We start from the raw sequence: 57,671 nt of genomic DNA on the forward strand, positions 1-57,671 counted from the left end.
TCACTAAAACTACGTCTCTCACTTTGAAGAATGATGGACTTCGAGATTTGAGTGAGTTGTCAGGTCTGAAAGATTTGGAAACCTTGGATCTTTCAGAGAATCCAATTGTTGATGGCCTTACACAGCTAAACAAGAAACCTAATTTAAAGACCCTTACGGTGGACGGCAATGGAAGCCAATTTATCGATGGTTTGTCAACTGTTGGCTCGTTCAAGAGCTTAACGAAGCTGTCTCTTCAGAATCAGAGACTTACTGATATCTCTGCTCTTGGTGGGTTGAAGAATCTAACAACGCTTAACCTGACGAACAATAAGATATCAGATGTCACTCCGTTGCGTAAACTGACTGCTTTAACAAGTGTTACTCTTGACAAGAACCAGATTAAAGATATAACGCCTCTTCTTGGTAACTTGTCATTGGCAGAATCCGGGTTGAAAGCTGATGAGCAGGCTATTACGCTGAAACCTGATCATGAATTCAATAAAAAAGCTGATTGGGTTCTTGATGGTCTAAAGATCGGCCGGGTTTACGCGAAGATTACGGATCAAAGCCCAAGTGGAGTGCGTGCGCCAAATAACAGCAAAGTTACCTGGCCTGCACCAGCCAGCGATTCTTATGTGTGGTTTAAGTTTGATACAGATGTATCAGCACCAAATAACGTGAAGCTCGGTCATTATTCCGGTCAAGTTATGCAGTTCCGAAGCGTAATTCAACGGCTGTCAGGCAATGATCGGTACGACACAATGGGTGAGATTGTCGAAGAAGCCTATAATACCGTACCATCTAATGGCACGGTGATTGTAGCTTCTGGAGATAATTTCCCCGATGCACTTGCAGCTTCCGGTCTTTCTGGCCTAGCAGATGCTCCGGTCATTCTGACTAACTCGTACAGGCTTTCTGCTCGCGCAGATGGACAGATTTCTCGTTTGAGCCCTAATAAGGTTATAGTTATTGGCGGGGAATCTGCAGTTTCTGATAGTGTTGTAAACCAAATTGAAAAGCGTGTTGCTCGAGAAGCAAAGGTTGTCCGTATCTCAGGTGATACACGTAGGGATACAGCTAATGAGATCTTTGCTCAGGCAAAGAAGCAGGTCAGCGCAAATTGGCAGGATGACACTGCGATCATAGCTACTGGTGAAAACTTCACTGATGCCCTGTCAATCTCTGCATATGCACAAAAGAACAAATATCCTGTTTTCCTGAGTGGCAAAACTGGTCTCGATGCGAGTACCATTAAGGATATTAAAGGGTATGGCTTCACCAAGATTGTAATTGCTGGTGGATCTGCCGCTGTGCCTAATAGTGTAATTGCTCAGTTGAAGGGTGCTGGAGTTTCTGAATCAAACATTGTTCGTCTGGGTGGTGCTACGCGCTATCAGACCTCGCTTGAGATTGCCAAGTTTGCTTATAGTGACTTGAGACCTGCGACTCCAGTATTTGCGACTGGTGAGAACTTCCCTGATGCACTTGCTGGCGGGGTACTAGCTGGAAGAAAGGATGCGCCACTTCTCTTGGTGAGCCCAGACACTTCTGTCAATCATGACGCGCTCAACTGGATCAAATCTACTCATGAGTTCGTCCGGAACGGTACTGCTTATGTACTTGGAGGAACTGATGCAGTAAGTGAGGCGGTTTCAGCAGACATTGCCTCAGTGTTGACTGAACAGTGATAACTTTAGATAATCCACTAGTTGGATGCTAAAATAGTTCACATTGGTGGCTCCTGACATCTAATAATGTCGGGGGTCGCCAATGTGTATTATGTCCAACGAAAAACCACTTTTATCATAAGATACCAATTCCGTGTTAGAACCACGATTTAGTTAGTAAAATCGTGTGAATCCGTATATTTGATCAGATAGTAGCGCCCGGGCGAACGTGTACTGCTCTTAATTGGACAAATTATTACACTAGGCCAACTTTATAGAAACAACCGAAATCTAGCGAATGATTGATTTTTTAGGACATGTAGCTAATAAAATGAACGGATGAGAAGTGAACACCCCAGATTAGGCAACAATTTGACTATCGCAAATACCGGTATCAAAAAAACCGTCAAGGGCGAAGAGACAAAAGCCAAGACCGAAGTAGTTGTTTCTCGTAAACAATCAATGCAAATTTGTATCTTGTCATCCTCTTGTTTTGGTCTTTTGCTTGCCATTCTGATCGTTGTAAGTTGGTTTCCCAAAACTCGGAGTATGTGGAATCTACCTATCCAGGCTATAGATGCGCCCTCGCACTACTACTTTATACGTAAGCTTTTGCAGAATGGCTTGTCAGTCATTTGGGAGCTCAACCCCAATGACAGTTTCTACCCGCCCCTGTTTCATTGTTTGGTCTATCTATTAATTTGCGTGTCGAATTGGCTGGGGATTCAGGTCACTATTTTTACCGGGCTCAATTTGATATGGATTGTCACCTCGGGTTTTCTTTTCCCCATGGGCATGTTGTTATGGTGCTCATATTTTTATTCTGATGCATCAAAGAGATGTCAGATCATCCTTAATATTGCAGTACCTGTGCTGTCCGTGGTATCGGTGGCCCAGCCCTATTGGATGTTGAATGCCGGACCTCTTATTGCTTATGGGCTTGCAACCTCGATACTGCCTTTTCTGATGTTTTCCAGTCTTAGGTTAGTGGATGCAATCACTATACGGAGCGAACGCACGGTTGCTCACGTATTTCGTTGGTCTCTGCTGACACTTGTTTTCGGCTTGCTGATGTTATTAGCTCACCCTCGAGTGGCATTTACCTATTTGGTTTTCATAGGCCCTTTTATACTGGTAAAGATGTCCAAAAGAGACATTCTCTGCTTCCTTCTATGCATACTCCTCGCAGCGGGGCTCTTCTTTGCTTATGTGTCTCACCGTGATCACGGCAAGGATTACCTGCATCCTTCATCATGGTTCCATACATTTCGCCCTACCAGAAGTCTCGGTAATGCAGTAAAGACTGTGTTAACTGACGCCATTTCTGGCTTTGCAGGCCTATTTATGGCAATTTTGGTCTGTATATGTTTTATTGCAGTCCTGTTGTTTTGCGGGGAGCGTTTTCGTGATGCACTTGCTGTGGACGGAGCATTTCTCCTTACTGCCTTGATCTTTGTTTCGAGTTCGGCACTTACTGGGCCGGTGGCCAACGTGATAACAGCTGCCTGGTACCGTGGCGAGACTCGGCCCCTGACCATGATACCTTTGGCGGTTGTTCCCCTATTGGCCTTTGGTCTGCGTTGCCTTCTTGAGTCTCGTCCTGGCAGGAACCTGAAGATTCAAGCTCTATTCCGACCTGTTTCACCGCAGGTTCAACTCTCGCCTGTCGGTGTGATCACAGTGTTGCTTCTTGTCGTAGTGTTGGTGCTTTGCTCGTGTTTTGAGCCAGCAAAAAAACAATTGTCAGCCATCGTCGCTGGTAGCACGGATGTCGAAACACAAACTCCAGGGGAGCAATTGAGCCATGACAAATATTACGCCTTGAAGAAGGTGCACGACTTGGTGGAAGGCAACGCTGTAGTGGTGTCTGACCCCTTGAATGGCTCCATGTATGGAATGGCTCTCTATGGAATGGATATGTTGTATCCGGTATACAACCCCATGGATACGAAAAATGGTCAGGTGTTCGGAAGGGTGGAGCGTGCATTCGCCTCAGGTGATTCCGAACGCTTGCTGAATACAGTGTGCCCTGTCGTGACCAGCTATAAGGCAAAGAGCCAACCTGAAGAAAGAAGCAACAAGTACTTTTTGACCATGGGTCCGCAATCTCCAAGCTTGCGTATGTTCACCTACAAGGCGCAGTACTATCCCTTCCATGACGACCGTTTGATCAATGAATATGAACAACGGGGAACACTGGTAAAAATCAGTGCACTTGATTCTCCCAATGAGCCGGGGAGTCAATGGAATCTATATCGATTCGCATGCAGATAAGCAGTCTATGCGTCTTATATTTTAGGGCTTGAGAGGTAGTTGTTGGTTAACGGCTTGGGATAGATACGAACAGTAGCGTCGCACTGCTGCTGAAAGAAATCAGATGCTGCCGGCTTTCTCCACAGAATGACCGGCAGCATCTGGATGGGGCTAGTGCCGACCTTCCACTGCCCTGGCTACCGTTTTCAAGATCTCGCGACGGGCGCTGCCGATCGGGGCTATAGGGTCTACCAATCTGCGGAGTCCATTGTCCTCAGCAATCACGCGTTCATGCTGTACCACCTGTACCTGGTTATGGGAGGATCCTGACAGGTGTTGTATCAGGCTCTCGTAGAAGGGGGTCTGTCTGGCGTAGGACCAATACACGTCAGCCAGGTCACAGCTGGCATCATTCCAAGGTTTTATGAATCCAGCGTAGTGAATAATCCTTGGCCGGTTACGGGACTGAAGATAGTCGTAGTAGGCATTGGCTGGTGCATGGCTGAATATACGCTCCAACCTGGTGTCGCAGTCATGTATCACGTTCCATGACCAATCCAGGTAAGTCACACGGCCCTGGCATTGAGCGTTGAGAACATCCTGGTCGTTGTAAATAAAGCTGGAATTTGAAGACAGCCTTAGCCATTCCGGCAGGGAGTGCAGCTTTCGCATCTCAGCAGTGTTCAGCAACAGTACGCCTGCCTGGAAGTAGGAATAAGGATCCCGCATGCCTAATACCTGCCTGCTGTAGCGCAGCCGCTTGCCATCCTTGTTGTTCAGGTTGCCCAGGTAATCGATATCGTGGATAGCCGCTAAGAGATCAGTACCCAGATCTGTATTGTAGAGTTCTGCAATATCATCGTTCACTACCAGATCTGAATCCAGATATAAAACCTTGTCATAAAAAGGTAGGACCCTCTGGATGATAAATCGGTAATAGGTTTCGATGCTGATGTGTTGGTTGGAGGTTGTCAGGTGGCAGCCGGCAATTTCACGTTCCACATTCACGAAGCGCAAGGTGATGTTGGGGGAGGACACAAGGAACTTCCTCATGACCGCCTTATGTTGCTTGCTGATGTCCCTTTCCAGAACGACAATATCGTAGTGATACTTGTCTGATGCGTTTGACAGCAGCGAGTATATGGCTGTAGTCAGCATAGGGACATAGGCGTCGTTTGCCGCGAAGACTACCGGAATGATCTTTTTTGCATTGTCGGCAAGTTCAAGAGGCCTGCAGATCGTCTGCTGTTCGGGGTGGGTAAAATGAACGCATTGCAGTTCTTTGGTACGCAATGTGGGCTTGATCCGGCGCTGGTGAATAAGCCAGATGTTGAAAAGCCGCTCGGCCAGATGGCCTGGCGTGCGCAGACCCTCCTGGCTGTATGCGGACATGTCGGTGCTCTGCTCGAATTCGTCAAGTATTGGGAACAGCCACTGGCAGTAGGCAAAGAAGAGGTCCTTGCGCATAATAAACATATTGCAGAAGCAGGAATAATGCCCGTGCAGATACTGCTTGACGTCGTCGCTATAGTCAGGGTGCGACTTCATGACGATGGCGCATGCCTTTTGCAGGTCCTTCAGGTACAGGTCCGGTGCGGCCCTGTATAGAGCCAGCGGGCTACCCCAATTGTCGATGGTTATTCGAAGGTCCTTGATGCCGGTGGTGATAATGTCATAGCCCTTGACAGTTGCGGAGATGGTTGCATCGTCCAGGCCATATCGTTGGATGGCGGCATCGTCGATATAGTCATCCATGATTTCCCCGTAAGGGTTCTCCCTGTGTGTGTCCTTGGAGAAATCGAAGTATCGCCGGTAATGACAGAAGCCGTAATAGTCAGCGTCGACGTTTTTCCATGCCCAATACTGTGTGGTGAGTTCGCAGTATCTGGGGTTTTTCTCTGAGATGTTGATGCCGTCATCATCGTGCAGGGTATTCTTCATCCTTGCCTTTTTAAGGCCAGGGCCTACCTGCACGGGCTGCAGAATCTCGGACTTGGGGATGTCGACCTTTTTGTGCGTTGTTACAAAAATCCTGATGCGCTGTCGGCTATAGGCATCAAGCGTCTGTCGGGCCTGGAGATCGCTCAGGTGTTCATTGGCCTTGCTGCGCATGCTTTGATAGCGTTCAAGCTGCAGAGGGGGAGCGGAGTTCACAAATATCCTGTCTGCTATGGCCTTCCAACCCCACAGAGGGTCCGTGTCATCAATGGCGGATTGCTGATGAAGAAAGTCATATGCTCTATCTCGAATAAAGCGATAGATCTCCCTGCCGGTGATGGCGGGGCCGAAAATGTCGCTCATATCATGGGCGGCCTCGGCCTTATGCTCATCATCGATGCGCAGCAGCCAGTCATTGGCCAGTATTTCCGTGCCCTTATGCTCGAATCCCAGGGCGCATTTCTGCAATATGGCCGAGTGCTGGCTGTTGGCGAAATCATAAGCAGCTGCGAAGTTCGATTGGAATTCCCGGCAATATCGTGCATACAGCTTGGGGGTGATCTGTGCGGTGCCGCTGATTCCACGGCCATAGTAATAGCGGTATCCCCTGCATTCCTTGATCGGCTGATAAGACTGAGCAAGCGCTGAGGTGACAAAGCACTCGTACCCGTCCTGGGAGCGGCCCAAGCGATTGTCGGTCATGGCGGCAAAGGCTTTCTTGAGCAAGGCTGTTTTATAGAGCCGCTGGGTGAACCGCCAGTCCACCTGTTGTCCGCGGTCTTCATCAAAAATGTCGCGAACGATATCGAGGCCCTGGCTTGGCTTGGTGGGCTTGTTGTTAAAGCTCTCGAAATCCTGCCGTTCTCTGTCCAGAGTGCCGTTCGCTGCCGTCACGGTGATGCCGAAATGCATGATGTCGGCAGGGTGAAGGTCTATAGCTTCTGACAGCTCGCTGAGCATGGAAGGCGCCAGGGCATCGTCGCCATCCAGGAAGAAGGTGTATTCGCCCTTGGCTTCCTGCACGCCAGTGCGTCTTGTCAAATGGGTGCCCATATTGCTGGGGTGCTCCACCAATCGAATTCTCTCGTCTTTGCCGGCTGCTTCCGCTGCAACGGCCGCCGTGTTGTCCGTGCTTGCGTCATTGATGACCAGAGCTTCGAAGTCCTTGTAATCCTGTGAGCTGATGCTGGCAAGGCATTCCGGAAGGTACCTGCCCACGTTGTAGGCGGGAATTACGACTGAGATCTTTGGCATATAGCTGGCATCTCCTTGTATAGCTAATCGAGGGCGACGAAGTCTCTACGTATCTTACCTGGATGCCGCAATAGGCAGGGGCATAACCATTGAATATTCAGCTGGATTACACAACTGGCTCCCTGGCATTCCCAGTATGGGATGAACTGTAGACTGTTAGGTATGAAAATAACGATTGTAGGTACTGGCTATGTCGGTCTGTCCCTGGCCTGTCTGTTGTCACAGCACAATGAGGTGCGAGCCCTGGATGTTCTGAAGGACAAGGTCGATGCCATCAATCAAGGGCGTTCGCCCATCAAGGATTCTGAGATCAGCGCCTTTCTTGCCTCCGGAAAATGCAACCTGCGGGCTACGCTGGATCCTGACTGGGCTTACGAGGAGCCGGATTACATTGTTCTTGCCACTCCGACCGATTATGACGAGGAGCGCAATTACTTTGACACCTCATCAATCGAGCAGGAGCTTCAGAGGTTGGATGAACGGCACACCCAGGCCTGCATCGTCATCAAATCGACGGTTCCGGTAGGGTATACCGAGACCATATGCAAGCGTTATCCGCAATTGCGCATTGTGTTCTCACCCGAGTTTCTTCGCGAGGGCCATGCGCTTGCCGACAACCTGCATCCATCGAGGATTGTCGTGGGCATACCTGCCGACCACATGCAGGACTGGAGGCATTACGGTGAGCAGTTCGCTCAGCTGCTCCAGCAGGGCGCTGAGGATGACGGAATTCCTTGCCTGTTGCTCCGGGCCACTGAGGCAGAGGCCATCAAGCTCTTCTCAAACACCTATTTAGCACTGAGGATTTCGTACTTCAACGAAATGGACACCTACGCCGACGTTCGTGGCTTGGACACGGCACAGATCATCAAGGGCGTGTGCCTGGATCCCCGGATCGGCGATTACTACAACAACCCTTCATTCGGCTATGGCGGGTATTGCCTGCCCAAGGACTCCAAGCAGTTGCTGGCCAACTACAAGGATGTGCCGCAGACCCTGATCAAAGCCGTGGTTGAATCCAACGATACGCGGAAGCGGTTCATAGCGGAGCAAATCGCCTCTCGCAAGCCCAAACTGGCTGGAATCTACCGGCTGGTCATGAAGAAGGGTTCGGATAACTTCCGTGCAAGTTCCATCCAGGGCATCATGGAGTACCTGGATAACCTGGGTGTGGATTTCATCATTTACGAGCCCATGGCTGCGGATAGTTTCGCTGGGCATAGGGTGACCCATGATCTTGATGAATTCAAGACCTCATGTGATCTGATTGTGTGCAACCGGATGACTGAGGAATTGAACGATGTGGCAGACAAGGTCTATACCCGCGATTTGTGGCATCGAGAGTAGAAGCGGTCAATTGACACTGCGCATGCCAATGCGCAGTGTCAGGACGCATTCCAAGTTGGAAAATATTGCTGTTTACGCTTTGTGCAGTATGACTCGCAGCAGTGATTTGACGCGGGAGCGCCTCTTGGAGCCAATCGGAAGTATTTTGTCGGCATACTGCCTTACGGGGCTGTTTTCGGTAATAAGACGTTTATGATGCCCGGTTGAAAGAGATCCGGTCTTGGTCATGATCGCCAGTACCTGGTGGAAAAGCGGGGAGTGCCGGACGTACAGCCAATACCAGGTGGAGAGGTCACACCAAGGATCCAGCCAGGGCTTGTCGAAGCCGGCATAATGAACAATATAGGGCTCCTCACGGGCTTGTACATAGTCCTTGAATGCCTGTGCAGGCGCATACCGAAAGACCGTTTCGACGCGGTCGTTGCAATCGTGCAGGACGTTCCACCGACCGTCAAGGAACCTGACCTTTCCCTGGCATTCCATGTTGAGTATGTCCTGATCGTTGTATATGTAGTGAGGGTTTGCTGCCAGCCGCATCCATTCGTTGGTGGTGTGTATTCTTCGGAGAGCCTTCAGGTTCATCACCAGCACCCCGGCCTGGAAGTATGAATACGGATGCTTCAGATGCAACACATTGCGGGCGTATTGCAGACGCTTGCCATCGGAATACCCCAGGTTGCCTAAAAAGTCCAGATCTTTGACTGCTGCCACGGCGTACTGGCTGACGTCGGTATCGTAGAGCTCGGCTATGTCTCGGTTGACAACCAGGTCGGAGTCCAGATACACCACCTTGTCGTATTGAGGCAGCACCTCCTGGATCAGGAATCGGTAATAGGTTTCATTGCTGATAAAACCGTTATTGGTCGTCAGGGCCCTGCCGGCCATACGCTGCCGTACATTAAGGAATTGCAAAGAACACCAGGGGTATTTTGCGAATATGCCTGCAAGGATCTCTTGATTGTCCTTTGATATATCCTGCTCCAGGACAGTGATGCGGTATTGACGATTAGCTGATGAATTGCGCAGTATGGACGTCAATGTCGTGGCCAGCATAGGCGCATAGGCATTGTTGGCCGCCAACACCACGGGTACAGCCGTGTCGCTTGCGCTTGCCGGTTCAGCGGTTTCCTGAGCATCGGGATAGCGGAAGTGCACGCATCCCAGTTGCTTGATTTTCCACTTCCCGATGGTGCGTTGGTGATGGCAAAGGAAAATGTTAAGCAGCCTTTCGGCCAGGTGTCCTGGCGTTCTCATGCGTTCGATGTCGGCCGTAGATGCATCCCATATGGCCGTGAACTTTTGCAGGAGCGGAAACAGCCACTGGCAATATTGGCGGAAGATTTCTTTCTTCATTATGAACATGTTGCAGAAAGAACCATTGTCGCCGTGCAATACGGAGTCTGCATCCTCCCTGTAGTCAGGGTAATTCTTGCAAAGAATCTCATACATGAGGCGGAGGTCGCCGACTCGCAGGTGATCGTTGCCTGCATAATGCTGGATCAGCGAATGATACCCCCCCATGGCTTCAACATTGTTGACGGGAGAGGTAATGACATCCCATCCGATCACCTGGCGCTTGATGGATTCATCATCCAGGCCATACCGTCGTGCAGCGGCCTCGTCGATGAAGTCGTCCATGATTTCGCCGTAGTCGTTGGCCCGGTGGGGTACGCCGCTGAAATCGAAGTAGCGACGGTAGTGGCAGAATCCGTAGTAATCGGCATCGACGTTTTTCCAAGCCCAATATTGCGCAGTGAGCTCGCAATACATGGCGTTGAGCGAAGAGATCGAGTCCCCGCTGTCGTCGTGAAGCATGTGCGGGAGCTTTTCCGGTGCCTGCGCTGTTCCGACTTGCAGGAGACTGATCGCATCGCATTGCGGGGCTGCAACACGTGCGCGGGTGGCCACATAGATTTTTATTCGCTGCCCGTTTTGCCTGTCCTCGTTATTCATGCCGAATAAGACTCCTCGCTCGGTGGTTGGTACTTATGTTACTTCCCAATTGTGGGCTTCCTGTTTATATAAGGTAAAACTGCTGCCTTGCAAGAGGTTCCCTGCGATAATGAGCCTTTGCGCTATTGGACGAGTTCAGTAGAATAGGAGTTTTGTGAAAGCTTCTTTAAAGCGACTACAGCAAAGGTATCGCTACTCGTTTATCGTTTTCAAAGAGTTGGTGAAGACAGATTTTCAACTTCGGTACCAAGGGTCCTTCCTGGGTGTACTGTGGTCGGTTCTCAAGCCACTGATGCTGTTCTGCGTCATGTATGTGGTCTTTGTGAGATTCCTTCATTTCACTGACGGAACGCCCACATTCCCCATTGTTCTGCTTTGCGGCACCTGCCTGTGGAGTTTCTTCTCGGAAGCCACCAGCATGGGGCTGCAATCGATTGTCAACCGTGGAGACCTGCTGCGTAAGGTTCATTTTCCTACATACATCATCGTAGCGTCAGTCACGATGGGGTCCATGATCAGCCTGGCCATCAACCTGGGTGTGGTCATCGTTTTCGGGCTGTTCACCACGGCTCATTTCACATGGAGGATTCTCCTGGTCCCCCTCAACGTTTTTCAGCTCTATATCCTTGCCCTGGGCATTGCCATGATCCTATCCACGATGTTCGTTTATTATCGTGATATCGCCCATATCTGGGAAGTGGTTCTTCAGGCTATGTTTTATGCTGTTCCCATTATCTACCCATTGTCCATGGTGCAAAAGAATTATCCTTTGATTGCAAAATTCATGCTGTTGGATCCTGCAGCCCAGGTCATCATGGACGTGCGTCATAATCTCATTTCTCCTGAGAACGTGCCCACTGTTTGGACCCTGTACGGCAATAAGCTGTTCGCTTTCATTCCTTTGCTATTGACGGTTCTTATTTTCATGTTCGGCCTGTATGTCTTTCGGTCGCATAGCAGAAAATTCGCGGAGGTTCTGTAATGCAAGATGTTGATCAGTTTGATGATCGGCCGGTCGTGCTCTCTGTTGACCATGTAGCCAAGTCCTTCAGGTTGCCGACTGAGCAGGCCACTGGCCTAAAGCAGGCTTTCATCAACTGGACCAAGGGAATCAAAGGGTACAGAGAGCAGGTTGTTCTTAAAGACATCAACTTTCAAGTGCACCAGGGTGATTTCTTCGGCATCGTGGGAAGAAATGGCTCGGGCAAGTCCACCCTGCTGAAAATCATCTCGGGAATCTACGTGCCGGAACACGGCAGTGTGGATATTCAAGGCAAGTTGGTGCCGTTCATCGAGCTTGGCGTGGGCTTCAATCCGGAATTGACCGGCCGGGAGAACGTTTTTTTGAACGGCGCGCTTCTCGGCTTCTCTCATGACCAGGTAGCAGCCATGTACGACGAAATCGTCGATTTTGCCGAGCTGGGCGAATTCATGGATCAGAAGCTCAAAAACTACTCGAGCGGCATGCAGGTCAGACTGGCCTTTTCCGTGGCCATCAAGGCACAAGGCGACATTCTGGTGCTTGATGAGGTTTTGGCAGTCGGTGACGAGGCCTTCCAGCGCAAATGCGATAATTTCTTCACTGAAATCAAGAAAGATCCGACTAAAACGGTCATTCTTGTTACGCATAGCATGGATTCCGTCAAGAAATACTGCAACAAAGCCATCCTGATTCGTGACGGCGAGATCGTGGTTTCTGGCGATAAGAATGATGTTGCCAGCCAGTACACCTTGGAGAACCTCCAGGCTGGGCAGAAAAAAACGGAAAAGAAGGTGGAAAAGCAGGACCATGAGCCGGGACTGAGCGATCAGGTGCCCATCTTTAGGGTCTTGCCGGTATCGCCTCAGCTGCGTACCTGTGACGACACCTTCGAGTTCGATGTGGAGTATGACTATCGGGGAGACAGCGACTTCTACATACCCATGTCGGTCATGGATACCGGTCGGGGAGGGGTCCCCTATGATTGCGGAGCCCAATTCCACGTCAATGCCCCAGGGCATCATCTGGTTCATTTTTCCATGCCGCTCAAGCTCTTTAATGACGGGAACTTCCGCATCATCGCCTCTATGCGGATCATCCCTGACGTCACCAACCTTTCCAACTACGAGCAGCTCGCTTTCACCAGCGATGAGAACGCCTGCGATTTTGTGGTGCGCAATCATGGCACCACCAATTTTGCAGGCCTGATCAACGACAGAAGCATGGAGATCGTCCGTACTGGCATGGAGGACATGGATTGACGGATAAGGATGAAGTTGCCAGCCTTCTTGTCACCGGCGGTGCAGGTTTTATTGGCTCCAACTTTGTTCGATATCTTGCCCGAGTGAATCCGCAGGCGAAGGTCGTTGTTCTGGACAAGATGACCTACGCCGCTAATCCGCATAATCTGGATGGTTTGTCGCGCAAGCCCATAGTGATCAGGGGTGATATCTGCGATTCATCTTTGGTTGAGCAAATCGTCAAGCAGCATCATATTAATGGAATCATCCATTTTGCAGCGGAATCGCACAATGACAATTCCATTAGGGATGCTGCTCCCTTTATTCATACCAACATTTATGGGACCTACGTTCTTTTGGAGGCCGCAAGACGCCATGACCTGCGCTTTCATCATGTATCTACGGATGAGGTCTTTGGCGATACATCCGTTGGGGATGTGACGAAATTTGACGAGAGCAGTCCCTATCGTCCATCGAGTCCGTATTCGGCGACGAAGGCGGCCTCTGATCATCTGGTCAGGGCCTGGTGGAGGACTTACGGCACCAGAGTGACCATAACGAACAGCTCAAATAACTATGGTCCATTCCAGCACGTGGAAAAATTCATTCCCCGGCAAATAACCAATATTCTGACGGGTCACAGGCCCAAGCTGTATGGCCAGGGCGAGGATGTTCGGGACTGGCTCAGCGTAGAGGATGATTGCAGAGCCATCTGGGATGTTTACCGTCGGGGTCGTTTGGGGCAGACCTATCTGGTTGGAGCGGATAATCGCCTCAGCAATCTCGCTGTGGTGCGGATGATTCTGGCAATGATGAACCGGCCTCTTGACGAAGTGGAGTTTGTAAGGGATAGGCCGGGAGCCGACAGAAGATATGCTATTGATGCCTCAAAAATACGGCGCGAGTTGGGGTGGAAGCCTCTTCAGGCCGATTTCGCCAAGAGCCTTGAGGCCACTATTGAATGGTACAAGAGGCACGAATCGTGGTGGATGCCTGCAAAGCAAACGACGGAATTGCGGTATCGGCAAGAAGGCCACTGAAATCTCTGATTCAAGGAACTGAACCCGATGATGTCAACCTGCCAGGTTGTCTGGCACGATAGATAATATATAGCTTATCTGTCTATGTATAAGTTGCATAGCGGGTTGATGTGCTACACCCTCCTGTCACGGAAGGCCCGTGACCTGTAAGTCCAAAGGAGGTGGGTGATGTCTGCGCATAAGTATGAATTGATGTTCATTGCCGATCCGGCCATGGATGAGCGCTCGCTGAAGAAGCTGACCGACCAGTATCTCGAGGTGGTCACCAAGGAAGGCGGCTCTGTCGACAATATCGATGTCTGGGGCCGTCGCAAGCTAGCCTACGAGATCGACAAGCACAAGGAAGGCAACTACGTGGTGGTCGAGTACACCTGCGAGCCCTCTGCCAGCGCTGAGCTTGATCGTGTGCTGAACCTGAACGAGTCCGTCATCCGTACCAAGATTCTTCGCAAGGACGACAAGTAAGCAAACAGCAAAGGACGTCGAAGCGTCGAAGGTTCAAGGGTGCGGGATTCGCCCCAATAGGCTCATTCCCAAATCCTCATTCCGAGGAAAGGTCGTGACATGGCGGGAGATACATACATCACCGTGGTGGGCAATCTCACTGCGGATCCGGAGGTGCGTACGACCTCCAACGGAGGCACGGTGGCCAATCTGACCATCGCGTCCACGCCCAGACAGTTCAATAGGAACTCGGGGCAGTGGGAGGACGGCGACTCGCTCTTCATGCGTTGCTCGGCCTGGGATTCCACCTACAGCCCCATGGCCTCCAACATTCAGGCCAGCCTGACCAAGGGCATGAGGGTTATCGCCCAGGGTCGTCTGGTGCAGCGCTCCTATCAGGATCGTGAGGGCAATAACCGCACGGTCGTGGAGCTGCGTCTGGACGAGATTGGACCCGCTTTGACACGGAACACCGCCCAGGTCACCAGGAACGCCAACACTGGTGGCGGTGGCTCCCGCGGTGGTTTCGCCGGCTCCAACAACGGCGGCTACCAGGGTGGGGCTTCCTACCAGGGCGGCGCGAGCGCGGCATCGGCCCCCATGGGTCGTCAGCAGCCAGCGCAGAGCCAGCAGGCCCCTGTTCAGGATCCCTGGTCATCGACCGGGTCCGGCGATTCCTTCGGATCCTTCGGTTCCACCGGCGAGTTCGGTGGTTCCGGGGATGAACCCGAATTCTGAAGTTTCATAGCGTCATCATTCATTTAAGGAGTACCAATGTCACGTAAAAGGCCGCAACCGCCGGTCAAGCCCTTCAAGAAGAAGCCGAATCCCCTGAGGGCCGCCAAGATTCATACCATCGATTACAAGGACGTGGCTCTGCTGCGGAAGTTCATCTCTGACCGTGGCAAGATTCGTTCCCGCCGCATCACCGGTGTCACCGTCCAGGAGCAGCGCGAGATCTCCAAGGCCATCAAGAACGCCCGCGAGATGGCCCTGTTGCCCTACGCCACCAACGGTCGCTGAGGGAGGTCAGGATTATGGCAAAGGAAACCAAGGTTATTCTGACCGATACCGTGACCGATCTGGGTCACAAGGGCGACGTTGTCGCAGTCAAGCCCGGCTATGCCCGCAACTTCCTGATTCCTCAGGGACTGGCTTTTGCCTGGTCCAAGGGGGCTGCTGCGCAGATCGAGTCCCTGCAGCGGGCCCGTCGCGCCAAGTCCATGGCCACCCGTGAGGATGCTGTGGCTGCCAAGGCCGCCATCGATGGGCAGACTGTCGAGATCGCAGCCAAGGTGTCCGATTCGGGCAAGCTCTTCGGCGGCATCTCCAACGATGCCATCGCTCAGGCTCTTCGCTCCCTGGCCGACGTGGATCCACGCACAATCTCCGTGGAGACCATCAAGACCACAGGCGAGTTCCCGGCAACCGTAGCTCTGCACCCCGAGATCTCGGCCGCTTTCACGGTCAAGGTCGTCGCTGAGTAGCAATCCGACCCCGATTTATATCCCACCAACGATCCTTTGAAATAGGGATCTGGGCTTAAGCAGGAGGCCTTCCCGCAGCAGATTATGCGCGGGAAGGCCTCCTTATGCGTTACTGGGGATTACTCAACTTAGAAATTGCCGCCGTTCCAACCCCAGTCAGTAGTGGCCGTGTAGCGGATGTAGGTGCGGTCCTTGGGGATGGACAGCTCCGATTCCAATGTATCCATGATGGTCTTGGTCAGGCTTTCCCAGGCGGACTTGGGCACGTCGCTGCCGAAGACGTTGACTTCCACATATGCGGCGGGCTTGCTGTCGTCACCAGCGAAGTAGATGGGCATGTCCGACTCGAATGGGCACATGAGCCAGCCCTCGGACTTGCCGGGGACGGCGGTGATGGCCTTGCCGTAGGCGGTCTTGATCCGCTCGCGCTGTTCGGCGGTGATGGGTGTGCTTACATGAGTATGGATGACAGGCATGGCGCTTCCTTTCCGGTCCGTCCGGCATGACCACTCAGGATGATTCGGTTCGCCTGGCGGATGGCTGACTATTCCTGTCCCATAGTAGCCTCGCCTGGACTGGTTGGCTCAGTGCCAGCCGAAGGGCTGGTGACGCAAGGACCAGGCCCCCAGACGGTGGGCCACCGAACGCGGGTTGACCGGCTTGCCGGGTGCAGGCGCGTCCAGCAGCCACTTGCGGATCAGGAAGTTCCAGATGGCCACCACAACGGTGGCAGCGATCTTGGCGATGTTGGCATGGAGCAGATAGCGGGCGTGCATGGTGGTGATGGCATCCGGCGGCAGCATGGCAGTGCCCATCCATAGGATCACCTCATTGATCCCCAGGCCTATGACTGAGGAGACCAGGAAGACCGTCATCTCCATCCACCGGGCCATGTCATCCCGATGCCTGAAGACATAGCGCATGCTGGCTAGGTAGTTGAAGACCAGGGAGATCAGGAAGGAGATGGCCCCGGCCAGGACATTGTTCAGGTGCGGCCCCATGATCAGCAGGTTCATGATGCCGATGTCGATCAGGAAGGCGATGATGCCCACGATGCCGAACTTGAGCAGCTGTCCGATTAATCTACGCACGGTAGCCTATTCAATCATTCCTCCTGTGCTGACGGAGTGCCGGGAACCGCTTGTGTGCAAAAGCCTTACGTTATGCCCTAGGCGGGTAGCTCGGTCAGAATGGGCTCCTCAGTGCTGTTGCGAATCTGACGGAAGCCTACAAAGGCGATGGCCAGCGAGGCCAGAGCCAGGGTAGTGACCACCCCGAACCCGCCCTGGGATCCGTAACGGTCGATGAACTGCCCGGCCACAGCCGAACCGGCCGAGGACCCGATCGAATTCATGGCGCTCAGCCAGGCCATGCCTTCGGTGAAGCGGATGGGCGGCACCAGGTGGAGCATGAGCTGGTTGCCATTGATCCAGGTGGGTGCCTGGCAGACACCGATGATCAGGTAGATGACCATGATGGTCCACAGATTCCTGGCGAACATGAAGGTTCCGATGCCCAGGTTGACCACCAGCAGGCAGAAGTAGAAACGCTTCCAGAGAGGGATGATCCAGTTCTTGGCCCCGTAGAGCAGAGCGCCGACCAGAGAGCTGAAGGAGAAGCAGGCGAAGACGAACCCGGTCATCTGCTTCATCCCCTGCTCGGTGGCGAAGGCGATGATGGAGATGGATGCAGCGCTCTGGAAGGCTCCCAGACCGAACCAGGTGGCACAGATGGCGATCATGCCGGCGCTCCAGAAGGCGCCGCTGTGGCCGTTCCCTCCCTCCTGGGCACGCAGACGGGCCACCAGCTGAGCCTGCCGCTCCCGGTACTCCTTGCGGGTGATGCCCTGGGCTCGCGCCATGTCTGTCTGCGAAGGGGGCTCGGTTTCTCGACAGGAGAGGAACATAAAGGCCCCGACCAGCACGCAGATCCCGGTGAAAGAGAAAGCCAACACGCCTGAAATGACCGCCAGTATTGAAGCCAATGGGTTGCCGATCACCCACATGGCCTCGTCGAAGACCCCTGACAGGGACAGGGCCTGGTTGGTGGCACGGTGGTCGCCGCGCAGCAGGTGCGTCCACCGGCTACGGCTCATGGCTCCCCAGGGCGGAATGGCCGCCATGAAGGGGGTGACCAAATAGAGCACCCAGGTGGGAGCGTGGGCGGTGATGGCTGTGATCAGGACCGTGGCGGCCACAACCCAGACCAGAACCGTGGGGATGGAGACCTGTCGCTGGCCGAACTTGTCAACCAACTTGCCCAGCATGGGGCTGACCAGGGCCAGGGCCACGGCCTGGATGGCGGTCAGGGCTCCGGCCAGGGAATAACTGCCGTAGTAGTGCTGCACCGAGATGGTGATGGTCATGCCCACCATGGGGAAGGGCATGGAGGCAATGACCGACCCTACTGCGAACCACGCCGTATGAGGCAGTCGCAGAAGCGCTGAGTATCCTCCGAAGACTCTGTGACCGGCTTCGACCAGAGCCGCCTTCAGTTGCCGTAGCATGGGTTGTTCGTCTCGCTTTCCCTGGGTGTTTTCACGGTCCCGAAGCATGTTTTCCACAAGACCTTCTAGACGCACGAAAGGAAGTGGGGGTGCTGGGGGGACTGCTACAGTGGTAACCATATTGGCGCCTGATCGGTGCCATTCGGATAGTGATAATTCTACCCCCCGCCATGGTCTCTCAAGGGGCCCGTCGGGGAGCTTGGGAGGTGGGTCGTGCCTGCGACGACCATTCATTTCGTCCGTCATGGCCAGGTTGATAATCCCGATCATATTCTTTATGAACGATTGCCGGGATTCCATCTGTCTGACAGGGGCAGGGCCATGGTCGAGGCGACGGCCCGCTTTATGGCCGAAGCCCCTTGCATGCGCGATCTGGAGGCCGTCTATTCTTCTCCGCTGGACAGGACCAGGGAGACCACGGCCATCCTGCTTGAGCAGATCAACCCTGCTCGTGTCCAACACGGCTTGAAACCGTTGGAGCCCATTTATGACCGTCGCCTGATCGAGGCTGGCAATGAATTCCGCGGCAAGCGCGTCGGCCACGGGCAGGGGGCTCTCTGGCGGCCTTCCAACCTGCGGCTGATCCTGGACTTGCGCCGTCCCAGCTGGGGGGAGTCATATCGGCAGATCGCTCGACGAGTGGGGGATTTCGTTCGCCAGGTGGTTCGCAGCCATCCTGACGCACAGGTTCTGGCTGTTTCGCATGAGTCGCCCATCTGGTCGTATCGTCATCTCTTGGAGACCGGCCACCCCGAGCACAATATGCTCCTCAGAGCCACTGCCCTGGCCTCGGTGACCTCCATCACCCTGGACTGCGAAACCGGTAAAGTGCTGGGAATCGCCTATGCGGACCCGGCGGCAGGCGTGTAAAGACCGCTTGTGCGGCTTAGGATAGCTGGGGATACTGTCGTGGATGACTGTCCAAGAACCCGATGAAGGAGCGTGATGATCATGGTGGATGTACAGGCAAGCGCGGAGGCGATAGCCGGACGGCCAGCCGTGGCCCAGGCGGCTGAGCAGGGGGCCAGGCTGGTAGACCTTTGGCCCTTGACGAATGCCGAGCACCTGGCCAACGATGCCAAGTATGCGGAGGACCTGCAGGTACGTATCAGCATGGTGCTGGCGCAGCTGATGACGGGCGAGGATGTGACCATTCCCGACGCAGAATACGTCTATGAGGGCGCTGAGGACATCCCTGGCCGCCCCCAGGAGCTGGTAGATGCCCTCATGGCTGCCAACGATGCCATCGAGGCGGCTGCACAGGCGAAGGACGACCAGTCCAAGATGCTTGCGGATTTGGCCGAAACCTTGGGCAGCGGCTGGGACCAGGCCCGGCAGCAGGAGGTGGCTGCTGGCGTGGCCAAGGCCGAACAGTCCGTGGGTGATCAGAACGAATCTGCCGAATCCTCTCAGGGCAAGGAGACGGTGGCCCAGGACCTGGCTACGAGCCTGGAGATCTGCCGTGATCTGCTTCAGCGTGCAGGCGCTGACCCTGACCATGCTGCGACCGCTGCACCAATTCTGGTCTATGTCAATGAGCTCAACGAGCGACTGGGCATTCCCCGGGCTTTCCTGTCTGACGAGGATGTCGTCCGTGCCTTGAGATTACTGGATGATCCTGAGGCTTTCGCCGACCTGCTGGCCCCTCTAGTGGGCGCTGAGTGGGACCACCATCGTCAGGAGGTGCTCTGGGACCCCGAGGAGGCCAAGCGCAAGGCCAAGGAGGACGACGAGCGTAAGAGCCGCGAGGCCCTGCAAGCCAAGTTTGCCCATGTGCCAGAGGACCCCAACAAGCCTCCCGTGGAGCTTTAAGACCTTCTGCCCTTCGCCTCGGCATCGGTCAAGGCGAAGGGCAGGGTGAACTCAGCGGTCGAAACGGGCTCCTCGTGGATCACTGGGTCGGGCCAGCAGAATGATCCCGGCGATGGCTCCGGCGATCATGATCAATGCGCCCAAGCCAAGCAGGGAGAGCGAGGATCCTGGATGCCCGTCGATAATAGCCACAATGGCGAAGACCAGAGGAATGCCGCCCACCAGCTCACTTACGAAGGGCAGGAGTATCCAGAAGCCGGACATGTTGGTGTCGTGAAGTCGCCGTATGCCCACGGCCAGATTCGGTATGAAAAGTCCAAGGGCGACCAAGAAGGATAGGATCCGTCCCACAAAGACGGATCCTGAGGTGATGATCGAAACCGCAAAGTCGATGAGGAAGATCATGAGAAAAACCCACCAGAATTCCCCACGGGAGGCCCTCCCGGAGAAGACGGAATATTTGACGAAGAAACGCTTACAAGCGTTTACGAAGTCAATGCCGTACCAGGGTGCGTTCAGTGGCGGCTCGCCGTTGAAACCGGCGTTCGCATAGGGGTAGGCCGGATACTGAGGGACCTGGGGTCCAGGCTGGTACCCTGCCTGATATCCCGATTGGTAGCCTGCCTGCGACCAACCTTCAGGCGATTGATAAGAGTTGTCCGATGCATAGCCAGCTGGCGGGGTCGTACCATTGGGCTGGCCATTGGCCTGGCCGGGATTCGAATTTTGACCGTAGGGCGTCTGCTGCTGTCCGTAGTACTGCTGTTCATTGGACTGTTGCTGGTTGTAGCCTGGCTGTTGACCCTGCGGCTGTTGACCGTATGGTTGCCCTTGGTATGACTGCTCCCGTTGGTAATCGTCAGCAGGTTTTTGGGCTTCGTTGATCGGATGGTAGATGTCGCTCTGGTCAGAAGCTGCTTGTGCATAGCCGGGTTGGTCTGGTTGCGGCTGATTCGGGTAGGCTGCAGGCCCTGAACCGGTTCCATCTGTGTGATTGTTCTGGGACCAGCCGTTGGCGGAGCCCTGGTCATTGGGGGTCTGGTTCCCGTCGTTCGTATCATCTGGATGGCTCATGGATATCGTCCCTCTCATCTTCTCTTGATAATCCTGAATCTGACTTTTCCGTACATCCCTATTATGGCAGGCCGGTTCTTCTGCCTGCTAGTCCTGGCTAATGCAGTGGATAGGGGACTCGTCACGCTTACTCGGGCCAGTCTGTCAGATTCTGTAGGTGATTGCTGCTGCGGGACTCTTCACTCGTCGTCCGGATTGACCATGTGATCATCGCCGGCATCGCCGAGCAGTAGCCGCTCGGTCAGGGTGATCAGGCCCAGCAGGAGGGCGGTCAGCAGGATGATGACCAGGGTGGCCGAGAAGATCAGCGGGGTTCTAAAGGAGTTGAAGGCCGACTGCAGCCATATGCCCAGGCCGTTCCTGGCCCCCAGATACTCCGAGGTGGCCGCGGTGGCGAAGACATAGGCGGCGCTGATGCGCAGGCCGCCGAAGATCTGCCCCGCAGCCACCCTCAGCTTGACGTGCCAGAGGGTCCAAGTCCGGGTTGCCCCGCAATTCAGCGCTACATCCTGGTAGAAGCGCGGCACGGACTTGAGCCCCCGGTAGGTCTGGACCACGATGGGGAAGATGGCGAAGACGGCCACGATGACCACCTTGCCCAGGGGCTCGAATCCGAACCAGATCACGAACAAGGGTGCGATGGTGATCAGCGGAATCATCTGAGCGCCGGCGATCAGGGGGTAGAGGGCATCATGCAGGGTGCGCCAGCTGTAGAGGGCCAGGCCGATCACTATTCCCAGGACCGATGCCAGGAGGAAGCCCAGAAGGCCCTCAAGAGCGGTGATGGTGGTGGCGGGCAGCAGGTCCTCCCGGGACTGCACTGTGGCAGCCAGGATTCGGCTGGGCGCCGGCAGAACCTGTTCGCTGACTCCGCCCAAGCGGGCAGCCAGTTCCCAGATGATGAGGAGTGCCAGCAGGGTGATGGTCGGAGGCAGCGCCCGGGTTCTGCTCTGCTTCCGCGACCTCATTTACCGGCTGCTTCCCGAACGTACCGATCGGTCCACAGATCCATGGCCTGAGGGGCCTTGTTGGGGTCGCCTTTCTTGGCATCCCGGTAGGTGCCCGCCTTGAACTGGAAGTCCAGATAGTCCTGGGCATCCTTGACGTTGATCAGTCCGGTGATGCTCTTTTGATCCGGACTGTCAACCCAGTAGCCCTCCTTGACGATGCTCTCCATGGAGCGCTTGGCCAGGGTCGGGTCGATGGCCGATCCCTTGGTCTCCTTGACCAGGATGTCCGCCGCCTGGTCGGGATGGCTCAGGGCGTAGTTGTATCCCTTCAGGCAGGCCTTGACGAATGCTGTCAGGGCGCGACGGTGGCCGGCCTGCTGCAACCAGGAATTCTTGACCACGAAGCCCAGCTGATCGGGGTTGCCGGGCACTCCCCAGTCGGCCTGGGTGAAGCAGTGCAGGGCTGGGCCCTTGAGCTCGCTCTCCACACCCTCCCAGTTGGCGTAGAAGCCGGCGAAGTCGCCCTTGCCGCTGGTCAAGGTGGCGAAGGTGTTGGTGCCGCTGGTCACACGCTTGAAGTCGCCCTTGCCGCCTGCATAGCGGATCATCTGCTTGACCACGGCCGTCTGTTCGGCCGATCCGAAGCTGACGAAGGTCTTGCCGTCGAAATCCTTGGGGGTCTTAATGTCGGTACGCGAGGCCAGCGAGCACCAACGTGCCACGGAATGCTGACCTATGTTGAAGACCTGCCGCAGGTCGGATCCCTGGGAGTTGAAGGTGGCCAGGTTGCTCAGCTTGGAGAAGCCTACGTCGGCGACCCCGTTCTGGACGGAGGTCTCGGCTCCCGCCTGGGCCGTCGGCAGGATGGTCAGCTTCAGGCCGGCCTTGTCGAAGTAGCCCAGATGCCGGGCCACATAGATGCCCACATGATTGGTGTTGGGCGTCCAATCCAGCATGAAGGAGAGCTTGGAGCCATCATCGGCCTTGTCATCTGCCCCCTTGGCCCCGCAGGCCGCACTCGTAGCTGCCATGCAGATCGCCGCTGCCAGGGCGAGCGCCCGTACAATCAGTCTGTGGCCGGGAGTTCTCCTGAAGCCGCTATTCTCCGGCATGCTCATCACTGTCACCTTGCCTCTCCGGCACCCCCTGGTGCCCATCCGCATCGGGGCCGCTACGGGAAGGTGAGGAGCCCGCGCGACGATCCGGTACGGTCTTGACCGATGGAATTCTGCGATGTGTGCCACGGCTGCTGCCACCAGCCGCGCGAACAAGACCACTCTAGTCCAACCCAGCCGGTCCTGCCTCGCCGTGGTGTAAGGTTGCATCATTTGCCCTTATACTGGAAACTCACGAGAGGTCTGTGCGGGCCGACCACTGTCGGTCTCGTCCGGAGCAAGACATCCGATTTCGGTAGGGTACGACGGAGGGTTCCCATGTCGGTGACCATCAGTGATGTGGCCAAGCAGGCGGGCATGTCCGTATCCACGGTCTCCCAGGCGCTCAACGACACAGGGCGCATCTCCCCACCCACCAAGGACAGGGTCCGCCGGGCTGCCATGGAGCTGGGCTACATCCCCGACAGCCGAGCCCGATCCATGCGATCCTCGCGCTCGCATGCCGTAGGTCTGCTGGTCCCCGATATTCGCAACCCTTATTTCTCCGAGTTGGTCTACGCCGTCCAGGACCAGCTCTACTCGGCAGGCTACGCGCCCCTGATCGGCGTGTCTTCTTGCCAGGCCAGCAGGGAGGAGGACTATTACCGCATCCTTCTGTCTCGGCATATGGATGGTGTTCTGGTCGTGCCTGACGGGCCCACATCGCCCATGCTGCGCACCATGCTGGCAAGGGAATTCCCTGTTGTCTTCGTGGATCGTCCCGACCGGACCCTGCCCGGTGTCCCCCTGGTGGATTCCGACCCGGTGCCCGGCCTGGAGGCAGCCCTGGGCGCTCTGGCGGCGAGGGGATGCAGACGAGTGGCCTTCGTCCCGGGCCCCGAGAGCCGCTCCTATACCTTCCGCGAGCGCGAGCAGGCTTTTCTGGACGGCGTGGATGCCCGTCAGGGGCTGACGGGATTGGTGGTCCGCCAAGGATTCGAGGACCGTCCCCTGGCGGCCGCGACCATGCGCCACCTGCTCGGTCAAGGAGTGGACGCGGTCATCTTCGGTTACTCGGCCGATGCCATCAAGGCCATCGCCATGGAGTGGGACAGCGACCAGCGCTCGCGTGTGCCCCTGGTCTCCTTCGACGACCTGGAGGTTTTTCAACTGATCAGTCCCCAGGTGTCGGTCATCTCCCAGCAGGTGGATCGTATGGGCCGCCAGGGCGTCGACATGCTCCTGTCCATGATCGAGCCGGGGCGGCAAGCTCCGGAGGGCATGAGCGTGGATCGCCGTCTGCGCACCCAAACCCTTTTCGTGCCACGGGGTCTGCTGGCCTAGTGATCTATTGCGTTCATACGCTCTCTTCTTGTCGTTATCGTATGACGTACCTGCCCAGGCATAACTATTGACATCCATCACAAAGGAGTATGAGCAATTATGAAATTTGAACATCTAGGGACAGCTGCAGCTGAAAGAATCCCCGGCATTTTCTGCATGTGTGATCTGTGCAAGCAGGCCAGGCGCATCGGAGGCAGGGAAATTCGTACTCAGTCCCAGGCTTTGGTCGACGATGCACTCCTGCTTGATTTCCCTGGTGATACCTATTGCCACTTTATTAATAACGAGAACTTTGATCTACCGGCAATCACCCAGCTCTTCATCACTCACTGGCATTCTGATCATTTTTACGGTGAGGATCTGGCTTATCGCATGGATTCGTACGCCGATGACAATCCAACCCATATGGATGTCTATGGCTCTGAAGCTGTCCAAGGCTTTTACGAGCGGGCTTTCTTCCTGGAGGAGCATTACGATTATGACAAGTTAACGTATCATGCTCTTCATCCTGGTGACAGTGTCACAGTGACGGCTGGGAATGGCAGGACCTACACGGTATATGCTTTTGAGGCAAAGCATGGCCATCATTTCGGTGATTGTCTCTTCTATGGACTGACAGACGGTCAAGTCGGGCTGCTGTATGCGCATGATACGGCCTGCTTCTATGAATCGACCTGGAAGGATCTGGCCAAAGCTGGGCTAAAATACGACTACGTTTCCTTGGATTGCACCCAAGGGTTGACTGATCTCAGTTCCGACGTCCACATGAACTTTTCTGACAACCTGCGAGTCAGGGACCGCATGGTGAAGATGGGGCTGGCCGATTCGCACACTATGTTCGTGTGCAATCATTTCTCCCATCGCGGCAATGCCAGTTATGAACGTATGCAGGAAGCAGCCGTCAGGGAGGGATTTGTCAGCTCCTACGACGGAATGGTGACGAACATCCAGCCCCCAGCAGTCTAAGCGTTGCGTTTTGCAGGTGGCTATGACCATTTTGGCCAGGGCCGCCTCTCTGTGTCTTCGCATATGAAAGCTGGAGTGGAGGTGACGTATGCGTTGTAGCGAGGTCTAGACAAAAGGAGTACGTGGTACCGGAGTGTCGGGTAGTTGTGTCGTCCCTGTAACTGACCTCTACTGGTCTTTCGGCCATTTGCCGCCCTTGTCCAGACCCCGCTCTTTGTGACTCAGTTCACAAAACACGGGAATAACTAGATGTAGGAAACGAATCATCCTCAGGCACTACATATGGTGGTCACGACGTGATAGAGTGAGTCCTGTCAGCAAAAATGACATCCATGTGATTCGCCGTTCCCAATACGGAATTTGGGAACGCCAAAGCAACTGCACATGAACAACCGTATGAGGAGTGACGATGGATACTGAGGTCATGACCGATAGCGTGAAGGAGCGTGGCATTTCGGATCGCGATGCTGTCGATGGCATTCTGGTCGAGAAGCGCGACGGCCGGATCGTCGATTTTGATCCCGTCAACATCATGAACGCCATCGAAGCCGCCTTCAAGGATGTCAAGCACGAGGTCAGCCCTGAGGATCGCCAGCAGATCCGGGGTATGGCCCTGACCGTCCAGTCCGAGATCACCGACCGCTACACCAACCCGGTCAAGATCGAAGACATCCAGACCTTGGTCGAGCATGCCCTGGTCAATGCCCATCTTTACGAGATTGCGCGCTCCTATACCTCCTATCGACTCGACCGTGACATTCAGCGTGCCAAGGCCACCGATGTCAACGAGGCCGTTCACCGCCTGACCAGCAAGGACGAAACCCTGGTGCGCGAGAACGCCAACAAGGATGCCAACGTCTACGCCACTCAGCGTGATCTGCTGGCTGGCGCGGTCTCCAAGGCATCGGCCTTCGCCATGCTGCCCAAGGATGTCTCCAATGCCCATATGAAGGGCGACATCCACTTCCATGATGCGGACTACTCGCCCTTTACGGCCGAGACCAACTGCTCCCTGCCTGACTTCGGCGACATGCTGGCCCACGGTTTCGAGCTGGGCAACGCCATGATGGACTCGCCCAAGTCCATCGGTACGGCCGCTACGCAGATCACCCAGATCATCAAGGACATCGCCGGCTCCCAGTACGGCGGCCAGACCGTCAATCGCTGCGACGAGATGCTGGACAAGTACGCGCGTCTGGATTACAAGAAGAACTATTCCATGGCTGAGGCCGTCCTGCCGGACGAGGAGCCCATCGACGTGGCCAAGGATGTCGTCCGGGGACTCAAGGCCAGGGAGGCCGATTGGCTCCACCTGGACGATCGTGCCCCTATCGGCGAGGATGCTCCCTTCGATCTGGATGCTCCGCAGATTGTTCGGCTGCGTCAGGTCTATGCCAAAATCCTGACCCGAAAGAACATTTACGATGCCATGCAGACCATGGAGTACCAGATTAACTCCAACCGTGTCTCCAACGGGCAGACCCCCTTCGTCACTGTGGGCTTCGGCCTGGGCACCTCCTGGTTCGCCCGGGAGATCCAGCGGGCCATCTTCCTGATTCGTATCCGCGGACTGGGCAAGGATCGCCACACCGCCATCTTCCCCAAGCTGGTCTTCACCATCAAGCATGGTCTGAATGCAGACGAGGGCGATCCCAACTACGACATGAAGCAGCTGGCCCTGGAGTGCTCGACCAAGCGCATGTACCCTGACGTGGTCTTCTATGAGAACCTGGTCAAGATCACCGGCTCCTTCAAGGCTCCCATGGGTTGCCGCTCCTTCCTGCAGGCCTGGACCAACCCCGAGACGGGCGAGGATGAGGAAGACGGACGCATGAACCTGGGCGTCGTCACCGTCAACATCCCCCGCATCGCTCTGGAGTCCCGCGGCGATAAGGATCGCTTCTGGAAGATCTTCGACCAGCGCATGGAGGTGGCCCACCACGCCCTGCAGTTCCGCATCATGCGCTGCAAGCAGGCCACACCCATCAACGCTCCCACCCTCTACCAGTACGGCGCCTTCGGCAGGCTGAAGCCGACCGACAGCGTGGACACACTCTTCCGCAACAGCCGCGCCACCGTTTCGCTGGGCTACATCGGCCTCTATGAGGCAACCAGTGTCTTCTACGGCAAAGATTGGATGAAGGACCACAGCTGGGATCCGGAAGGCAAGGAGTTCGCCCTGAGCATCGTGCGCCGGATGAACCAGCTTTGCAAGCAGTGGGAGAAGGCCGAGGGATACCACTATTCGGTCTACTCCACTCCGGCCGAGTCGCTGACTGACCGCTTCGCCCGGATGGACAAGGAGAAGTTCGGTGTAGTCGACGGCGTGACGGACCACGACTTCTACACCAACAGCTTCCACTACCCGGTCTGGCTGCGGCCCACGCCCATGGAGAAGCTCAGCTACGAGCGGGACTTCCCCTACCTGGCCTCGGGCGGGTTTATCAACTACTGTGAGTTCCCCTCCATGCAGCAGAACCCCAAGGCCCTTGAGGCGGTCTGGGACTACGCCTACGACATCGGCATCGGTTACCTGGGCACCAACACACCCATCGATCACTGCTTCGTCTGCGGCTACGAGGGCGACTTCGAGCCCACCGAGGACGGCTTCAAGTGCCCCGAATGCGGCAATGACGACCCTGACAAGTGCAACGTGACCAAGCGCACCTGCGGTTACCTAGGCAACCCGGTCCAGCGGCCCATGGTCCACGGTAGGCATGAGGAGATCGCCCACCGCGTCAAGCACATGGAGGGCGAGACCGGCCACGTGGTCCTCAAGGACGGATCCACCAAGGAGTGGTTCGATGACAAGGCCGAATAAGCTCTGACAAGACGCAGTTAATGGCGGGCCGGGTAGTTTGTGGCCCGCCATTGTCATGAGGAGGACCAGATGACGGACAAACAGGGAGCCATGAGAAAGACAGGCAGCCACCGTGACTTCGCTGCTGATGAGCAGGGGCGCGGTCCGGGGGTTCCCTCTGCGCTGACCAACAATCCCAAGGCCGGCCAGTGGGACGGTCGCCGCCTCAGTCGGGGAATCGTGGCGGACTACAAACGTCTGGTCATGACCGACGGCGAGGGGATTCGCTGCTCCCTCTACGTCAGTGGTTGCCCCTTCCGCTGCCAGGGATGCTACAACGCCTCCATCTGGGACTTCGGCGCCGGGCACCCCTACACCCAGCAGCTTGAGGACCAGATCATCAAGGACCTGTCGCTGTCTTATGTGCAGGGCATCACCTACCTGGGCGGGGAGCCTCTGCTCAACACCCCCATGCTGCTTGGCCTTTCGGAACGAATCCGGCGCGAGTTCGGTCATGAGAAGGATATCTGGTGCTGGACCGGCTACACCTGGGAGGAGCTGAACCGGCCGGGGGAGACCCCGGACAAGGCCCAGCTGATCTCCTACCTTGATGTGCTGGTGGACGGACGCTACTTGGAGAACCGGAAGAACAGCCTGCTCCAGTTCCGGGGCTCGGACAACCAGCGGATCATCGACGTGCCACGGTCCTTGGAGCAGGGCCGGGTGGTCATCTGGCCCAAGCTGCATGACCAGACCAGGTTCATTCCGGAGACCTACAGCAAGGACCGGCAGCAAGAGCAGCAGCGAGGCTGATACCGGCTCCTGCCCTGAATTGGTCTACGTCGCCTTGCCGGGGCACAATGGGTGTCATGACTGATGAGCATGATCACGACGCCAAACCCGACCTGCCCAAGGATCTGAGGGTCCGCTTCTGCCCCTCGCCGACCGGCACCCCACATGTAGGCATGGTCCGAACTGCACTCTTCAACTGGGCACAGGCCCGGCACTCGCATGGCACCTTCGTCTTCCGCATCGAAGACACCGATGCCCAGCGTGACAGTGAGGAGAGCTACCAGCAGATCCTGGAGGCCCTCAAGTGGCTGGGTCTGGACTGGGATGAGGGTGTTGAAGTCGGCGGCCCGGACGGCCCCTACCGGCAGTCCGAGCGCGGCGATATTTACCACGATGTGGCCCGGCAGCTGCTAGATGCCGGCTACGCCTACGAGTCCTACTCCACCGCTGAAGAGATCAAGGAGCGCAACCTGGCCGCTGGCCGTCCGGCCGCTTTCGGCTATGACGGCTACGACCGCGACCTGAGTGACGAACAGCGCCAGGCCTTCCGCGATCAGGGTCGCCGTCCTGCCCTGCGCATCCGCATGCCTGACGAGGACATCGCCTTCGACGACCTGATTCGCGGGCATATCGAGTTCAAGGCCGGGTCTGTGCCTGACTATGTGATCGTGCGCCCCAACGGCGATCCCCTTTACACTCTGACAAACCCGGTGGATGATGCCCTGATGCGCATCAATGTGGTTCTGCGCGGCGAGGATCTGCTCAGCTCCACCCCCCGGCAGATCGTCCTCTATCGGTACCTGATGAAGCTGGGCATAGCCCGGGCCATGCCACTGTTCGGACACCTGCCCTACGTCATGGGCCAGGGCAAGAAGAAGCTTTCCAAGCGCGACCCCGAGTCCAACCTCTTCCTGCACCGGGAGCACGGCTTCATTCCCGAAGGGCTGCTCAACTATCTTGCCCTGCTGGGCTGGTCCATCGGCCCCGACCGCGATGTCTTCTCCATGGATGAGATGATTGAGCACTTCGACATCCGCGACGTCAAGGCCAATCCGGCCCACTTTGACATCGACAAGGCTGTGGCCATCAATGCCGAGCACATCCGCATGCTGGAACCGCAGGACTTCCTGAACCGGTCCCTGCCCTACCTCAAGCGTGACGGACTGGTGAGTGCCGAGCACTGGCAGGACTTGAGTGATCGTGAGCAGCGAATTCTGACCGCTGCCGCCCCCCTGGTCCAGCCTCGCGTGCGACTGCTGGGGGAGGTGTCCGGCATGGTGGGCAGCCTGCTCAGCCAGGAGGAGTACCTGGAGCCCGAGCCGGATGCCCGCAAACAGCTCAAGGATTCGGCTGGGCAGGTCCTCGACCTGGCTATTGCCGCCCTGCAGGATGTGCCGGAACAGGACTGGAAGACCAACCACCTGCACGACCTGCTTACTCAGGCACTGGTGGATGAGGGCGGCTATAAGCCCCGTCTGGCCTTCGGCCCGGTTAGGGTGGCGGTCTCGGGAAGGCGGGTCTCGCCGCCCCTGTTCGAGTCCCTGGAAATCCTGGGCAAAAACACAACACTCCGAAGGATGACCAACTTGCGCCAAAACCTCTGAGCGGGTATATTTCTTTTTTGTTGTGCTACTGACCTGCTGAACCGGGTTCGTACGCGGCGAAAAGTGAAGCCCCCGTCGTCTAGCGGTCTAGGACTACGCCCTCTCACGGCGCCAACACCGGTCCAAATCCGGTCGGGGGTACGACATGTGGCAACCGTCCAAGCGATTGTCGCACAGCCAATTGGGGTATGGTGTAATTGGCAACACAGGTGATTCTGGTTCATCCATTCTTGGTTCGAGTCCAGGTACCCCAGCGATAGAGACATAGAGTCCCAAGGAGCGGAACACCGACACGGTGTTCCGCTCTTCATTATTTACGCATTACCATGGATTCCAGGAATGCTTCTGGTTTGCAAAGCGGCGGCCGGCGGTATCCACGAGAGTTGCTCACGGTGTGAGCAAGCAAACAAAAAGAGGAGGCTCGGCAGACTGCTATGTCAGAGTTTCCGATGATGGAATCTGATACTTTGAGCATAGAAGCTTGAGTGATGAACCCAATCATCGGCTGATCGGGCAACATCACCCGGTATATGAATCATTGTACGATTTTTTCGGTAGAGGTGTGTGATTATGACGACAATCATGGTGTTGGGAGCTGGTTATGCGGGTCTTCGCGTGGTCAAGAAGCTGGATCATGCAAAAACTGATGCCCATATAGTCCTGGTCAATCAGAACGAGTACCACTACGAGTCCACCCAGCTGCACCAGGTTGCGGCTGGGACCAAGGAGCCGGCGGATGTGGTCTTCGACCTGCGCAAGTCCCTGCCCGATTCGGTGGAGCTGATCGTCGACAAGGTGGTCGGCATCGATCAGGACAACCGTCGGGTCAGCCTGGAGCATCACGATCCCCTGTCCTATGATTACCTGGTCAACGCCCTGGGCTTCGAGTCCGAGACCTTCGGCATCAAGGGTGCCGATGAATACGGATGGCCGCTCGTTGACGTGGACACCGCTCTGGCGGCACGCAAGAAGCTGGAACAGACGCTGGCCCGATACCAGACCAGCCATGATCCGCTGGATCTGAGCATTGTGGTCTGCGGCGCAGGTTTTACCAGCATCGAATACCTGGGTGAGCTGGTCTACCGGCTGCCTCAGCTCTCAAAGCGTCTGGGCTTCCCCATGGATCAGGTCAAGGTGGACTGCATAGAGGCCTCGCCCAAGATCCTGCCCATGTTCAGCCAGGACCTGGTCGACTGGGCTGTGGATTTCCTGCGCAAGCGCGGAGTCAACTTCCACACCTCGACTCCCATCACCGAGGTCAGGCAGGATGCCGTGGTCTCCAATGACCAGGAGTTCAAGGCCCATACGATCATTTGGACAACGGGTGTGCGTGGCAGCCACGTTATTGCCGATTCCGGGTATAATCAGAAGCGTAACCGTGTAGTGGTCAGGGATGACCTATCGGTCGAGCAGCATCCAGAGGAATTCCTGGTGGGTGATGTCAGTGCCGTTCCCGACCCCCAATCCGGTCGGCTCTACCCAACCACTGCACAGATTTCGATGGCCCAGGCTGATACCGCGGCCGCGAATGTCCTTGCCAGAATGCGGGGGCAGGAGCCCCAGCGGTTCACTTTCCGAAGCCTAGGGACCGTGTGCTCTCTCGGTCCCCATGACGGGGTTGCCGAAATCGACCGAATGGGCACGCTGAAGCTCAAGGGCAAGGTGGTCTCGGTACTGAAGTGGATCGTCAATGAGCGGTCGGTCCTGGAGCTGGCCGACGTGCGTACCATGTTGGAGAGCAACTGAACCAGCGTCTCAATGAACGCAAGGGGCTGGACGACGAGGGAGGAAGAGGACGGACATGATTCAGGTCATGAGAACGCGGCGCATGTTCGTCCCTATTCGACCTCGGATTGGATTGTTCTGGGAGACGACCTCCATCGGCTCTGTATTCATCGAGATCATTGACTACCTCCTGCTCCTCCTCGTTCCGGCGGAAATTATGGCCCACCTTGGCCTCCGCCAGGACTGTGGAGATCCCCGTGCCCGTGCGCGGATCGGCAGGAGCGAGAGGAGAGTGGCATTAGCATGAGTTTTCTACAAGGTTTGTGGTTCTTTGTCATCGGCCTGCTTTTTGCTGGATTCCTTCTGCTTGAAGGGTTCGACTTCGGCGTTGGCATGGCTACCAGGTTCGTGGCCCGCGACGGTGATGAGCGCGCCACATTCATGAGGGCCATTGGTCCTCACTGGGATGGCAACGAGGTCTGGCTGATCACTGCCGGCGGCGCTATGTTCGCCGCTTTCCCGCTCTGGTACGCCTCCCTCTTCTCGGGGTATTACCTCCTGCTCTTCCTGGTGCTGGTCTCTCTGATTCTGCGTGGCGTCTCATTCGAGTTCGCCTCCCACGCACTGACCAGCCGTGAGCGTGGTGTCTGGCAGTGGGCCAACTTCATCGGTTCGCTTTTCGCGCCATTCTTCCTGGGCATGATGTTGACCAGCCTGATCCAGGGCATTCCCATGGATAAGAATGGTGATGCCTGGCCCGGGTTCTTCGACGTGTTCAACTGGCTGTCCGTGGTCGGCGGCATTGCTGTCGTCTTCTTCAGCTTCGTTCATGGTCTGCACTTCCTGAGCCTGAAGCTGGGTGTCATGGATTCCCGCCGGATGCTCAACGTCAGTGAGAAGGCCTACTGGATTGCCTATCCGGCCCTGGTCGTCTTCGTGCTCCTGGCCATCTTCAACACCGACTTCTACAAGGCACGCCCCCTGTCCACCTGGCTGATCACCGTAATCATCCTGGCATCCGTCATCGGAGGCCACGTTGCCGTCTTCAAGAAGCGCGGCGGCTACGCCTTCACCTGCTCGGGCATCACCCTGATGGCCATCATCGCCTTTATCTTCAACGGGCTCTTCCCGCGTGTGATGATCTCCGATGATCCTGCCTACAACCTGCTGATCCAGGATGCCTCGGCTTCACCGCTGACCATGAAGATCATGACCGTGGTGCTGTGCATCTTCCTGCCCATCATGCTGGCCTACTTCATCTGGAGCTATTTCATCCAGCGCAAGCGGCTGGACACCGATGGCGCCCACCTGACCTCGCCTGTGGCCCCTTCGGCCACGGTGGCTGAGACCGTCTGAAAGTTAAAGGAGGCAGGGGGGCAGTGCTGGCAGGACCGGAGCGCATCCGGAGGATAATGCATTGATTGACAAAAATCTCTTCCGTTTCGACGGGATCCGGTTCACCTTGGGCCTGCTGGCTGCCCTGTCCCTGGTCCAGGGAATAGGTGTGGTGGCTCAGGCCTATGGGTTGACCCTGGCTCTGGTGCGTATTTGGCACCTTCAGAACCTGAATGTTCTGGTGGTGCCAGTGCTGATTTTTCTGGCCGCCTATACTTGTCGACAGCTCTGCGACGTGGCCAAGGATCGTATCGCCACCGACCGTGCCGATGCCATCGTGGCTGAGCTGCGGCCCCATATTCAGGACAAGGTCTTTTCACTGGGACCATCAGCTCTGGCTCGGCGTGGCACGGGCTCGGCTGTCACCATGCTGGTGGACGGTCTTGATCAGGTGCGCACCTACGTGCTGACGGTCCTGCCGAAGATGATGGACCTCATCTTCATTCCCCTGATCGTCCTGGTGGTGGTCTGGACCCAGGATGCAGGTTCCGGCCTCATCCTCCTGCTCATGCTGCCCCTGCTTATCTTTTTCATGGTCATCCTGGGCCTGGCAGCCAGGGATCGTTCTAGTCGGCAGTACGCTCAGTTCCGCAAGCTCAACACCAGGTTCATGGATACGGTCCTGGGCCTGCCAACCCTGAAGATGCTGGGCATTGACAAGGAGTACGAGGACGAGATCTATTCGGTCTCGGACCGCTTCCGCAAGAGGACCATGAGCGTTATCAGGGTTGCGATGACCTCCACCTTTGCTCTGGACTTCTTTGCCACCTTGGCTATCGCCATCATGGCCGTCTTCCTGGGCAACAATCTGATCAATGCCAAGGTGGAACTGTTCCCGGCACTCCTTGCCCTGATTCTGGCCCCTGAGTACTTCATGCCCATTCGCCAGTTCGGAGACGACTTCCACGCCACGCTGAACGGTAAGAACGCCTTGGACGACATCGCGGATATGCTGGACCAGCCAGAGCCCAAGCGCTTGGAGGAACTGGACTGGTCCGGGTGGAAGGAAGACAGCCACCTGCGCCTGGAAGGAATCGACTTCGCCTATCCTGGTCCCAAGCCGGTAGAGAGCAATGCCTCAGCCGGGGCGCAGATGGATGCCATGGCCAAGTCCGAGAGTCAAAAGACCAGCAAGAAGAGCCGCAAGCCCAAGGCTTCCAAGGCTTCCAAGGCTCAAGACGGTAACATGCGGCCGGCCTCGGCACAGTCCGATCCCACGGTATCGCAGGGAACCGTAGCCAAAGCCGCTGCAGATTCGCAGCTCAGTGGGTCCGACGGGAGTTCGGAGGAGCAGCCTCTGGCTTTGAGCGGTTTGAACTTCAACCTGCACGGTTTTTCCAAGGTGGCAGTTGTCGGTCGTTCGGGAGCCGGCAAGTCTACGCTGATGAATCTGCTGGCGGGTTTTGACCAGCCCAAGGCAGGCACCATCGACCTGGATGGTCATCAGCTGGAGCACTGCAACGTGGCTGCATGGCAGCGGCACATCAGCTACATTCCCCAGAACCCCTTCATCTTCCACGGCACTGTGGCCGACAACATCCGCTTTTACAACCAAGAGGCGGACGATGCCGCCGTGGCCCGTGCAGCCCATCGGGCTGGACTGACCGCCTGGCTCAAAACATTGCCAGACGGTCTGGGCACCCAAATCGGAGAGGGCAACCGTGGCATCAGCGGCGGTCAGGCCCAGCGAATCGCCTTGGCCAGGGGCATCCTGGATCCTTCACGCGAGATTCTGTTCTTTGACGAGCCCACAGCCCACCTGGACATTGAGACGGAATACGACCTGAAGCAGACTTTGCTGCCCATTATGGACGGGCATCTGGTCGTCCTGGCCACCCACCGGTTGCACTGGCTGGCCAACATGGATTGGGTGATCATGCTGGAGCGTGGGCGAATTGTGGCCCAGGGCGATCCGCATGAGCTGATCGGTCAGGGCGGACCATTGGATGCGCTGATCGATGAGATGGGAGGGAACCAGATTGCCGACTACCAGCAGGACTGAAACCGCCGGAAGAGACGGCATGGGATCGTCGAAGGCCTCCCGCCGCGGCCGCGGTCTGTCGGGCTATATGCATATCTGGCACCGGGACCATTGGTTCTGGCCCTACCTGCGTCAGAACAAGGGGCTGCTTGCCCTGATCTTCTTCCTGGGAACCATCACCTTCGTGTGCGCGGCCGGGCTTATGTTCACCTCGGGCTTCCTGATCAGCAGGTCGGCCCGTCATCCCTTCAATATCTTCGCCGTATACGTGCCGGTAGTTCTGACCAGGGCCTTCGGCATTGGACGGCCCACATTCAAGTATCTGGAACGCATCAAGAGCCATGACTGGGTGCTCCGAGTGGTTTCCAAGCTGCGGGTTCAGCTCTACCGCACCCTCTCGCAGGACGCGGCCTTCCTGAACGAGCATGAGCGCACGGGCACGGTCCTGGGCATGCTTTCGGACGACCTGGACCATCTGGAGAACTTCTACCTGCGCACCATCTTCCCCACGGTTGTGGCCTACATGATGTGGGTGGTGGTCACCATCGCCGTAGGCGTCTTCTCCTGGCTGACCTCGCTCCTGCTTTTCCTGCTTTTCGCCCTGATCCTGATTCTGGTCCCGCTGGTCTCGCTGGCTTATTCAGACGGGCGTTACGACATGGAGAAGGCACGACGTCAGGATCAGTACACTGCAGTGACCGAGAGCTATATGGGCTTGGGGGATTGGGTGATCACCCGCCGTCGGCGGCGCTTCGTGGATACGGCGTCTGGCGACTTCAACGACATCGCCACCGGCCGCAGAGAACAGAAGCGGTTCGAACGTTGGCGCAACTGCGGCATCCAGATGATTTTCGCCCTCATGGTGGTGGCTTTGATTGTTGGGGCGGATCTGCGTATGACCAGCTCCACCTCCATTGCAGACTTCGCGGCAGCCGTGGTCCTGGCGGTTTTCCCCCTGGTCGACTGCTTCATCGTGGTCTCCCAGGCTGTGGCTGAGGTTCCTCTCTACACAGACTCGCTGGACCATCTGAACGATCTGACCGAGCGTGTCGAGTCTCGGCGAATTGAGCCGAGTGCCCAGACCAAGCTGGAGGGGCCGATCAAGTCAATCGTCTTCGATCACGTCAGCTTCTCCTATGGTCCTGATGACCCGCTGCTGCTGGACGACTTCAGCCTGAGGATTGAAGGTGGGCAGCGGGTGGCCCTGCTCGGTCCCAGCGGCGAAGGCAAGACGACTGTCCTTCAGCTGCTCTTAGGCGACCTGCGCCCAACCAGTGGCCGCATCCTGATCAATGGAATACCGGTCGATGCCTTGCAGGATCAGCGTCCTGAGCTTTTCGGCTACCTGAACCAACAGGCATTCCTCTTCAACACCACCATTGCCTCCAATGTGCGTCTGGGTGCCCCTCAGGCCGGTGACGATCAGGTTCGCCAAGCCTTGAAGGCTGTACAGCTGGATCAGGTCGTGGCTGACATGCCCCAAGGAATAGACACGCCGGTTGATGAGGCCGGCGGCCGACTCTCAGGCGGGCAGCGCCAGCGTCTGGCCCTGGCCAGGATCGTGCTCAAGCGCACCCCGATCATCCTTCTGGACGAGCCCACCATCGGTCTGGATCCCATAACCGAGCGGCGGCTCATGGCCATGATCTTCAAGGTCAGCCAGGATCGTACACTTCTTTGGGTGACCCACCACCTTCAGGGGCTGGAGGAGGCCGATCAGGTCATCTTTATGCAGGACGGGCACATCGCCATGCAGGGACGTCCGGTCGATCTGTATCGGGAGAACGCCCGTTTCCGTGAACTTTATCGCATGGATGTCTCGGACGTGGACAAGGGTGCCGGTCAAGGGATATACTCAAAGAAGCAGTCAGATTCAGATGGACGGAACCCTGTTGAATGACCATCAGGCTGTTTCCCGAGCAATGAATTTTGCACGGTTGTCGGGTCGCCGATCTTGTCGGATGGCTTCCCGGCCGGTCACCGTGCGCCGTCAGTTCATGGACTGGGCGGTATGGAAACCGGAGCCCGCGGAAGCGACCAGGTCGCGAAGTCGGGGAGAGCTGAAAGGTTCTTGTAGGCACAAGCCCGGTCATATCTGAATCCGTCCGGATTCGACCCGTGTACCCGCGCCCGACGAACCCTGCAGAGATTGGGAGGAACGATGTTCACTGTATTGGGATTGTCAAGATTCCAGTTCGCCATGACGACGATATTCCACTTCTTCTATGTCCCTATGACCATCGGTCTGGCCCTGGCGGTCGCCATCATGGAGACTATCTATGTGGTGACCAAGAAGGATGTCTACAAGAAGATGACCATGTTCTGGTCCAAGATCTTCCTGCTCTCCTTTGCGGTCGGTGTGGTTACCGGTATCATCCAGGAGTTCCAGTTCGGCATGAACTGGTCCAATTACTCCAGGTTCATGGGTGACATCTTCGGAGCCCCCCTGGCAATCGAGGCCCTGGTGGCATTCTTCCTGGAATCAACTTTCATCGGTGTGTGGATGTTCACCTGGAACCGTTTCAAGCCGGCCGTGCATGCGGTCTTCATCTGGCTGACCTTCCTGGGTTCCTCCATGTCGGCCATCTGGATTCTGGCTGCCAATAGCTTCATGCAGCATCCGGTTGGATTTGAGATCAACCAGGCCACCGGCCATGTTCGGTTGCGCGATTTTGGTGACGTCGTATCCAATCCCCAGCTGTGGATTGAGTTCCCCCACGTCTTCTTCGCCGCTGTCTGCACAGGGGCCTTCGTGGTCATGGGCTGCAGCGCTTTCAGCCTGCTGAGGATGCACATGGGGAACAAGGACCAGGCCGTGGCCGCTGTCGAAGCTGACTCCGAGAAGCAGGCCAAGGTCAACCTGTTCACCAAGTCCATTCGTCTGGCCGCTTTGATTGGGCTTATCGGCTCAATCTGCGTGATCACCTACGGCGATCTGCAGGGCAAGTTCATCGTGACCGATCAGCCTATGAAACTGGCCGCCACCGAGGCCATCTACGAGGACACGGGTGATCCCGCCCCTTGGAATGCCGTGGCTCTGATCAATGAGAAGGACCATAAGATCGAGGGATCCGTCGAGATTCCCGGAGCCATGTCACAGCTGGCTTACGGTAAGAAGACAGGCGCCGTCAAGGGCATGAACACCGTCAACAAGGAGCTGCACGAGAAGTACGACGCCAAGTTTGGCAAGGACATGAACTACTATGTGCCTGTCACCACCCTATTCTGGGTCTTCCGCCTGATGGTCGGAATCGGGTTTGCCTTTGCCTTGATATCAGCATTGGTGCTCTGGTTCACACGTAAGAAGAAGAACACCCTGTTCACCTCGCGTTGGAAGCTCTGGATTATGGGCATCTTCACCTTCGCCCCCTTCGCTGCGACGACCAGTGGCTGGCTGGTGACTGAGCTTGGACGTTATCCATGGCTGGTTTACGGTTATCAGACCATTGCCGATGGGGTTTCGCCCACCAGCACGGTGCCGAACCTGCTCTTCACTTGCATTGTCTACTTCCTGCTCTTCCTGGTTCTGGGCGGAGTCATGGTCTTCTACACCAGGAGGACCCTGCATCAGGGACCCTTCTACAAGCCGGATGACGGCAATGGGCCACAGCCTGCCAAGGTGCATGGCGCACCGGCCCGGGTAGCCTTGGCCTGATGCCCGACTGAGCTTAAACACTTCCTTCCCCTTCGGTAAATCCCCCGCTTCGGACTGCATGGTTCGGAACGGGGGATTTGCTGTCCTAGGGGGGTTTGCCATCAGCGGCGGACAGTGGTGAAATTCGGAAAAGAGAGCAATGCCGAGCATGAAGCGACGGATGTAATGCAGGTTCGGCATATGCCTGATACAGGACTGGCCTCACTCGTTCAGGTTCGGTCAGACTTGGGCGGTCAGTTTAACTGTGATTCGTTGCAACAGGTCGCGCACGCCTTTGTCGATGTGGGAATCCTCCAGGCTGTCTGAAGCTCGTTTTAGATAGTTCTTGGCGGTTTGCCGGCTGCTCTCCATCAGCTGCGGGTGGGCTCTAAGATAGTCGACCACACGGTCGGGATCGTCCTGCTGAACCAAGGTTCTGAAGTTCTCGTCCTCTTGGAATCCCAGCAGAACCGGCAGAGTGTAGATCCCGTCGCGAATATCCTCCAGCTTGGGCTTGCCGGTGTCGCGATCCAGATCGAAGTCGTTGATGTCATCGATGATCTGGAAGGCCATGCCTAGATTGCCGCCGAAGTCTCTGGCGGTCTGCTCCAAAGCGGGGTCAGTCGGCTGGTCATCAAGGCGAATCCCAGTCAGGCAGGCAAGGCGGAAGAGGGCTGCGGTCTTGCCGGAGATGGCTCGGTCGTAGTCGTTAATGGTTGTATGTGTGTGGTGGCGGTCTGACTCTTGGTAGAGTTCGCCGCCTACGATCTCGCAGACCGTGCCGGCCTGCTCGCGGATAAAGGCTGTGTCAGGGGCGATGGAGGCCATGATCTCCATATAGCGTGAAAGGATCAGATCTCCTAGATAGATTGCGGCCTTGTTGCCCCGGATGGTGTGGATCGTGGGCTTGTTGCGCCGGATTGGCGCATTGTCCAGAACGTCGTCGTGGACCAAAGTAGCCAGATGAAGCATCTCGATGGCGGCAGCGCCGGTGATGACGGTGTCGTCCAGACGCCCTCCGGTTCGTGCTCCGGCACGGGCAAAGAGGATCACCATGGCAGCACGGATCATCTTGCCATGGTTATCCAGCAGTCGACGGTAATCCTCTTGATAGGGAGCCACATGGGTACGCTCCTGGTGCAGACGGTCGACAACCCGTTCAAGATCCTTGCGCAACAGGAGCTCTTGTCCTTCTGCCATGGAGGTACGCTCCCTCTATCTCGTTAAGAACCGCAACGTATCCAATATAGCAAGACCGGGGCCACGTCTGAAGACTGTTGGCCCGGTCCTGACTGTCGCCGTAATCACTGTGGCCAAGTTAACATCAGGGTGTCGCCGTGCTGTGAGGACGCTGTGGTCGGAATCCCATTCGTAATAGGGCTGCACAGAACGACCTGGGAGCGAAACCGGGTGAAGTAGGCTAGACGTATGAGTCAGCATTACCACGCGGATCAGGTCTCCCCACAAGGCGGCGAGGGAGAGCATGATCGACCGCTGTCCGTTTCAGCCAGGCTGGGGCGACTTCAGTTCCATTACTCGGGCAAGTTCAGACTTCTGCAGCTGGCCGACGTCCAGGAGGGTCCCAAGGTCTCTCCGGACACAATCAGGCTCATAGCCGCGGCTTGTGATGCGGCAAAGCCTGATCTGGTGGTCTTCTCGGGCAACCAGGTGGCCGGTTACGACACGGCCTACGAGCGCACCTTCCGCAAGAGGCGTTGGAGCACCCCCCTGGACGGCATCTACTCTGCTGGTCTGAGCATGGGCGGCGCCCTGGGGCTCGGAGGAGCCTCCCTGAAGCGCTCATCCAAGACCCAGGATGGCCAAGCTCCTGCGGACCGTCGTGAACCAGACCGTAGGGATGCCGAGCGTGTACGTCGGCAGAACATCAAGCACACCGAGGATCTGGTCCGCAGAACCGTTGGCCTGATCACCGGCCCACTGGTTGAACGCGGGATTCCCTTTGTCGTCACCTATGGCAACCACGACTTCCAGTGCGGCCTGGACACCGATCAGATGGATGCCATCTATCGGGAAGTGCCGGGTTGCCTGAATCCGGAGGCTACCGTCGCCCATCCTGATCGGGTTCATGCGCTGATCGGATCGGCCCTGCCCTCCCAGACTGCATTCGTCTGTGCTCCTGGCACCTTTGCCCTGCCTGTGGCGGATTGTGACGGTCACGGGGTGGTCATGGGTCTGGTTCTGTTGGACTCTGGCGACTATGCCCGTGCAGGCGGCTATGGCTCACCTTCGGCCCAGGCCCTGGACTTCCTGGCGGCCGTTCCTGATCTTCTGGGCAACCGATCCATGGTCTTCCAGCACATGCCCATTCCCCAGTTCTATGATCTGCTCAAGCCGGTGCCGGCCACCACGGCTTATGCGGTCCAGGGCTACCGAAGTTTCGACTCCCGCTGCTACATCCTGGACGAGTCACGCACCTGCCCGGGCTCCTACCTGGGCGAAGGCGTCTCCTGTCCTGACGAGGACAGCGGCGAGTATGACCTGCTGACCCGGAGCCGGGGCTACTTCGCTCTCTTCGCCGGGCATGACCATCGCAATGGTTTCGTCGGACGCAGCGGGGATCTGACTCTGGGAGCCACGCCCACATGCGGATTCGGTTCCTACGGTCCGGTGCCCAGCAAGCGGGCGGCCCGGCTCTTCGAGTTCGACATCCGCCATCCCCATCATCCTCGCACCCAGCTCCTGGAGTTTGGGCAGTTGGTGGGGCGGCCCGGATCCCACAAGGTCTACACCTTCGCCATGAGTCATGTGCCCACCTCTACCGGGGACGCGGTCAACCTCTTGCGTCGGCCTGGGTTTTTGGCGGGCGGCCTGACGGCCCTGGCAGGGCTGATAGCCTCCTGGGGATCCTCCCGGCGGCGATAAGAATCGGGATTACTGCTCAGACCCTGCGACGGGCAGGGGATGAGGCTCGCAACAGGGCTTCGGTCAGATATTTGCCGGCGGCCATGACCAGGGGGGCGTAGCGCCTTCCAGGCGTGGTGGACATGCGGTTGACCGGTCCAGAAATGGATATGGCGGCCATGACCTGCCCCGATCCGTTGCGGATGGGGGCGGAGATGGAACAAACGCCCTCCTCGCGCTCGTTGATGGACTCGGCCCAGCCGCGCTTGCGGACCGTGGCCAGGGTCGCTGCGTTGAACTTGGCGTGTCGCAGGCCTTGGTGGAGGCGCTCAGGTTCCTCCCAGGCCAGCAGAATCTGTGCAGCCGACCCGGCCTCCATGGACAGCAGGGCGCCGACAGGGATGGAGTCGCGCAAGCCGGAGGCGCGTTCCACTGCGGCGATGCAGACCCGGACCTCGCCCTGGCGGCGGAAAATCTGGGCCGACTCGCCCGAACGGTTGAGCAGTGTATGCAGGATGGGCCCCGAGGCGGTCAGCAGTCGATCCTCGCCGGCGGCAGCAGCCAGTTCGGCGAAACGGGAGCCCAGGACGAAGCGGCCATGCGCGTCCCGCAGAACGAAGCGGTGGCGCTCCAAGGCGATGGCCAGTCGGTGGGCCGTGGGTCGAGCCAACCCGGTGGCGTTGACCAGCTGGCCCAGGGTCATGGGTCCGGTCTCCAGGGTGTCCAGAATTCGCACCGTCTTGTCAAGAACGCCGACGCCCGAATGAATCTCCTCCTGATGCATGTTCTGATCGTTTACGGAGGGGTATCTGTCGTCGTCGTTCATAGAAGGTGTGTCCATGGTTGAATTATGCCATCTCAGTATATGAAATGCAAAAGTTCATAACGGTTGGGCAGTTCCATACTCGGTGGTAAGAGGCCGGCGGGGTGCCGATGAGGTTGGTGTCCCGGCCGGTCGTAGGTTTTCAGGAGGCGATATGGGACGCACAATGGCGGAAAAGGTCTGGGCCGATCATTTGGTCAGAAAGGGCCAGGGAGGCGAGCCCGATCTGATCTACATCGATCTGCAGCTTATGCACGAGGTAACCAGTCCGCAGGCCTTCGAGGGGCTACGATTGGCAGGCCGGAAGATCCGTCACCTGGACCAGGTCATCGCCACTGAGGACCACAACACCCCCACTATCGACATCGATCGGCCCATCGCCGACAAGGTTTCGGCCCTGCAGATCTCCACACTGGAGCGCAATTGCCGCGAGTTCGGCGTCCGTCTGCATCCATTGGGGGATGCGGACCAGGGCATCGTGCATGCTTTTGCACCCGTCCTGGGACTGACCCAGCCTGGCATGACCATTGTCTGCGGCGATTCGCATACCTCGACCCACGGGGCCTTTGGGGCCCTGGCTTTCGGCATCGGCACCTCCGAGGTGGAGCATGTCCTGGCCACGCAGACCCTGAGCCTGAAGCCTTTCAAGACCATGGCCATCACCGTCCGCGGCCAGCTCAAGCCCGGCGTCGGTGCCAAGGACGTCATTCTGGCTGTCATCGCCAAGATCGGCACTGGCGGCGGCCAAGGGCACGTTCTGGAGTACCGGGGCGATGCCATTCGACGCATGACCATGGACGCGCGCATGACCATCTGCAACATGTCCATCGAGGCCGGGGCGAGGGCTGGGATGATTGCACCCGACGAGACCACCTTCGCCTACCTGGAAGGCCGGCCGCACGCACCCAAGGGGGCCATGTGGGAGCAGGCTCTGGACTACTGGCGGACCCTTCCCACCGATCCGGATGCGGTCTTCGACAAGGAGGTCATCCTGGATGCCGACCAGCTGACCCCCTACGTGACCTGGGGCACCAACCCCGGACAGGGCCTGCCCATAGCTGCTGATGTGCCCGTTCCCGACAAGATCGCCGATCCCGCCAAGCGCCAGGCGGCCCAGGAAGCCATCGACTACATGGGTCTGAAGCCTGGGATGCCTATCCGGGACATCGCCGTGGACACCGTCTTCATCGGTTCCTGCACCAATGGGCGCATTGAGGATCTGCGCGCAGCAGCGGCCATCATGAAGGGGCACCACAAGGCCAAGAACCTGCATCGCGTCCTGGTGGTGCCGGCCTCTTCACGAGTTCGCATTCAGGCCGAAAAAGAGGGGCTGGACCGCATCTTCGAGGACTTCGGAGCCGAATGGCGCAACGCCGGCTGCTCCATGTGCCTGGGGATGAATCCCGACCAGCTGGTGCCGGGGGAGCGTTCCATTTCCACATCCAACCGCAACTTCCAGGGTCGTCAGGGCAAGGGTGGCAGGACGCATCTGGCCTCGCCCGAGGTGGCCGCTGCCACCGCCATCAGAGGAACCATCTGCTCGCCGGCCGATCTGTAAGCCCATCAATCATTCGTAATTGCCATCCAGCAGGCAGGAGGTCATCATGGAGCCACTTTCCGTTGTTACCGGGGTCGGGGTGCCCTTGCGCCGCTCCAACGTCGACACCGATCAGATCATCCCCGCCGTATTCCTGAAGCGGGTGAAGAAGACCGGCTTTGAGGATGCACTCTTCTATGCATGGCGAAGGGATCCGAATTTCGTGCTCAACAGGCCTGAATATTCAGGTGCTCGCATCCTGGTGGCCGGGCCGGACTTCGGCATCGGATCCTCGCGTGAGCATGCGGTCTGGGCTCTGCGGGACTATGGATTCCGCGTGGTCATTTCCCCACGCTTCGCGGACATCTTCTATGGGAACACCGCCAAGAACGGGGTTCTGGCCGCCATCATGCCCCAGGAATCAGTGGAGTTGCTCTGGAAGCTCCTGGAGGATGATCCTGGCACCGAGATGACTGTGGACCTGGGCGCTCGTACGGTCACTTGCGCGGATGTGACTCTGCCATTCCAAGTGGACGACTACGTGCGATGGCGGCTCATGAACGGCTACGATGACATCGATCTGACCCTGCAGCACGAGGATGACATCCGTGCCTATGAGCGCATGAGGGCTGAGCGCTTCCCCTTCAAGCCGCGTACCCTGCCGGCACAGCATATGCCCGAAGAGCCGGTCACTTCAGCCAGGGAGGGCCAAATCGATTGGCCTGGACCCCTGGCTGATCGCGGCATCATCTGACCGACGGGCCGTGCGCCCTGATATGAAAGTCCTCCGCCCCTTTTTCGCTTACCATGGAAAGTGACAGTCATTGATCGACTGTGACCGGTTAGTGAACGAAGAGGGGCGGTTATCATGAGGCACAGCAGCGGCGATGTGCACGACTGGGGCGTTAGACGGGCAGTGAATGCCCTAAGTGCTTTTGCCTTCATCTACGTGGCCATCGAGACCCTGGTAGGCCTTTTGGGAGGCAAGGTTGTTCTGCCTGCTCTCTTCCCGCATGCTTCCAAAGCGCAACTCAACGGTCCTTTGGGGGACTGGACAGTGGTCACCTCCGTGGTGCTGGCCCTGCTGTTTGCCTTGATCAGTCAATGGCCGGTCATTGTAGGCCATGAACGGCATGGCCAGGACCAGGTGCGTTGGGTTACTGCGCGCCGATTCAGCCTGTTGGCGTTGATCATCGCCCTGGCCTGCTTCTTCCTCAGTCAGCTGGTGGCCAGTGCGGCCGACTCTGGACTAGGCGCTATTCTGTCGGGTACTGGGCTGCATCCGCCGACCGCACCTGATGACGGCGGCATGGAAACGCCGATCATGCTCTTCTATGCCATTCTTTTGGGGCCTTTTGCCGAGGAGCTGGTCTTTCGCGGGGTCATCATGAACGGCTTGCGCCGCTTTGGTCGTGTCTTCGCCATTATTACCTCTTCCTTGCTTTTCGGTTTCATGCATGGCTCCTTGGTCCAGGGTCTGTTCGGTTTCATTTCCGGCCTGGTTCTGGGCTATTTGGCCATGGAGTACGGGCTGGTCTGGTCCCTGCTGGTGCACATGCTCAACAATGCCTTCTCTTCAGGTCTGCTGGCCAAGTACATGCCCCTGGCACCCGAGGTGGTTCGCATCGGCCTGGGCCTGCTCATGATCCTGGTGCTGCTGATCGGTGTCGTCGGGCTGCTGTTCAAGATTAGGACTCTCCGTGATTACTGCCGCAGCAATCGCGCTCCCAAGGGAATCTATGCTTCCTGGAGCGCGCCTTGGTTCCTGCTCTTCTGCCTGGCGTGCCTGCTGATGGCCCTGAGCGAATTCGTACCAGGGCTGGCCTGACCGGACGGCCTATGGCACCGGCTCATTGTTGGGATTCTGTCGAGGAAGGGCAGGGTCGGGCTAGACTCGGTTATGTAGTGTCATGATATGAACGCGGGGAAGGTTCGTGTCGCTGGACGCCCTTGACGGTCGTACGGTAGTGCATGAAGGGGAAGGATCATCGACGGATGAGGGATGATGAGGATCACGACAGCGGCGGCGAGTCTGCCGATGTCCAAGATGAGCAGGGGCGCTGGAAGGCCTCGCGTTCCTCTCTTGCCCTCGTGACCGCAACCCATACCGCCGGCAAGGACTACGCCCGCCACTGGGACTACCAGGAGGGGTCCATCGATCTGCCGCCGCTCAGCCTGCCGGGCCAGGCCGTGGATGATGGCCTGGCCTACCCGGGACGAATCGCCCATAGAAAGATTGTGCTTCCGGGCGCTGAAGGGGCTGGCCATCGTGGGCACACGGGGACTATGCCTGTCGGTGAACGACCCTCGGTGCTTCCTGGATCCGATGATTTTTTGACATCGGTCACTATGGCCAGTCAACCGGCTGTTCCAGCATTTCCTCCGACGGACCTGTCTGCCGACGAGCACGGAGAGAAGGGGCCCGGCGAGGGGTCTGTACCCCGGCGCGTGGTTATTCGCCGTGATCTGGAGGCCCCCAAAGCTACGAAGGCCCCGAAGCAGCAGGATCATTCTGCAGCCAAGGTTGTCTGGTCCTGGACCAAGCCGGAGGTCAGCGATGCTCCGGTTTTCTCCTGGAATATGGGCAAAGGCCGCAAGCCGGCAGCAAAAACCCATGCAGGCAAGCCCAAAGCCCCTGCTGCCGAGGCTTCGTCTCTTGCCACATCTGTTCCTGCCTCGCCAACCAAGGCTACAGGTTCTGCCGTTTCAACAGTATCTGCCCCCGGTTCTTCGTCCGCCGAACCGGCTGAGTCCAAGCCGAAGGCTGCGGCTGGGGCGTCTCCGGTTGCCGTTTCGGCGGATTCGCTGTCTGCCAAGCCGGATACAGCGGCTTCCGCACCTGCAAAAGTGTATGTTCAGCAGTCCCCGACCCCAGTGGTATTCACCGATCGACCGGTCGTCGTTCGCCGCTCAAATGCCGACTGGGACTCGCTTATCGCTGGTTCATCAGCTTCAGGTCAGAACGTCGCAGCTGCACAATCCGTTGCCAGTGGCGCCAAACACCAGGGGCGCCAGGTCTGTTCGACCCCACGGGTAGTTGATCAGCTGGCCGAGGTCGGCGGCATCAGCACAGGCGGCCGGACCGTTTCGTCATCACCGAGGACTCCGGCCGCTCAGGCGGATCATGCCGTTCAGCCTGTGCAGGCCGTCCAGACAGTAGGTGAAGTTCAATCCGTCGGTGCCCAACCCGCTCCGTCTGATTCCGCCAAGGCAGCGAATACATCGGCTCCAGTCGCGCAGCACGTTGGCGTCTCAAGCAAGCTGGACGAGGGCACGCCGAATGCTTCGGCAGCAGCCAAGGCCCAGGTTCAAGCCAAGACGAAACCACAGACGGCCACCAAATCGGCACCCTCCGGCAAGCCCGTCTCCTACAGGGCCAGTTCGGGGGTTCTCCACGCCGTCAACGGCCAGGCCGCCTTCGCCTTTGTCTACCTTGCCATATCCGTTCTGATGCTCATGGTCGGTTCGGGGATGATCCTGCCGGTCATCATGGAGCGGGTCAAGGATCCAAGAGCCATTGTCTTCATGTCCGATGGGAATACTCTCCTGTCAGTCCTGCTGGCGCTGGCCTATGCCTGTATTTCAGAGTGGAGCGTTATTCGAGGTAAGGAGCAGCGAGGACAGGACGCTGTCCATTGGCGAACAGATAGAAGAATGACGCTGGCGGCTCTGCTGGCCCTTGTAGCGGTGCTTCTGCTGGGCCAAGGAATGGTCCATGGACTGAACAAGTTCTTCAACCACTTCTGTCTGCTTCTGCACATCCCCTCCCTGGCCTCGCGCAGTCTGCTGGTCACCGGCACTTCCTCGCCGATGATGGCCGTGTATGCCCTCTTGGCGGTTCCTCTGGCTGAGGAGCTGGTTTTCCGTGGCATCATCCTCAACGGGCTGCGCCGGTTCGGCAGAGTCTTTGCCATCCTGACCGCATCCCTGCTCTGCGCACTGTTGCAGTGTGACCCGGTCTCTGGGCTCTGGATCTTCCTGCTGGGGCTGGCACTGGGGTATTGCTCCCTGGAGTATGGCCTTGTCTGGGCCATTGGAGCCCGTGTGGTCGGCAATCTGCTCTTCAGCGGCCTGCCCAACCGTTACCTGATGAGCGCTCCACGAACTGCTCGTATGTCGATTTTGGCAGTGACACTGGTCTTGGTTCTGGCTGGATTGGTCATGTTCTTCCTGCACCGCGCCAGTCTGTTTGACTACCGGCGGCGCTATCGAGCCCCTAAGGGAACCTACGCCTCCTGGAGGCAGCCCTGGTTCCTGCTCTATTTGCTGCTCTGCCTGCTGCTTACAGTCTTCAAGTTCGTGCCCGGTCTGCTCTAGAGCATGACGCATTGAGGCTGCCAGTGGTGGCGTAGACTTGGACCAGCTGGAGGTCAGTGCCGGATGGCCAAACCTGCAGAGGATCATGAAAGGGCATGGTGACATGGGGCAGACAGCGACGGCAGCCGACGCGTCAGGGACTGGGCAGACTCAAAAGCCCAGACGAGGCATGGCGGATCGCGCATGGATGAGTGCGGCCAGGGGGATGCTCAACCGTCAGGCCGCCCTGCTGCTGGTCTATCTGCTTATCATCAACAGCGTCGGTTTTCTGTTCGGTGTTCTGGCTCAGATGGAGTGGAATGCCGTGTTTGATCCGGTGCCTGCCCACTCGGGATTTATGTATGTGATCGTCCATGCTGACAAGGAGTATGGAGGCATCATCAACCTGATCGCCGCCTGCACAGGTCTCTGCTTCCTGGTCTTCACGCGGCGGCGGCAGATCTGCGATTCAGGCCCTATGGGCATATTCCACACTGATCTGCACCCCATGACCTGGCAGGTTTTGCTGGGATGCTTTGCACTGACGCTGACCGGGCAGACCCTGGCGGACTGGTATCAGTCGGGCATGGACTGGACCACGGCGCGGTTGGGAGTGCAGCAGTCCTGGACCACGACTGAGCAGATCCAGCAGGCCTCGGGTACTATCCCCATGTTCATCTACGTCAGCCTGCTGGCCCCCGTCATCGAGGAGCTGGTCTTCAGAGGGGCTATCCTGCACGCGCTGAAGCCCTACGGCCACGTCTTCGCCATCGTCACCTCCGCTGTTATGTTCGGCTTCTTCCACGGCGATCTGGATCAAGGATTCTTTGCTTTCATTATGGGTCTGCTCCTGGGCTATCTTGCCTGCGAATACTCCATCTTCTGGTCCATAGCCCTGCACGTGTTCAACAACCTGGTCGTCAGCGACGGGCTGGAACTCCTGCTCGGGTTTATGAGCGACAATATGTCTTCTTACGTCAACGTGCTCATGATGTTGGCAGGCATGCTGGCAGCCGTGCTGGTCCTTTACTTGGGCCGCCATAGGATCGTCGCTTTTCTGCGGGAAAACCGCACGTATACGAACGTCTATGGTGCCTGGGCCTGCCCGTTCTTCATCATGCTGCTGCTGATCATGGGCTTCACGATGCTGACCCCCTTCGTTTCGACCGGTGCTTGACCAGTATCTGACTGGGTGGACGCTCTATGCCGGAGGCGACAATTCACGGTGTCCCCACACCCCCTGTGGCAGACTTGCAAATAGGGGCCGATGATGCGCCAAAGCCCGGCTCTGAGCGGATACGAGAAAGAAGCCGATGTATGGCCAAGATGAATACACAGAATGATGTGCTGCATGTGGTGGGCGGCAGGCCCCTGCATGGCACCATACAGGTCCGCGGGGCCAAGAACTTCGTCAGCAAGGCCATGGTGGCTGCCCTGCTGGCTCCCGATGTCTCGGTGCTCAAGAACGTGCCTGAAATCCGTGATGTCCAGGTGGTCTCGGATCTGCTGAGACTGCACGGCGTCAAGGTGGATGTCAGTCCGCAGGAGGGCGTGGTCACCATTGATGCCCGCCATGTAGAGCTGGCTGATGTGGCCGATGTTGACACCCTGTCGGGTTCCTCCCGCATTCCCATTCTCTTCTCTGGGCCGCTTCTGCATCGGATGGGAGAGGCTTTCATCCCCGTTCTGGGCGGCTGCCGCATCGGTAGCAGGCCCATCGACTTCCATCTGGAGACCCTGCGCAAGCTGGGGGCCAATGTCGACAAGGAGCATGAAGCCGGTATCCACATCACGGCGCCTGACGGCCTGCACGGAGCCAAGATTCACCTGCCCTACCCCTCGGTGGGAGCCACGGAGCAGACCCTGCTGGCGGCCGTCCTGGCCGAGGGGCGTACCGAGCTGTCAGGGGCGGCTACCGAGCCCGAGATCATGGATCTGGTGGCGGTCCTGCAGAAGATGGGTGCACAGATCTCAGTGGACGTGGACCGTACCATCCGCATTGAGGGGGTGCCCTCCCTGAAAGGCTTCACCCATACCTCATTGCCAGACCGGATCGAGGCTGCCTCCTGGGCCTCGGCCGCCCTGGCCACCCATGGCGACATCATGGTCAAGGGCGCCCACCAGCCCGACATGATGACCTACCTGAACGTCTTCCGCAAGATCGGCGGCCAGTTCGATGTGCGCGACGACGGCATCCGCTTCTGGCATCCGGGCGGCGACCTGCGGCCCGTGGCCATCGAGACCGACGTGCACCCCGGGTTCATGACCGATTGGCAACAGCCTCTGGTAGTCGCTCTGACCCAGGCCAAGGGTCTTTCCATCGTTCACGAGACCGTCTATGAGAACCGCTTCGGCTTCACCAAGCCGCTGATTCAGATGGGCGCCACCATCCAGCTCTACAAGGAATGCCTGGGGTCCCTGCCCTGCCGCTTCCAGCAGCGCAACTTCAACCACTCTGCGGTTATCTTCGGACCCACCCCGCTGACTGGTCAGGACATCGATGTACCCGATTTGCGTGGCGGTTTCAGCCACCTGATTGCGGCACTGACAGCCTCCGGCCCCTCCACCGTCCACGGCATCTCCTTGATTGACCGCGGTTACGAGGACTTCCGCGACAAGCTACTGGCCTTGGACGCGCAGATCGACTGATCCGGCAGGCATAGATGGCTTCCAAAGGCAAACCCTCCCCCCGGTCTGCGGTACCAGCCCTGCCCGACCAGCAGGTGGCCCTGCTGGCCCAGCGGCACAGACTGGTGGATCCGACCCGCTACTATCCCACTGGTCACCGCGCACCGGCCCTGGACGAGATAGACGGTCAGCACCCTGTGGGGACTACCCGTCTATTGCGCGGGGTCTCCCAGGTGGTGCGTGACTCCTGCCGAGTCTATGCCTGGGGGTTGGAGCGGGTACCGCAGACCGGGCCTTTTATTACCGCAGCCACCCATGTGACCCAGTTCGACGTTTTTATTCCTATGATGGCCCTCTTCCACCAGGGTCGTCGTCCCCGCTATATGGCCAAGGCCGAGATGGCCCACTGGCCCCTTATCGGCAGCTGGTTCCGCATGGTGGGCATGCAGCCGGTAGAACGCAAGTCCGGCAAGGCCAGGTCGATTGAGGAGGAGTCGATCAATATCATCACCTCGGGCAGGCCCCTGACCATCTGGCCGGAGGGGACCGTGACCCGTGACCCTCTGAAGTGGCCCATGTCGCTCAAACCCGGGGTCGGATTCATCGCCTTGGAAGCCTCACGGCAGCTGGGTCGCATGGTCCCTCTCTATCCCAGCATCACCTGGGGGGCGGCTTCGATCAACCACAAGTGGCCTTGGCCTCGCAAGAACGTGGTCATGTGCTATGACCGGCTTCTTGACTATTCCGACCTTCTGGAAGACATGGATCAGTGGGGCGCAGAACCCCCCAAGCAGTCTGTGCATGCCCTCTGTGTCCGCCTGCGCAACCGGATGGAAGAGGTCATGGCCGAGATTCGTGGCGAGGAGCCCCCGGCGGCTGGATACTTCGACTACGTAACCATGACCCGTCGGCCCAGAAGCGAGCAATAAGGCCGGAACCCACCTCTGATTCCTCCTGCCTGGCGGTGGTGTCATAGGATGGTGGAGACAAGAATGAGGCTGCTGGTCGGCGTTCCCGTGCGCACGGCATTATGCAAAGGAGAATGATGACGAAGATTGCGGTATTGGGAGCAGGCGCATGGGGAACGGCTTTTGCCCAGGTACTGGCTGATGCTGGCAACCAGGTGGTCATGTGGGACATCGATCCGAATGTCGTAGAGGAAATCAACAGTCAACATTCGAATACTCACCGCCTGCCAACCGTGGAGAGGCTGCCCGACGCCATCAGCGCTGAGGGTGACTGTGCCAAGGCCGTCTCGGGGGCTGAAATCGTGGTCGTGGCCATAGCCGCTCAGCACGCCTGTGAGGCCTTGACGGAATTCAAGAGTCTATTGGATCATGATGCCATTGCGGTTTCCCTGATGAAGGGGATTGAACGGGGCACCGACAGGCGGATGGACCAGGTGGTCTGCCAGACGCTGGATCTGGACCCGGTCAGGTTTGCGGCCGTCTCCGGTCCCAACCTGAGCAAGGAGGTGGCCGCACGCGAGCCAAGCGCCACCGTGGTCGCCAGCGCTGATGCCGATACCGCCATGAGAGTAGCCCGTGCTTGTACGACCGACTATTTCAAGGCCTTCGTCTCGGACGATGTGATCGGCCTGGAGATGTGTGGGTCGCTGAAGAATGTCACTGCACTGGCCGTGGGGATGTCACGGGGGGCTGGATTCGGGGAGAACACGGCCGCCATGATCCAGGCCAGGGGTCTGGCTGAGCTCACTGCCTTGGGGGAGGCCTGCGGGGCCAAGTCCAAGACCTTCGCCGGTCTTGCTGGGGTCGGCGACCTGGTGGCCACCTGTGGGTCGTCTCTGAGTAGGAACTACACTTTTGGCTTTAATTTGGGACAGGGCAAAAGCATCGAGGAAGCCACTCGCGTCAGCAAGGGTGTCGCCGAAGGCGTACCCACCACCGATGCTGTCGTCGCCCTGGGCAAGCGCTACCGGGTGGCGACCCCGCTGGCTACGGCCATGAGCCATGTGCTGGATCAGGGTCTGAGCTGCCGGGGCATGATCGACGAGCTGTTCGGCGGGCAGATCACTGCAGAGTGAGTCTGACAATCATCAAAATGGTGCCCATCAGAAAATCCTGAGGGCTATAGAGGGTGTGCGAAGGCTGTGAAGCATGCGCTATCAACCTTTTGATCGGCGATGAATGATTTCCGGATCAAGATGTGCGCCTGGCTTGTCTGACTCCTGCATCGGCCTATCATGCCTGTTCGTGCCAAGCTTGTGGATGAGCGACTCCGACCAGGTCTTGCTGCCTGCCGAGGGGATATTCTGCTGTCTTGAACGATGCATCTGCCCGGGCAGGTGCGTGAGGTTGGAAATCATGTCCAGGATGAGGAAAGCCGAGGGATGATGGTCAGGAAACGTGTTGTGGTGCTTTATGGCGGGCGTGCCGACGAACATTCCATATCCTGCGTGTCGGCGGCTGGCGTGCTCAATGCCATCGATACCGACCGATATGAGCCCATCCCCATTGGCATCACCAAGGACGGTCGATGGACCATAGGCGGTCAGGATCCCAGGCAGTGGGGTCTGGGCGATGCCAGTCTGCCAACCGTGCAGATAACCGAAGGCAGCCGTCCGGTCATTCTCGACATGGCTCGCGGCCGGGAAGGGTTTTTGATCGGCGACCATGCCGATCTGATCTCTGGCGCCCAATCTTCCAGCGCAGTCGGTTCCCTGGAGCCTTTGGGGCATGTTGATGCGGTTTTCCCGGTGCTTCACGGCCCTTATGGTGAAGACGGCACCCTGCAGGGCCTGCTTGAAATGATGGGTCTGCCCTACGTCGGATGCGGGGTCTTCGCCTCTGCTGCATGCATGGATAAGCACTACACCAAGATTCTGCTCAGCCAAGCCGGCATACCTGTGGCTCCTGGCATCACCATTGATTCGCGTGAACAGCGATCCGGGGCCGACCTGCTGGCCGCTGTGGAGAAGGCGGAGTTGCATTATCCGCTCTTCGTCAAGCCCTCCCGTGCAGGATCCAGCTTTGGTGTGGTCAAGGTAGAAGAGCCCCAAGCCGAAGCCCTGGCTGCTGCAGTCGCCGAGGCTGCAAAGCATGACTGGCGGGTCCTGATAGAGGAGGGTATTGAGGGGCGGGAGATCGAGTGCGCCGTGCTCGCCTCCAACAAGGACAGACAGCCCCGTACAGCCTGGCCTGGCGAGGTGGTGCTGGACAAGGCTGATCAGGACGAGGCCTTCTACGACTTCGACAGCAAGTATGTGGACTCTTCCGCTTCCCATGTGGAGGTTCCTGCCGACCTGCCAGAAGAGACTCTTCAGAAGGTTCGCGACCTGGCTGCCAAGGCTTTCAGAACCGTGGACGGCGCCGGTCTGAGTCGTGTCGACTGCTTTGTGACGCCCGAGGGCAGGGTCATCGTCAACGAGATCAACACCATGCCTGGTTTCACGCCTATCTCCATGTATGCCAAGGCCTGGGAGGCCACGGGGATCACCTACACCGATCTGATTACTGACCTGATCGAGGGTATATCGGCCTGACGCTGTAGCTCTACGGGAGCTTGAAGTATCTCACAAGAAGGAAGATGCTGCTTTTGCTCTCTCCTGCACGATGAGAAAATTATCTGATTAATGCTCAATGTCGTTTGTTTGGGGTTTCGCCTCTTGGACCAGATAGTCCTGGCCGGCAAGAGCGCGGGTGGCGGCATCCTGCATATCGGCGGCGATGACGCCCTGCTTGGCGAACATGACCACTTGGCCCTTGATGCCATAAGGGGTGAAGCCCTGGAGCTGGACAATGGGCGGGTTGGATGGCATGGCCATGCCCTTGGTTGCCTGGGCCACCAGCTGTGCAATGGAGTGGGAGGACTTAGCTATATCGGCATCCCCTCGCAGGGTGAAGGGAACCGTGGCGGCGGCTTCGCCGGCCTCGGTGATTTTCTCAAGCGCCGTGGTGTTGAGGATGGAGTTGGGGATCAGCAGCTGGTTGCCAGTTCTGTCGATGACGATGGTATGACGCCAGGTCACGTCGCGGACGGTTCCGGTGGTGCCCTGGATGGTGATGATGTCGCCGGGCTGGACCACCTTGCTGACCATCAGTCCGAAGCCGCCGACGATGTTGGCAATTGTATCCTTCAATCCGAAGGAGAGCGCCAGGCCGCTGACGCCCAGGGCGGCGACCACTGTGGATGGGTTGATCCCGAAGACGGGTTGCAGGACTGTGGCAGCAGCGAAGATCCAGATCATGGCGCGGACGATGTTGACGAAGATGGAGGCACTGGGCAGGTTGGTCCGTTCCAGGGCACGCCGCATGGCCGCCGCTACAATCTTGGAAATCAATGCAGCGCAGACAGCCACGACGATCAGAAGGATGATCTTTCCGAAATTCTGTCGAAACCAGTAAATGACGGCATCGCTGAAGCTGGAGATGGCCTGTTCGGACCTTCCCATGGGATCCTTATTCGGATTGATGCCTGTGATGCTTGTGCTGGCTAAAGCTGACATTTCATTGGCAAAATTGGCGGTCAGGTTCATGAGGCCTGGTCCTCTGGCTCGTTTCCGGTGCTGCCTGTCAGGGGCTTGTCCATCCACATGTGCGGGCATCCCTCGTCTTGATCGTGTATGCCCATGTCCCTATAGCTTAAAGACTCATAGAAGCCCGCCACCCGTTCCTGGGCGTGAAGCGTGAGCCGGTCGGCCCCGCGGCTCCGAGCGGTCTCCTCAGCCTTGCCTACCAAATTCGCGCCCAGGTGCTGACCGCGGTAGGGCTTAAGAACGGCCAAACGGCCAAGGGTCCATGTCTTGCCACGGTCGGGAAAGATTCGGCATACGCCGGCGGGATCATCCCCATCGTAGGCCACGATGTGAAGACTGACGTCATCCGTCTGGTCGAACTCGTTGTGAAAGCCCTGCTCCTCGACGAATACGGCCTTACGGATGGCCTTGGCATCCTCGGGAATAGCCTCGCTCACCTCATACCGCATGCTTCCTCCTCGCCACGGCCCTCCGCTGTCTCTAATCTACCAAGCCTGACCCTTGGCGTGAACGGATGTCCGCAACAGGATGACGAATGGTACGTATGGCCGCAGGCTGTCTGACCCAGACGATTACATGGACAGGGACTCTGTAAGCAGTGTGAGCTTGCAGAAGTGACAGTGAAGTGACACAGGAACGATGGGATGGCCATGGACAAGGACTCAAAACTGACAAGTGCGACTGGCGGAGCTGGTAAAGGGAATTGGCGCTCGCAGAAGGAGCGGATGCTTGCTGGCGAGCTCTATGACGCATCGGATCCCGACCTGAGCCAGCTGCGGGTCAAAGCCCACGAACTTTGCCGTCTTTTCAACGCGTCTTCCGAGCAGGAGCGGGAACTACGCAGTCGGCTTCTGGACGATCTGGTGCCCGAGCATGGTCAGGACGTGGACTTTATGGGGCCTATCTACTTCGACTATGGGTGCTTCACCAAGCTTGGCTCGCGCATCTTCGCCAATTTCAACTTCACTGTTCTGGATACATGCCCTGTACAGATTGGCGACGATGTGATGATCGGCCCCAACGTCACCCTGGCAACCCCCCTACATCCCCTGCGGTGGCAGGAGCGGAATCTGAGACGCCATGAGGATGGCACCCTCTACGACTACGAGTTGGGTGCCCCGATCATCATCGGCTCCAACTGCTGGCTGGCATCAAATGTGACTGTGGCCGGGGGAGTGACCATCGGCGATGGGGCGGTCATCGGGGCTGGATCCGTGGTCACCCATGACATCGCGCCTGACTCCCTGGCCGTAGGCGTGCCCTGCCGAATAATTCGGACCATCACCGAGGCTGATCGGATGGAACTGCCAGGGGAGGGCTGAAGGCTTCCTGGTCTGGAACAGCATCCATGCTGGCCAGCTGCTGGGCTATGGTCTGCGGGTTTCCGCCCGGGCATGCCGCCTGAATGCGCCCGTCTTGGAGAAAGATGACGCGGTGGGCCCGGGCGGCGACGTTGGGGTCGTGGGTCACCATGAGGATGGTCTGGCCGCTGCGGACGGCCAGGTCGAAGAGGTCCATGACCTCCCGCGAGCTATGGGTGTCCAGGGCGCCGGTGGGCTCGTCGGCCATGATGATCTCCGGGCTGGCGGCGAGAGACCTGGCGATGGCCACGCGCTGCTGCTGGCCACCGCTCATGTCGGCCGGATAGGTGTTGGCGTACCCTTCCAACCCGACGTTCGACAGGGCAGACAGTGCCGCTTGGGCGGAGATTTTCCTGCCGCCGAAGAGGCTGGACAGCATGGTGTTCTGCAGGCAGGTGAAGGCGTTG

The 57,671-nt window shown here is 57.7% G+C and carries 46 protein-coding genes and 2 tRNA genes (2 of these 48 only partly in view); 35 read left to right on the top strand and 13 right to left on the bottom strand.

Annotated elements, in window-relative coordinates:
- Together H3V09_RS07585 and H3V09_RS07590 are read left to right on the top strand one after the other, a co-directional pair.
- Positions 1-1,670 carry the 3' portion of a cell wall-binding repeat-containing protein gene (locus H3V09_RS07585; RefSeq protein WP_198199048.1) on the top strand. The gene continues 247 nt to the left of window position 1, outside the view, so the window shows 1,670 of its 1,917 coding nt (coding positions 248-1,917); its start codon lies beyond the left edge, outside the window; it ends in the stop codon at positions 1,668-1,670.
- Positions 1,671-2,021: 351 nt separating this feature from the next.
- Positions 2,022-3,923, top strand: coding sequence for a DUF6541 family protein (locus tag H3V09_RS07590; protein WP_198199049.1), 1,902 nt, complete (start codon positions 2,022-2,024; stop codon positions 3,921-3,923).
- Positions 3,924-4,073: 150 nt separating this feature from the next.
- Here H3V09_RS07590 and H3V09_RS07595 read toward each other — a convergent pair whose 3' ends face one another.
- A complete protein-coding gene (locus H3V09_RS07595; RefSeq protein WP_198191536.1) occupies positions 4,074-7,094 on the bottom strand; it encodes a DUF4422 domain-containing protein in 3,021 nt (1,006 codons plus the stop codon).
- Between the two features lie 162 nt (positions 7,095-7,256).
- On the opposite strand from H3V09_RS07595, the gene H3V09_RS07600 reads away from it, so the two are divergent.
- Complete coding sequence (locus H3V09_RS07600) at positions 7,257-8,441, top strand: nucleotide sugar dehydrogenase (RefSeq protein WP_198191535.1); 1,185 nt, start codon at positions 7,257-7,259, stop codon at positions 8,439-8,441.
- Between the two features lie 72 nt (positions 8,442-8,513).
- Here H3V09_RS07600 and H3V09_RS07605 read toward each other — a convergent pair whose 3' ends face one another.
- Entirely contained in the window at positions 8,514-10,394 is a 1,881-nt protein-coding gene (locus H3V09_RS07605) for a DUF4422 domain-containing protein (protein WP_198191534.1), read from the bottom strand.
- Between the two features lie 154 nt (positions 10,395-10,548).
- Here H3V09_RS07605 and H3V09_RS07610 point away from each other — a divergent pair, with 154 nt between their 5' ends.
- The 7 genes from H3V09_RS07610 to rplI all read left to right on the top strand — a co-directional run bounded on the left by H3V09_RS07610 (position 10,549) and on the right by rplI (position 15,585).
- Entirely contained in the window at positions 10,549-11,376 is an 828-nt protein-coding gene (locus H3V09_RS07610) for an ABC transporter permease (protein WP_046322381.1), read from the top strand.
- On the top strand, positions 11,376-12,635 hold the full coding sequence (locus H3V09_RS07615; RefSeq protein WP_198191533.1) for an ABC transporter ATP-binding protein: 1,260 nt from the start codon (positions 11,376-11,378) through the stop codon (positions 12,633-12,635). The genes H3V09_RS07610 and H3V09_RS07615 overlap by 1 nt, the downstream gene beginning before the upstream one ends.
- Positions 12,632-13,654: a dTDP-glucose 4,6-dehydratase gene (gene rfbB / locus H3V09_RS07620; RefSeq protein ID WP_198191532.1), complete on the top strand. Its 1,023-nt coding sequence runs from the start codon at positions 12,632-12,634 to the stop codon at positions 13,652-13,654. The genes H3V09_RS07615 and rfbB overlap by 4 nt, the downstream gene beginning before the upstream one ends.
- 168 nt (positions 13,655-13,822) lie before the next feature.
- A complete protein-coding gene (rpsF, locus tag H3V09_RS07625; protein ID WP_015021308.1) occupies positions 13,823-14,119 on the top strand; it encodes a 30S ribosomal protein S6 in 297 nt (98 codons plus the stop codon).
- Positions 14,120-14,218: 99 nt separating this feature from the next.
- Positions 14,219-14,836, top strand: coding sequence for a single-stranded DNA-binding protein (locus H3V09_RS07630; RefSeq protein WP_046322387.1), 618 nt, complete (start codon positions 14,219-14,221; stop codon positions 14,834-14,836).
- Positions 14,837-14,872: 36 nt separating this feature from the next.
- Positions 14,873-15,121, top strand: coding sequence for a 30S ribosomal protein S18 (gene rpsR, locus H3V09_RS07635; RefSeq protein WP_015021310.1), 249 nt, complete (start codon positions 14,873-14,875; stop codon positions 15,119-15,121).
- Positions 15,122-15,135: 14 nt separating this feature from the next.
- Positions 15,136-15,585 carry a 50S ribosomal protein L9 gene (rplI, locus tag H3V09_RS07640; RefSeq protein ID WP_198191531.1) on the top strand — a complete coding sequence of 150 codons (450 nt, stop codon included), beginning with the start codon at positions 15,136-15,138 and terminating at the stop codon, positions 15,583-15,585.
- Positions 15,586-15,713: 128 nt separating this feature from the next.
- Here the strand turns inward: rplI and H3V09_RS07645 are convergent, their stop codons facing one another.
- From H3V09_RS07645 to H3V09_RS07655, 3 genes are all read right to left on the bottom strand, one after another.
- Positions 15,714-16,061 (bottom strand): phenylpyruvate tautomerase MIF-related protein, encoded by a 348-nt coding sequence (locus H3V09_RS07645; RefSeq protein ID WP_046322390.1) that lies wholly within the window; start codon positions 16,059-16,061, stop codon positions 15,714-15,716.
- Between the two features lie 108 nt (positions 16,062-16,169).
- Positions 16,170-16,676 (bottom strand): GtrA family protein, encoded by a 507-nt coding sequence (locus H3V09_RS07650; protein WP_198191530.1) that lies wholly within the window; start codon positions 16,674-16,676, stop codon positions 16,170-16,172.
- 77 nt (positions 16,677-16,753) lie between these two features.
- Complete coding sequence (locus H3V09_RS07655; protein WP_198191529.1) at positions 16,754-18,091, bottom strand: MFS transporter; 1,338 nt, start codon at positions 18,089-18,091, stop codon at positions 16,754-16,756.
- 213 nt (positions 18,092-18,304) lie between these two features.
- On the opposite strand from H3V09_RS07655, the gene H3V09_RS07660 reads away from it, so the two are divergent.
- Complete coding sequence (locus H3V09_RS07660) at positions 18,305-18,961, top strand: histidine phosphatase family protein (RefSeq protein ID WP_198191528.1); 657 nt, start codon at positions 18,305-18,307, stop codon at positions 18,959-18,961.
- Positions 18,962-19,042: 81 nt separating this feature from the next.
- Entirely contained in the window at positions 19,043-19,903 is an 861-nt protein-coding gene (locus H3V09_RS07665; RefSeq protein WP_198191527.1) for a hypothetical protein, read from the top strand.
- Positions 19,904-19,954: 51 nt separating this feature from the next.
- Here H3V09_RS07665 and H3V09_RS07670 read toward each other — a convergent pair whose 3' ends face one another.
- The 3 genes from H3V09_RS07670 to H3V09_RS07680 form a co-directional block, all read right to left on the bottom strand.
- A complete protein-coding gene (locus H3V09_RS07670) occupies positions 19,955-20,977 on the bottom strand; it encodes a DUF805 domain-containing protein (RefSeq protein ID WP_198191526.1) in 1,023 nt (340 codons plus the stop codon).
- Positions 20,978-21,156: 179 nt separating this feature from the next.
- Entirely contained in the window at positions 21,157-21,945 is a 789-nt protein-coding gene (locus H3V09_RS07675) for an ABC transporter permease (RefSeq protein WP_198191525.1), read from the bottom strand.
- The gene (locus tag H3V09_RS07680; RefSeq protein ID WP_232339509.1) at positions 21,942-22,958 is read right to left on the bottom strand and encodes an ABC transporter substrate-binding protein; all 1,017 of its coding nucleotides are present in this window, start codon (positions 22,956-22,958) and stop codon (positions 21,942-21,944) included. The genes H3V09_RS07675 and H3V09_RS07680 overlap by 4 nt, the downstream gene beginning before the upstream one ends.
- Before the next feature lie 402 nt (positions 22,959-23,360).
- On the opposite strand from H3V09_RS07680, the gene H3V09_RS07685 reads away from it, so the two are divergent.
- The 12 genes from H3V09_RS07685 to H3V09_RS07740 all read left to right on the top strand — a co-directional run bounded on the left by H3V09_RS07685 (position 23,361) and on the right by H3V09_RS07740 (position 39,283).
- A complete protein-coding gene (locus tag H3V09_RS07685; protein ID WP_198191523.1) occupies positions 23,361-24,365 on the top strand; it encodes a LacI family DNA-binding transcriptional regulator in 1,005 nt (334 codons plus the stop codon).
- Positions 24,366-24,464: 99 nt separating this feature from the next.
- Positions 24,465-25,331 carry an MBL fold metallo-hydrolase gene (locus H3V09_RS07690; RefSeq protein ID WP_198191522.1) on the top strand — a complete coding sequence of 289 codons (867 nt, stop codon included), beginning with the start codon at positions 24,465-24,467 and terminating at the stop codon, positions 25,329-25,331.
- A 424-nt stretch (positions 25,332-25,755) separates the two neighbouring features.
- Positions 25,756-28,152 carry an anaerobic ribonucleoside-triphosphate reductase gene (gene nrdD, locus H3V09_RS07695; RefSeq protein ID WP_046323629.1) on the top strand — a complete coding sequence of 799 codons (2,397 nt, stop codon included), beginning with the start codon at positions 25,756-25,758 and terminating at the stop codon, positions 28,150-28,152.
- A gap of 69 nt (positions 28,153-28,221) precedes the next feature.
- Positions 28,222-28,944, top strand: coding sequence for an anaerobic ribonucleoside-triphosphate reductase activating protein (nrdG, locus tag H3V09_RS07700; RefSeq protein WP_144178122.1), 723 nt, complete (start codon positions 28,222-28,224; stop codon positions 28,942-28,944).
- Positions 28,945-29,000: 56 nt separating this feature from the next.
- Positions 29,001-30,527, top strand: coding sequence for a glutamate--tRNA ligase (gene gltX, locus H3V09_RS07705; protein WP_121912613.1), 1,527 nt, complete (start codon positions 29,001-29,003; stop codon positions 30,525-30,527).
- A gap of 68 nt (positions 30,528-30,595) precedes the next feature.
- Positions 30,596-30,668, top strand: a tRNA-Glu gene (locus H3V09_RS07710).
- A 41-nt stretch (positions 30,669-30,709) separates the two neighbouring features.
- Positions 30,710-30,781: transfer RNA gene (locus tag H3V09_RS07715), tRNA-Gln, on the top strand.
- Between the two features lie 316 nt (positions 30,782-31,097).
- A complete protein-coding gene (locus tag H3V09_RS07720; RefSeq protein ID WP_198191521.1) occupies positions 31,098-32,273 on the top strand; it encodes an NAD(P)/FAD-dependent oxidoreductase in 1,176 nt (391 codons plus the stop codon).
- A gap of 282 nt (positions 32,274-32,555) precedes the next feature.
- Positions 32,556-33,608: a cytochrome d ubiquinol oxidase subunit II gene (gene cydB / locus H3V09_RS07725; protein ID WP_198191520.1), complete on the top strand. Its 1,053-nt coding sequence runs from the start codon at positions 32,556-32,558 to the stop codon at positions 33,606-33,608.
- A gap of 61 nt (positions 33,609-33,669) precedes the next feature.
- Entirely contained in the window at positions 33,670-35,649 is a 1,980-nt protein-coding gene (locus H3V09_RS07730) for an ATP-binding cassette domain-containing protein (protein WP_232339508.1), read from the top strand.
- A 19-nt stretch (positions 35,650-35,668) separates the two neighbouring features.
- Complete coding sequence (cydC, locus tag H3V09_RS07735; protein WP_198191519.1) at positions 35,669-37,528, top strand: thiol reductant ABC exporter subunit CydC; 1,860 nt, start codon at positions 35,669-35,671, stop codon at positions 37,526-37,528.
- Positions 37,529-37,789: 261 nt separating this feature from the next.
- Positions 37,790-39,283 (top strand): cytochrome ubiquinol oxidase subunit I, encoded by a 1,494-nt coding sequence (locus H3V09_RS07740; protein WP_198191518.1) that lies wholly within the window; start codon positions 37,790-37,792, stop codon positions 39,281-39,283.
- A gap of 219 nt (positions 39,284-39,502) precedes the next feature.
- Here the strand turns inward: H3V09_RS07740 and H3V09_RS07745 are convergent, their stop codons facing one another.
- Positions 39,503-40,462: a polyprenyl synthetase family protein gene (locus tag H3V09_RS07745; protein ID WP_198191517.1), complete on the bottom strand. Its 960-nt coding sequence runs from the start codon at positions 40,460-40,462 to the stop codon at positions 39,503-39,505.
- Between the two features lie 228 nt (positions 40,463-40,690).
- On the opposite strand from H3V09_RS07745, the gene H3V09_RS07750 reads away from it, so the two are divergent.
- Positions 40,691-42,145: a serine/threonine protein phosphatase gene (locus H3V09_RS07750; RefSeq protein ID WP_198191516.1), complete on the top strand. Its 1,455-nt coding sequence runs from the start codon at positions 40,691-40,693 to the stop codon at positions 42,143-42,145.
- Between the two features lie 16 nt (positions 42,146-42,161).
- Here H3V09_RS07750 and H3V09_RS07755 read toward each other — a convergent pair whose 3' ends face one another.
- Positions 42,162-42,950 carry an IclR family transcriptional regulator gene (locus H3V09_RS07755; protein ID WP_046322418.1) on the bottom strand — a complete coding sequence of 263 codons (789 nt, stop codon included), beginning with the start codon at positions 42,948-42,950 and terminating at the stop codon, positions 42,162-42,164.
- Positions 42,951-43,101: 151 nt separating this feature from the next.
- On the opposite strand from H3V09_RS07755, the gene leuC reads away from it, so the two are divergent.
- From leuC to H3V09_RS07800, 9 genes are all read left to right on the top strand, one after another.
- Positions 43,102-44,505 carry a 3-isopropylmalate dehydratase large subunit gene (gene leuC / locus H3V09_RS07760; RefSeq protein WP_198191515.1) on the top strand — a complete coding sequence of 468 codons (1,404 nt, stop codon included), beginning with the start codon at positions 43,102-43,104 and terminating at the stop codon, positions 44,503-44,505.
- 46 nt (positions 44,506-44,551) lie between these two features.
- Positions 44,552-45,238: a 3-isopropylmalate dehydratase small subunit gene (gene leuD, locus H3V09_RS07765; protein ID WP_198191514.1), complete on the top strand. Its 687-nt coding sequence runs from the start codon at positions 44,552-44,554 to the stop codon at positions 45,236-45,238.
- 114 nt (positions 45,239-45,352) lie between these two features.
- The gene (locus H3V09_RS07770; RefSeq protein ID WP_198191513.1) at positions 45,353-46,312 is read left to right on the top strand and encodes a CPBP family intramembrane glutamic endopeptidase; all 960 of its coding nucleotides are present in this window, start codon (positions 45,353-45,355) and stop codon (positions 46,310-46,312) included.
- A 167-nt stretch (positions 46,313-46,479) separates the two neighbouring features.
- On the top strand, positions 46,480-48,801 hold the full coding sequence (locus tag H3V09_RS07775; protein WP_198191512.1) for a CPBP family intramembrane glutamic endopeptidase: 2,322 nt from the start codon (positions 46,480-46,482) through the stop codon (positions 48,799-48,801).
- A 103-nt stretch (positions 48,802-48,904) separates the two neighbouring features.
- Positions 48,905-49,957 (top strand): CPBP family intramembrane glutamic endopeptidase, encoded by a 1,053-nt coding sequence (locus tag H3V09_RS07780; protein WP_198191511.1) that lies wholly within the window; start codon positions 48,905-48,907, stop codon positions 49,955-49,957.
- Between the two features lie 149 nt (positions 49,958-50,106).
- The gene (gene murA / locus H3V09_RS07785) at positions 50,107-51,429 is read left to right on the top strand and encodes a UDP-N-acetylglucosamine 1-carboxyvinyltransferase (protein WP_144178268.1); all 1,323 of its coding nucleotides are present in this window, start codon (positions 50,107-50,109) and stop codon (positions 51,427-51,429) included.
- Between the two features lie 14 nt (positions 51,430-51,443).
- On the top strand, positions 51,444-52,337 hold the full coding sequence (locus H3V09_RS07790) for a lysophospholipid acyltransferase family protein (RefSeq protein WP_198191510.1): 894 nt from the start codon (positions 51,444-51,446) through the stop codon (positions 52,335-52,337).
- A 113-nt stretch (positions 52,338-52,450) separates the two neighbouring features.
- Positions 52,451-53,452: an NAD(P)H-dependent glycerol-3-phosphate dehydrogenase gene (locus H3V09_RS07795; protein WP_198191509.1), complete on the top strand. Its 1,002-nt coding sequence runs from the start codon at positions 52,451-52,453 to the stop codon at positions 53,450-53,452.
- 309 nt (positions 53,453-53,761) lie between these two features.
- Positions 53,762-54,910, top strand: coding sequence for a D-alanine--D-alanine ligase family protein (locus tag H3V09_RS07800; RefSeq protein WP_198191508.1), 1,149 nt, complete (start codon positions 53,762-53,764; stop codon positions 54,908-54,910).
- A gap of 87 nt (positions 54,911-54,997) precedes the next feature.
- Here H3V09_RS07800 and H3V09_RS07805 read toward each other — a convergent pair whose 3' ends face one another.
- Positions 54,998-55,819, bottom strand: a complete 822-nt coding sequence (locus tag H3V09_RS07805) for a mechanosensitive ion channel family protein (RefSeq protein WP_198191507.1) — start codon at positions 55,817-55,819, stop codon at positions 54,998-55,000.
- A gap of 80 nt (positions 55,820-55,899) precedes the next feature.
- Positions 55,900-56,352 carry a GNAT family N-acetyltransferase gene (locus tag H3V09_RS07810; protein WP_198191506.1) on the bottom strand — a complete coding sequence of 151 codons (453 nt, stop codon included), beginning with the start codon at positions 56,350-56,352 and terminating at the stop codon, positions 55,900-55,902.
- Between the two features lie 276 nt (positions 56,353-56,628).
- Between H3V09_RS07810 and H3V09_RS07815 the strand changes: the two genes are divergently transcribed.
- Complete coding sequence (locus H3V09_RS07815) at positions 56,629-57,225, top strand: sugar O-acetyltransferase (protein WP_232339506.1); 597 nt, start codon at positions 56,629-56,631, stop codon at positions 57,223-57,225.
- Here the strand turns inward: H3V09_RS07815 and H3V09_RS07820 are convergent.
- Positions 57,185-57,671: the 3' portion of an ABC transporter ATP-binding protein gene (locus H3V09_RS07820; protein WP_198191504.1), read on the bottom strand. The gene runs 326 nt beyond the window's last position; the window shows 487 of its 813 coding nt (coding positions 327-813); its start codon lies off the right edge, out of view; the stop codon is at positions 57,185-57,187. The two genes, H3V09_RS07815 and H3V09_RS07820, sit on opposite strands and share 41 nt — an antisense overlap.

This window comes from Bifidobacterium sp. M0399 (assembly GCF_016100595.1).
In the GTDB taxonomy this organism is placed as follows: domain Bacteria; phylum Actinomycetota; class Actinomycetes; order Actinomycetales; family Bifidobacteriaceae; genus Bombiscardovia; species Bombiscardovia polysaccharolytica.

Coding starts and splice junctions, on each gene's coding strand:
- H3V09_RS07595 (WP_198191536.1), bottom strand. CDS start 7,094: ATGCCAAAGATCTCAGTCGTAATTCCCGCCTACAACGTGGGCAGGTAC.
- H3V09_RS07600 (WP_198191535.1), top strand. CDS start 7,257: ATGAAAATAACGATTGTAGGTACTGGCTATGTCGGTCTGTCCCTGGCC.
- H3V09_RS07605 (WP_198191534.1), bottom strand. CDS start 10,394: ATGAATAACGAGGACAGGCAAAACGGGCAGCGAATAAAAATCTATGTG.
- H3V09_RS07615 (WP_198191533.1), top strand. CDS start 11,376: ATGCAAGATGTTGATCAGTTTGATGATCGGCCGGTCGTGCTCTCTGTT.
- rpsF (WP_015021308.1), top strand. CDS start 13,823: ATGTCTGCGCATAAGTATGAATTGATGTTCATTGCCGATCCGGCCATG.
- H3V09_RS07630 (WP_046322387.1), top strand. CDS start 14,219: ATGGCGGGAGATACATACATCACCGTGGTGGGCAATCTCACTGCGGAT.
- rpsR (WP_015021310.1), top strand. CDS start 14,873: ATGTCACGTAAAAGGCCGCAACCGCCGGTCAAGCCCTTCAAGAAGAAG.
- rplI (WP_198191531.1), top strand. CDS start 15,136: ATGGCAAAGGAAACCAAGGTTATTCTGACCGATACCGTGACCGATCTG.
- H3V09_RS07645 (WP_046322390.1), bottom strand. CDS start 16,061: ATGCCTGTCATCCATACTCATGTAAGCACACCCATCACCGCCGAACAG.
- H3V09_RS07655 (WP_198191529.1), bottom strand. CDS start 18,091: ATGCTACGGCAACTGAAGGCGGCTCTGGTCGAAGCCGGTCACAGAGTC.
- H3V09_RS07665 (WP_198191527.1), top strand. CDS start 19,043: ATGGTGGATGTACAGGCAAGCGCGGAGGCGATAGCCGGACGGCCAGCC.
- H3V09_RS07670 (WP_198191526.1), bottom strand. CDS start 20,977: ATGAGCCATCCAGATGATACGAACGACGGGAACCAGACCCCCAATGAC.
- H3V09_RS07675 (WP_198191525.1), bottom strand. CDS start 21,945: ATGAGGTCGCGGAAGCAGAGCAGAACCCGGGCGCTGCCTCCGACCATC.
- H3V09_RS07680 (WP_232339509.1), bottom strand. CDS start 22,958: ATGGCAGCTACGAGTGCGGCCTGCGGGGCCAAGGGGGCAGATGACAAG.
- H3V09_RS07685 (WP_198191523.1), top strand. CDS start 23,361: ATGTCGGTGACCATCAGTGATGTGGCCAAGCAGGCGGGCATGTCCGTA.
- H3V09_RS07690 (WP_198191522.1), top strand. CDS start 24,465: ATGAAATTTGAACATCTAGGGACAGCTGCAGCTGAAAGAATCCCCGGC.
- nrdD (WP_046323629.1), top strand. CDS start 25,756: ATGACCGATAGCGTGAAGGAGCGTGGCATTTCGGATCGCGATGCTGTC.
- nrdG (WP_144178122.1), top strand. CDS start 28,222: ATGACGGACAAACAGGGAGCCATGAGAAAGACAGGCAGCCACCGTGAC.
- gltX (WP_121912613.1), top strand. CDS start 29,001: ATGACTGATGAGCATGATCACGACGCCAAACCCGACCTGCCCAAGGAT.
- H3V09_RS07720 (WP_198191521.1), top strand. CDS start 31,098: ATGACGACAATCATGGTGTTGGGAGCTGGTTATGCGGGTCTTCGCGTG.
- cydB (WP_198191520.1), top strand. CDS start 32,556: ATGAGTTTTCTACAAGGTTTGTGGTTCTTTGTCATCGGCCTGCTTTTT.
- cydC (WP_198191519.1), top strand. CDS start 35,669: ATGGGATCGTCGAAGGCCTCCCGCCGCGGCCGCGGTCTGTCGGGCTAT.
- H3V09_RS07740 (WP_198191518.1), top strand. CDS start 37,790: ATGTTCACTGTATTGGGATTGTCAAGATTCCAGTTCGCCATGACGACG.
- H3V09_RS07745 (WP_198191517.1), bottom strand. CDS start 40,462: ATGGCAGAAGGACAAGAGCTCCTGTTGCGCAAGGATCTTGAACGGGTT.
- H3V09_RS07750 (WP_198191516.1), top strand. CDS start 40,691: ATGAGTCAGCATTACCACGCGGATCAGGTCTCCCCACAAGGCGGCGAG.
- H3V09_RS07755 (WP_046322418.1), bottom strand. CDS start 42,950: ATGAACGACGACGACAGATACCCCTCCGTAAACGATCAGAACATGCAT.
- leuC (WP_198191515.1), top strand. CDS start 43,102: ATGGGACGCACAATGGCGGAAAAGGTCTGGGCCGATCATTTGGTCAGA.
- leuD (WP_198191514.1), top strand. CDS start 44,552: ATGGAGCCACTTTCCGTTGTTACCGGGGTCGGGGTGCCCTTGCGCCGC.
- H3V09_RS07770 (WP_198191513.1), top strand. CDS start 45,353: ATGAGGCACAGCAGCGGCGATGTGCACGACTGGGGCGTTAGACGGGCA.
- H3V09_RS07775 (WP_198191512.1), top strand. CDS start 46,480: ATGAGGGATGATGAGGATCACGACAGCGGCGGCGAGTCTGCCGATGTC.
- H3V09_RS07780 (WP_198191511.1), top strand. CDS start 48,905: ATGGGGCAGACAGCGACGGCAGCCGACGCGTCAGGGACTGGGCAGACT.
- murA (WP_144178268.1), top strand. CDS start 50,107: ATGAATACACAGAATGATGTGCTGCATGTGGTGGGCGGCAGGCCCCTG.
- H3V09_RS07790 (WP_198191510.1), top strand. CDS start 51,444: ATGGCTTCCAAAGGCAAACCCTCCCCCCGGTCTGCGGTACCAGCCCTG.
- H3V09_RS07795 (WP_198191509.1), top strand. CDS start 52,451: ATGATGACGAAGATTGCGGTATTGGGAGCAGGCGCATGGGGAACGGCT.
- H3V09_RS07800 (WP_198191508.1), top strand. CDS start 53,762: ATGGTCAGGAAACGTGTTGTGGTGCTTTATGGCGGGCGTGCCGACGAA.
- H3V09_RS07805 (WP_198191507.1), bottom strand. CDS start 55,819: ATGGGAAGGTCCGAACAGGCCATCTCCAGCTTCAGCGATGCCGTCATT.
- H3V09_RS07810 (WP_198191506.1), bottom strand. CDS start 56,352: ATGCGGTATGAGGTGAGCGAGGCTATTCCCGAGGATGCCAAGGCCATC.
- H3V09_RS07815 (WP_232339506.1), top strand. CDS start 56,629: ATGCTTGCTGGCGAGCTCTATGACGCATCGGATCCCGACCTGAGCCAG.